Origin of the sequence: Pseudomonas sp. N-137, assembly GCF_034555295.1 — a bacterium.
GTDB lineage: Bacteria > Pseudomonadota > Gammaproteobacteria > Pseudomonadales > Pseudomonadaceae > Aquipseudomonas > Aquipseudomonas rhizophila.
Genome location: NZ_JAXUDQ010000018.1, coordinates 1 through 57,671 on the forward strand (window position 1 = coordinate 1; position 57,671 = coordinate 57,671).

Annotated in this window: 43 protein-coding genes and 3 pseudogenes (1 of these 46 running past the window's edge); 22 read left to right on the forward strand and 24 right to left on the reverse strand. The window is 59.7% G+C overall.

The genetic code is table 11. The annotated features are described in order from the left end of the window. Positions 1-5,760, forward strand: a pseudogene (locus tag T3A99_RS14950) (LapA family giant adhesin); the annotation flags it as partial. Positions 5,761-5,899: 139 nt separating this feature from the next. Further along, positions 5,900-6,238 (forward strand): hypothetical protein, encoded by a 339-nt coding sequence (locus tag T3A99_RS14955; RefSeq protein ID WP_047230543.1) that lies wholly within the window; start codon positions 5,900-5,902, stop codon positions 6,236-6,238. Between the two features lie 286 nt (positions 6,239-6,524). Here T3A99_RS14955 and T3A99_RS14960 read toward each other — a convergent pair whose 3' ends face one another. The 3 genes from T3A99_RS14960 to lapG all read right to left on the reverse strand — a co-directional run bounded on the left by T3A99_RS14960 (position 6,525) and on the right by lapG (position 10,772). Then, complete coding sequence (locus tag T3A99_RS14960) at positions 6,525-6,884, reverse strand: DUF6124 family protein (RefSeq protein ID WP_274090585.1); 360 nt, start codon at positions 6,882-6,884, stop codon at positions 6,525-6,527. A gap of 1,303 nt (positions 6,885-8,187) precedes the next feature. Continuing rightward, on the reverse strand, positions 8,188-10,134 hold the full coding sequence (gene lapD, locus T3A99_RS14965) for a cyclic di-GMP receptor LapD (RefSeq protein WP_107321458.1): 1,947 nt from the start codon (positions 10,132-10,134) through the stop codon (positions 8,188-8,190). Positions 10,135-10,148: 14 nt separating this feature from the next. Then, entirely contained in the window at positions 10,149-10,772 is a 624-nt protein-coding gene (gene lapG, locus T3A99_RS14970) for a cysteine protease LapG (protein ID WP_370695181.1), read from the reverse strand. Between the two features lie 273 nt (positions 10,773-11,045). Between lapG and T3A99_RS14975 the strand changes: the two genes are divergently transcribed. The 5 genes from T3A99_RS14975 to T3A99_RS14995 all read left to right on the forward strand — a co-directional run bounded on the left by T3A99_RS14975 (position 11,046) and on the right by T3A99_RS14995 (position 18,061). Next, positions 11,046-11,738: a GntR family transcriptional regulator gene (locus T3A99_RS14975; RefSeq protein ID WP_076383236.1), complete on the forward strand. Its 693-nt coding sequence runs from the start codon at positions 11,046-11,048 to the stop codon at positions 11,736-11,738. Positions 11,739-12,426: 688 nt separating this feature from the next. Beyond that, positions 12,427-13,203: a DUF3050 domain-containing protein gene (locus T3A99_RS14980; RefSeq protein WP_076383235.1), complete on the forward strand. Its 777-nt coding sequence runs from the start codon at positions 12,427-12,429 to the stop codon at positions 13,201-13,203. After that, positions 13,200-14,132, forward strand: coding sequence for a diiron oxygenase (locus tag T3A99_RS14985; protein WP_076383234.1), 933 nt, complete (start codon positions 13,200-13,202; stop codon positions 14,130-14,132). The genes T3A99_RS14980 and T3A99_RS14985 overlap by 4 nt, the downstream gene beginning before the upstream one ends. 10 nt (positions 14,133-14,142) lie before the next feature. Beyond that, positions 14,143-17,562 carry an amino acid adenylation domain-containing protein gene (locus T3A99_RS14990; protein ID WP_322834514.1) on the forward strand — a complete coding sequence of 1,140 codons (3,420 nt, stop codon included), beginning with the start codon at positions 14,143-14,145 and terminating at the stop codon, positions 17,560-17,562. A 34-nt stretch (positions 17,563-17,596) separates the two neighbouring features. Next, a complete protein-coding gene (locus tag T3A99_RS14995) occupies positions 17,597-18,061 on the forward strand; it encodes an SRPBCC family protein (RefSeq protein ID WP_322834515.1) in 465 nt (154 codons plus the stop codon). Between the two features lie 872 nt (positions 18,062-18,933). On the opposite strand, the gene T3A99_RS27905 is transcribed toward T3A99_RS14995, so the two are convergent. After that, positions 18,934-19,719 carry a methyl-accepting chemotaxis protein gene (locus tag T3A99_RS27905; RefSeq protein ID WP_371517439.1) on the reverse strand — a complete coding sequence of 262 codons (786 nt, stop codon included), beginning with the start codon at positions 19,717-19,719 and terminating at the stop codon, positions 18,934-18,936. A gap of 117 nt (positions 19,720-19,836) precedes the next feature. After that, positions 19,837-20,862, reverse strand: a pseudogene (locus T3A99_RS27910) (cache domain-containing protein); the annotation flags it as partial. A gap of 203 nt (positions 20,863-21,065) precedes the next feature. Here T3A99_RS27910 and T3A99_RS15005 point away from each other — a divergent pair. The 3 genes from T3A99_RS15005 (at position 21,066) to T3A99_RS15015 (ending at position 25,148) form a co-directional block, all read left to right on the forward strand. Then, a complete protein-coding gene (locus tag T3A99_RS15005) occupies positions 21,066-21,566 on the forward strand; it encodes a sigma-70 family RNA polymerase sigma factor (RefSeq protein ID WP_047230328.1) in 501 nt (166 codons plus the stop codon). Continuing rightward, positions 21,556-22,557: a FecR domain-containing protein gene (locus T3A99_RS15010; protein ID WP_173406326.1), complete on the forward strand. Its 1,002-nt coding sequence runs from the start codon at positions 21,556-21,558 to the stop codon at positions 22,555-22,557. Before T3A99_RS15005 ends, T3A99_RS15010 begins: the two co-directional genes overlap by 11 nt. A gap of 86 nt (positions 22,558-22,643) precedes the next feature. Continuing rightward, a complete protein-coding gene (locus T3A99_RS15015; RefSeq protein WP_076383229.1) occupies positions 22,644-25,148 on the forward strand; it encodes a TonB-dependent siderophore receptor in 2,505 nt (834 codons plus the stop codon). A gap of 152 nt (positions 25,149-25,300) precedes the next feature. On the opposite strand, the gene T3A99_RS15020 is transcribed toward T3A99_RS15015, so the two are convergent. After that, complete coding sequence (locus T3A99_RS15020) at positions 25,301-26,374, reverse strand: fatty acid desaturase (RefSeq protein ID WP_322834517.1); 1,074 nt, start codon at positions 26,372-26,374, stop codon at positions 25,301-25,303. Positions 26,375-26,474: 100 nt separating this feature from the next. On the opposite strand from T3A99_RS15020, the gene T3A99_RS15025 reads away from it, so the two are divergent. Next, on the forward strand, positions 26,475-27,479 hold the full coding sequence (locus tag T3A99_RS15025) for an AraC family transcriptional regulator (RefSeq protein ID WP_322834518.1): 1,005 nt from the start codon (positions 26,475-26,477) through the stop codon (positions 27,477-27,479). 142 nt (positions 27,480-27,621) lie between these two features. Here T3A99_RS15025 and T3A99_RS15030 read toward each other — a convergent pair whose 3' ends face one another. Beyond that, positions 27,622-28,308, reverse strand: coding sequence for a Crp/Fnr family transcriptional regulator (locus tag T3A99_RS15030; RefSeq protein WP_047230304.1), 687 nt, complete (start codon positions 28,306-28,308; stop codon positions 27,622-27,624). Positions 28,309-28,395: 87 nt separating this feature from the next. Between T3A99_RS15030 and T3A99_RS15035 the strand changes: the two genes are divergently transcribed. Then, the gene (locus T3A99_RS15035; RefSeq protein ID WP_076383226.1) at positions 28,396-28,920 is read left to right on the forward strand and encodes a DUF962 domain-containing protein; all 525 of its coding nucleotides are present in this window, start codon (positions 28,396-28,398) and stop codon (positions 28,918-28,920) included. A 130-nt stretch (positions 28,921-29,050) separates the two neighbouring features. On the opposite strand, the gene T3A99_RS15040 is transcribed toward T3A99_RS15035, so the two are convergent. From T3A99_RS15040 to dibA, 9 genes are all read right to left on the reverse strand, one after another. After that, positions 29,051-31,273: a GMC family oxidoreductase gene (locus tag T3A99_RS15040; protein ID WP_322834519.1), complete on the reverse strand. Its 2,223-nt coding sequence runs from the start codon at positions 31,271-31,273 to the stop codon at positions 29,051-29,053. Beyond that, positions 31,270-31,782 (reverse strand): sorbitol dehydrogenase, encoded by a 513-nt coding sequence (locus T3A99_RS15045; RefSeq protein ID WP_107321448.1) that lies wholly within the window; start codon positions 31,780-31,782, stop codon positions 31,270-31,272. The genes T3A99_RS15040 and T3A99_RS15045 overlap by 4 nt, the downstream gene beginning before the upstream one ends. After that, positions 31,772-33,142, reverse strand: a complete 1,371-nt coding sequence (locus T3A99_RS15050) for a hypothetical protein (RefSeq protein WP_047230308.1) — start codon at positions 33,140-33,142, stop codon at positions 31,772-31,774. Before T3A99_RS15050 ends, T3A99_RS15045 begins: the two co-directional genes overlap by 11 nt. Positions 33,143-33,430: 288 nt before the next feature. Further along, positions 33,431-34,420 (reverse strand): sulfate/molybdate ABC transporter ATP-binding protein, encoded by a 990-nt coding sequence (locus tag T3A99_RS15055; protein ID WP_047230309.1) that lies wholly within the window; start codon positions 34,418-34,420, stop codon positions 33,431-33,433. 3 nt (positions 34,421-34,423) lie between these two features. Then, the gene (gene cysW, locus T3A99_RS15060; protein ID WP_047230310.1) at positions 34,424-35,293 is read right to left on the reverse strand and encodes a sulfate ABC transporter permease subunit CysW; all 870 of its coding nucleotides are present in this window, start codon (positions 35,291-35,293) and stop codon (positions 34,424-34,426) included. Positions 35,294-35,305: 12 nt separating this feature from the next. After that, on the reverse strand, positions 35,306-36,124 hold the full coding sequence (cysT, locus tag T3A99_RS15065; RefSeq protein WP_322834520.1) for a sulfate ABC transporter permease subunit CysT: 819 nt from the start codon (positions 36,122-36,124) through the stop codon (positions 35,306-35,308). Between the two features lie 213 nt (positions 36,125-36,337). Continuing rightward, positions 36,338-37,351, reverse strand: a complete 1,014-nt coding sequence (locus T3A99_RS15070; RefSeq protein ID WP_107321446.1) for a sulfate ABC transporter substrate-binding protein — start codon at positions 37,349-37,351, stop codon at positions 36,338-36,340. 50 nt (positions 37,352-37,401) lie between these two features. Then, positions 37,402-37,584: a sulfur starvation response protein OscA gene (oscA, locus tag T3A99_RS15075; protein ID WP_047230313.1), complete on the reverse strand. Its 183-nt coding sequence runs from the start codon at positions 37,582-37,584 to the stop codon at positions 37,402-37,404. A 142-nt stretch (positions 37,585-37,726) separates the two neighbouring features. Continuing rightward, the gene (dibA, locus tag T3A99_RS15080; protein WP_173406330.1) at positions 37,727-39,634 is read right to left on the reverse strand and encodes a phosphodiesterase DibA; all 1,908 of its coding nucleotides are present in this window, start codon (positions 39,632-39,634) and stop codon (positions 37,727-37,729) included. A 146-nt stretch (positions 39,635-39,780) separates the two neighbouring features. Between dibA and desA the strand changes: the two genes are divergently transcribed. Continuing rightward, the gene (gene desA, locus T3A99_RS15085; protein ID WP_076383221.1) at positions 39,781-40,965 is read left to right on the forward strand and encodes a delta-9 fatty acid desaturase DesA; all 1,185 of its coding nucleotides are present in this window, start codon (positions 39,781-39,783) and stop codon (positions 40,963-40,965) included. Between the two features lie 379 nt (positions 40,966-41,344). Here desA and T3A99_RS15090 read toward each other — a convergent pair. Beyond that, positions 41,345-42,184: pseudogene (locus tag T3A99_RS15090) on the reverse strand (serine/threonine-protein kinase); the annotation flags it as partial. 426 nt (positions 42,185-42,610) lie between these two features. On the opposite strand from T3A99_RS15090, the gene T3A99_RS15095 reads away from it, so the two are divergent. Then, entirely contained in the window at positions 42,611-42,970 is a 360-nt protein-coding gene (locus T3A99_RS15095; protein WP_322834521.1) for a DUF6124 family protein, read from the forward strand. A 346-nt stretch (positions 42,971-43,316) separates the two neighbouring features. On the opposite strand, the gene T3A99_RS15100 is transcribed toward T3A99_RS15095, so the two are convergent. Continuing rightward, a complete protein-coding gene (locus T3A99_RS15100; protein ID WP_322834522.1) occupies positions 43,317-47,381 on the reverse strand; it encodes a KAP family P-loop NTPase fold protein in 4,065 nt (1,354 codons plus the stop codon). A 441-nt stretch (positions 47,382-47,822) separates the two neighbouring features. Here T3A99_RS15100 and T3A99_RS15105 point away from each other — a divergent pair, with 441 nt between their 5' ends. Together T3A99_RS15105 and T3A99_RS15110 are read left to right on the forward strand one after the other, a co-directional pair. Beyond that, positions 47,823-48,521 (forward strand): hypothetical protein, encoded by a 699-nt coding sequence (locus T3A99_RS15105; protein ID WP_047226735.1) that lies wholly within the window; start codon positions 47,823-47,825, stop codon positions 48,519-48,521. Further along, complete coding sequence (locus T3A99_RS15110) at positions 48,518-49,426, forward strand: hypothetical protein (RefSeq protein WP_322834523.1); 909 nt, start codon at positions 48,518-48,520, stop codon at positions 49,424-49,426. The genes T3A99_RS15105 and T3A99_RS15110 overlap by 4 nt, the downstream gene beginning before the upstream one ends. Positions 49,427-49,607: 181 nt before the next feature. Here the strand turns inward: T3A99_RS15110 and trpA are convergent, their stop codons facing one another. Both trpA and trpB read right to left on the reverse strand, forming a co-directional pair. Next, positions 49,608-50,420, reverse strand: coding sequence for a tryptophan synthase subunit alpha (gene trpA / locus T3A99_RS15115; protein WP_047230074.1), 813 nt, complete (start codon positions 50,418-50,420; stop codon positions 49,608-49,610). After that, on the reverse strand, positions 50,420-51,652 hold the full coding sequence (gene trpB, locus T3A99_RS15120; RefSeq protein ID WP_274090604.1) for a tryptophan synthase subunit beta: 1,233 nt from the start codon (positions 51,650-51,652) through the stop codon (positions 50,420-50,422). The genes trpA and trpB overlap by 1 nt, the downstream gene beginning before the upstream one ends. A 112-nt stretch (positions 51,653-51,764) precedes the next feature. On the opposite strand from trpB, the gene T3A99_RS15125 reads away from it, so the two are divergent. Then, positions 51,765-52,682 (forward strand): LysR family transcriptional regulator, encoded by a 918-nt coding sequence (locus T3A99_RS15125; RefSeq protein ID WP_322834524.1) that lies wholly within the window; start codon positions 51,765-51,767, stop codon positions 52,680-52,682. Here the strand turns inward: T3A99_RS15125 and T3A99_RS15130 are convergent. Next, positions 52,655-52,981, reverse strand: coding sequence for a DUF883 family protein (locus tag T3A99_RS15130; protein WP_003196426.1), 327 nt, complete (start codon positions 52,979-52,981; stop codon positions 52,655-52,657). The genes T3A99_RS15125 and T3A99_RS15130 overlap by 28 nt on opposite strands. 156 nt (positions 52,982-53,137) lie before the next feature. On the opposite strand from T3A99_RS15130, the gene T3A99_RS15135 reads away from it, so the two are divergent. Then, complete coding sequence (locus T3A99_RS15135; protein WP_003177209.1) at positions 53,138-53,353, forward strand: dodecin; 216 nt, start codon at positions 53,138-53,140, stop codon at positions 53,351-53,353. 116 nt (positions 53,354-53,469) lie between these two features. Beyond that, positions 53,470-53,694: a DUF1161 domain-containing protein gene (locus tag T3A99_RS15140; RefSeq protein WP_047230071.1), complete on the forward strand. Its 225-nt coding sequence runs from the start codon at positions 53,470-53,472 to the stop codon at positions 53,692-53,694. Between the two features lie 52 nt (positions 53,695-53,746). On the opposite strand, the gene T3A99_RS15145 is transcribed toward T3A99_RS15140, so the two are convergent. Further along, a complete protein-coding gene (locus T3A99_RS15145) occupies positions 53,747-54,748 on the reverse strand; it encodes an LLM class flavin-dependent oxidoreductase (protein WP_058544936.1) in 1,002 nt (333 codons plus the stop codon). A 238-nt stretch (positions 54,749-54,986) separates the two neighbouring features. Here T3A99_RS15145 and T3A99_RS15150 point away from each other — a divergent pair, with 238 nt between their 5' ends. Together T3A99_RS15150 and T3A99_RS15155 are read left to right on the forward strand one after the other, a co-directional pair. Next, positions 54,987-55,418, forward strand: coding sequence for an OsmC family protein (locus tag T3A99_RS15150; protein WP_047230069.1), 432 nt, complete (start codon positions 54,987-54,989; stop codon positions 55,416-55,418). A 129-nt stretch (positions 55,419-55,547) separates the two neighbouring features. Next, on the forward strand, positions 55,548-55,781 hold the full coding sequence (locus tag T3A99_RS15155) for a DUF1161 domain-containing protein (protein ID WP_076383123.1): 234 nt from the start codon (positions 55,548-55,550) through the stop codon (positions 55,779-55,781). 6 nt (positions 55,782-55,787) lie between these two features. Here T3A99_RS15155 and T3A99_RS15160 read toward each other — a convergent pair whose 3' ends face one another. Both T3A99_RS15160 and T3A99_RS15165 read right to left on the reverse strand, forming a co-directional pair. Further along, positions 55,788-56,213 carry a hypothetical protein gene (locus tag T3A99_RS15160; RefSeq protein WP_047230067.1) on the reverse strand — a complete coding sequence of 142 codons (426 nt, stop codon included), beginning with the start codon at positions 56,211-56,213 and terminating at the stop codon, positions 55,788-55,790. A gap of 38 nt (positions 56,214-56,251) precedes the next feature. Continuing rightward, entirely contained in the window at positions 56,252-56,665 is a 414-nt protein-coding gene (locus T3A99_RS15165) for a hypothetical protein (protein WP_322834525.1), read from the reverse strand. Between the two features lie 59 nt (positions 56,666-56,724). Here T3A99_RS15165 and T3A99_RS15170 point away from each other — a divergent pair, with 59 nt between their 5' ends. Continuing rightward, positions 56,725-57,671, forward strand: partial view of an aminopeptidase gene (locus T3A99_RS15170; RefSeq protein ID WP_322834526.1) — the 5' portion only. 145 nt of this gene lie beyond the right edge of the window; the window shows 947 of its 1,092 coding nt (coding positions 1-947); its start codon is at positions 56,725-56,727; the stop codon falls past the right edge of the window.

A 57,671-nucleotide genomic window follows, 5' to 3' on the forward strand; every position in this document is an offset into this window, starting at 1 on the left:
TACACGGCAACCCTGACCAACCCCGCTGGTACTCCGGTCACCGTGACACTGAGCAACGGCGCGGTAATCAACATCGCCGCTGGCGCCACCACCGGCACGGTCACTGTCGATGCGCCAAAAGACGACGTCTACAAAGACGCCGGCAAGGTCGAAGTCAGCATCGACAACGCCACCGGCGGTAGCTTCGAGAACCTCGTTCCGAGCACGACTCCGGCAGTGACTGATGTCACCGACACCATTGATACTTCGACCGTCAGCCTGACCGCGACTTCCTCCGTAGCTGAAGGCGGCACCGTGGTTTACACCGCTTCGGTCAACGCCCCGGTCACCGGCGCTCCGTTGGTCGTAACGTTGAGCAACGGCCAAAGCATCACCATCCCGGTTGGCTCCAGCAGTGGTTCGGTCAACTTCGTGACCCAGAACGATGCCCTTGCTGGCGGCGACAACCTGAGCGTCAAGATTGATGATGCCCAGGGCGGCAACTACGAAAAACTGGACATCGACGCCACTCCAGCGGACACCACCGTTACCGACGTACAGAACACCACCGGTCTGAGCCTGAGCGCTACCGATTCGGTTGCCGAAGGTGGTCAAATCACCTACACCGCAACCCTGACCAACGCCGCTGGCTCGCCAGTGACCGTGACTCTGAGCAACGGCGCCGTAATCAACATCGCTGCCGGCGCTACCACCGGCACGGTCACTGTCGATGCGCCAAAAGACGACGTCTACAAAGACGCCGGCAAGGTCGAAGTCAGCATCGATAACGCCACGGGTGGCAACTTCGAGAACCTGGTGCCAAGCACCACTCCAGCCGTCACCGATGTCACTGACACCATCGATACGTCGACTGTCAGCCTGACCGCGACTTCCTCCGTGGCTGAAGGCGGCACCGTCGTTTACACCGCTTCGGTTAACGCGCCAGTCACCGGCGCTCCGCTGGTCGTGACGTTGAGCAACGGCCAGAGCATCACCATCCCGGTTGGCTCCAGCAGCGGTTCGGTCAACTTCGTTACCCAGAACGACACCCTCGCTGGCGGCGACAACCTGAGCGTCAAGATCGACGACGCCCAGGGCGGCAACTATGAAAAGCTGGACATCGATGCCACTCCGGCGGACACGAATGTCACTGACGTGCAGGACACCACTGGCCTGACGCTCTCGGCCACTGACACCGTTGCCGAAGGCGGTCAAATCACCTACACCGCGACATTGACCAACGCCGCTGGTTCGCCAGTGACGGTGACCTTGAGCAACGGCGCCGTAATCAACATCGCCGCCGGCGCCACAACTGGCACCATCACCGTCGATGCGCCAAAAGACGACGTCTACAAAGACGCCGGCAAGGTTGAAGTCAGCATCGATAACGCCACTGGCGGTAGCTTCGAGAACCTCGTTCCGAGCACGACTCCGGCAGTGACTGATGTCACCGATACCATCGATACGTCGACTGTCAGCCTGACCGCGACTTCCTCCGTGGCTGAAGGCGGCACCGTGGTTTACACCGCTTCGGTCAACGCCCCAGTCACTGGCGCTCCGCTGGTGATCACCCTGTCGAACGGTCAGAGCATTACCATTCCAGTCGGCTCCAGCTCCGGCTCGGTCAACTTCGTTACCCAGAACGATGCTTTGTCAGGTGGTGATTCGCTGAGCGTCAAGATTGATGATGCTCAGGGCGGCAACTACGAAAAACTGGACATCGATGCCACTCCGGCGGACACGACTGTCACTGACGTACAGGACACCACCGGTCTGAGCCTGAGCGCTACCGATTCGGTTGCCGAAGGTGGTCAAATCACCTACACCGCAACCCTGACCAATGCCGCTGGTTCGCCAGTCACCGTGACCCTGAGCAACGGCGCCGTGATCAACATCGCCGCTGGCGCCACCACCGGCACTGTGACCGTCGATGCGCCAAAAGACGACGTCTACAAAGACGCCGGCAAGGTCGAAGTCAGCATCGACAACGCCACCGGCGGTAACTTCGAAAACCTGGTACCGAGCACCACGCCAGCCGTCACCGACGTGACCGACACCGTCGACAACACCATCGTCAGCATCACCGGCAGCACCTCGGTCACCGAAGGCCAGGCCGCGACGTACACCGTGAGCCTGACGAACCCGGCGCAAACCGAAGTGACGCTCAAGATCGTCTACAGCGGTACCGCCGCCGACGGTACGGACTTCACCGGCGTCTACACCGTGAAGATTCCGGCCAATGCCACCAGCGCCACTTTCAACGTGGCGACGCTGGACGACAAGATCACCGAAGGTACCGAAAACTTCGTGGTCAAGATCGACTCGGCCACCGGCGGCAACTTCGAAAACCTGGCCGTCAGCGGCACCAACGGCAGCGTCAGTACCTCGATCATCGACAACGATGCACCGCCGGTACTGGACCTGGATGCCAACAACTCCAGCGGCAAGACCGGCGCCGATTACCAGGTGACCTTCACCGAAGGCACCACCGGTCCGGGCGTGTCCATCGGCGACACCGACCTGAAAATCACCGACCCGGACAGCACGATGCTGACCGGCGCCACCATCGTGCTGACCAACCGTCAGCCCGGCGATGCGCTGAACCTGGGTAACAGCGTCAACGGCATCAGCATCAACGCCAACAGCACCAACGGCACGGTCACCCTGACCCTGTCGGGCAATGCGACGCTGGCCGACTACATGCAGCAAATCAAGAACATCAGCTTTACCAACAGCAGCGACGACCCGAGCACCGTGCCGCGCATCATCACCGTGACGGTGACCGACGGCACAAACTACTCCAACACGGCCACCACCACCGTGAACGTGGTCGGGGTCAACGATGCGCCGGTCGCAACCGGCGGCGCGGTGACCGGTACCGAAGACACCTCGTTGATTCTTGGCTGGTCGACCTTTGGTGTCAGCGATGTGGACAGTTCGGCATCCAGCCTTGGGGTAAAAATCACCGGACTGCCCGCTGACGGCAAGTTGCAGTACCTGGACGGTGCAACGTGGAAGGACGTGGCCAACAACCAGACCTTCACCAAGGCCGACATCGACGCCGGCAAACTGCGCTTCACACCGGATACCCATGAGTCCGGCGCCAACGGCAACGCGAACGGCGTGGGCGATCAGAAATCCGATTACGCGCAGATCAAGTTCCAGCCAACCGACGGTCAGGCGCTGGGCACTACCGGCACCGTGAAGATCGACATCACGCCGGTCGCTGACGCACCGACCCTCAACGTAGCCGGGAACGCCGTGACCTCCACTGGCCTGGTCAAGGAAGTCTGGACCGGTCTGTCGGGCCTGGGCACCGATGGCAGCGGCGCGCCGTCCGGTACGCTGAAGTCGGTGATCGATGCCGCCGGAACCCCCAACAGCAGCACCACCGTGAACAACGTGCAGTCCGACAGCAACGTGAATCCGGGCACCGCATCGAAAACCTCGGGCCTGATTTTCCTCGAAGCTGGCAAGACCTACACCTTCAGCGGTACCGGCGATGACAGCCTGTTGGTGACCATCGGTGGCAAGGATGTCGCGGGCATCACCTGGGGAGCGGGCGGCAAGCTCAATGGCTCGTTCACCCCGACCACCAGCGGCTACTACACCCTGGACATCTACCACCACAACCAGACCGGCCCGGGCAGCTATGACGTGAACCTGTCGGTCAACGGCAGCACCCCGACCGACCTGAGCAGTGCCGGCGTGCCGCTGTACACCGGCGTGGCTGATCTGGTGAATGCGGGCGTGACTGTTTCGGACCTGCACGGCACCAATGGTGAAGGCTACTACGACGGCTTCAAGCTCAACGAAGGCGCCGAAGGCGGCAGTGTGAACCTGTCGAAGATCACCACGGCGCTGACCGATACCGACGGCTCCGAAAGCCTGAGCGTGAAAATCGGCGGGATCCCGGAAGGCAGCGTGCTGAGCGACGGTGCCGGCCACACGGCGACCGTGGGCAGCAATGGCGAGGCCTCGGTCACCGGCTGGAATCTGGGCAGCCTGACCCTGACGCCACCGACCTACTACAACGGCCAGTTCAACCTGACCGTAACCTCGACTTCCACCGAAGCCCTCGGCGGCTCGGCAACCACCACGGCGCAGATACCGGTCACGGTTCATCCGGCGGTCTACAACTCCGCCACGGCCACCTCTGGCAGTGACAACGTCACCGGCACCGACGGCAACGACATTGTGGTCGCCGACATCGGCGGGCTGACCGTCGTGCCAGGCGTCAACTACAACATCGCCTTCATGGTCGACAGCTCCGGCAGCATGAGCGCAGCGTCCGTCACAGCCGCCAAGGACTCGTTGACGTCGGTGTTCAACACCCTCAAGCAGAGCATGGGCGGCAACTCCGGGACGGTGAACATTTTCCTGGCAGACTTCGACAGCCAGGTGAATAAAACCGTATCGGTCAACCTCAAGGATCCGAACGCACTCGCGCTGCTCAAAAGTGTGCTGGATTCGATGGTGTCCGGCGGCGGTACCAACTACGAGGACGTGTTCAAGACCACGGCCAACTGGTTCAAGAGCAGCGAAGCCCTGAGCAACACCGGCGCGACGAACCTGACGTACTTCATCACCGACGGCCAGCCGACCTACTATCAGTCCGGCGAGCAGACGAACCCGACCTTGTATGGCGACGTGAAGCTCGACAGCCTGATCACCACGACCAACTACAAGCTGGGCCAGACGTTCAGCGCCGAGCTCGACAGCACGCATCGCGTTCAGGTCGACGCATCCGGCAATCTCACCCTGCTCACCTGGAAAAAATCCTGGGGCGGTTACTGGAGCAGTGAGGAATTGGGCACATTGCGCGCCCAAGGCGACGGCACCTATGAGTTGTCGTACCGCGACGGCACCGGCAGCAGCACCGGCTCGACCACCACCAGCAACTCCCTGAGCGCTTTCGCGCTGTTGAGTTCGGTATCTGGCGTGGAAGCCATCGGCCTGAACAAAGGCGTGACGCTGGATGACCTGAAGGACTACGACTCGGACAAGACTCCGCAGACCAACATCGATCCCAAGAACCTGGCCGACTCCATCATCGGACACACCGAAGCGACCCTGCCGGGCGCTGACACAGTCAACGGGGCAGACGGCAACGACATCCTGTTCGGCGACCTGGTGAGTTTCAATGGCATCGCCGGCGAAGGTTATCAGTCCATTCAGGCCTTCGTGGCCCAGCAGAGCGGTGTTGAAGTCAGCAAAGTCACCACCAGCAACGTGCACCAGTACATCACCGAGCACTACAACGCTTTCGATGTGTCCGGTGCCAACGATGGCAATGACACACTGCTGGGCGGTGCCGGTAATGACATCATCTTCGGCCAGGGCGGCAACGACCTGCTCAACGGCGGCAAGGGCAATGACATCCTGCTCGGCGGCAAAGGCAACGACACGCTGATCGGCGGCCAGGGCAATGACACCCTGATCGGTGGTCTGGGTGGCGACACCTTCGTCTGGAAGTCCGGCGACACCGGCACCGACGTGATCAAGGACTTCAAGGCCAGCGAGGGTGACCGGATCGACCTGCGGGATCTGCTGCAGGGCGAAACCGGCAGCACCATCGACAACTTCCTGAAGATCAGCACGGTCGATGGCGTGTCGTCGCTGCAGGTCAGCACCTCCGGCAAGTTCAACGCGGGCGACGCCGCAGCGGCCACCCCTGATGTGACGATCAAGCTGGAAGGTAACAACTGGTCGAACATCAACCTGAACTCGTTGATCGCCGGCAGTGATCCGACCATCAAGGTCGATCACAACAACAGCTGACCGTGGCTTAACGGCCGCCCTTAGGGGCGGTCGTACCGGGCTGCATCCAGGATGACGATTTTGTCGCCACCCTCCATACTCGCGCGCAGTTGGCCTATGCTGCCCAGCATGACGCCGCTTCATACATGAGGGATGCCCGATGTTTTATGTGCAACGCGATGCACAAGGCCTGCTGGTGCGCGTGGAAGCCACCGCTTATGCGGAGGCCACCGAAACCCTGCCGGCCGACAGCCACGAAATCCAGGACTGGTTCGCCAACCAGGCGGTAGAAAACAGCCTCAAGCAGCTCAAGCAGAGCGACTTGGAAATGATCCGGGTCCTCGACGACTTGATCCAGGTGCTGACCAGCAAAGGCGTCATCCGCGTCACCGACCTGCCCCCCGCGGCCCAGGCCAAGCTGATGGACCGCAACCAGGCCCGGGAAGCCTTGGGCGGGTTGAGCCGGTTGATCGATGATGATGAGAAAGGGTTGATCTAAGCCTGGTTCATCGGTGTCGGGGCTGCCCTCATCGCGAGCAGGCTCGCTCCCACAGGGGGATGGGGCAAGTCGCAGATATTGCCGTCACGCAGTTCTTATGTGGGAGCGGGCTTGCTCGCGAAAGCGGTGGGTCAGTTTGCGATGATGTTGGATGTGCCGACGCCTTCGCGAGCAAGCCCGCTCCCACAATTGGATTTGTGTCAGGGCACAGTTTTCCATTCGCCAACAGATCTCTTGTGGGAGCGAGCCTGCTCGCGATGGCAATCGTCAATCCACCACAGGCCTGTCAGTTCGACGCTTGAACCTCAAGCCGATCCATCGCCCGCTCCACCAACAAATGCACCCCGTCGGCCATTCGGCTGATCGCCAGGATCACGCTGCGGCGCGAGCCGTCGACGTCATCAGCCAGGTCGGCGGCGATGGCGCTGATGGACAGCAGGTCTTCGGAGGCATTGGCCAGTAAGGTTTCGGTGTCGATGTTCGGGGATACGATGAAGAGCTGGCCTGCTTGGGCCTCGTCGACGGGTTTGGGTTTGAGATAGTAGTCGAGAGCGCGCTCGGCGGCTTCGTCGAGTTTTTTTGCTTGCAGGGTTTCGACTCGGGATTTGGATGAGGGCTGTGGAGGGTTAGGCGTAGCTTTGAACATGGTTTGGGCTTCCTATTCAATTCAGAGCCGCCCTGGCTCGCTTGCACGCGATGAAGGGTGGCAGCTATGTGCGAGTGTGCAAGACCGAGTAAGACAACGCCCAAAAACCTCGGCAGACCCGAAGGTCTCCCGCACACAGCTGCCATAAAACATGAGCACGAATGCACGATAAGTGGCTGGTGATATTGTTGGGCGTCTTTCTAACCGGCTTGCACGCCGGTGTCACCGTTTTTTCAGTGACAAACCCAGACTAGCCACGGGGCAGACGCCGGACAAGTTCACCAAGTTCGCCACAACTCGAAGGAAATCTCCTAGGACCTGACTTTTAGAGGGGGTGTATATCCGTTTCTGCGGTAACGGCTACTGGCGGTTCCGCTCTTACAGCGGCTCACTTTTGGAAGAGCGCCAAAAGTAAGCAAAAACGCTTTGCCCCACCACTCGGCACCTCGCCTAGGCTCGGTGTGCCCTCACTCCGGCATTGCTCCGTGGGCCGCCGCGAAGGGCCATCCATGGCCCAGCGCGGCTACCTCGGCATCCATGCCGAGGTGCCCACTACGCAATACCTACGTTCGGCCAGCGTGGTTAACGGGGCGTCCCAGATCAAAAGCTTGGCGAGGCGGCCTGACAGCCGACCTGTTTTCTGATGACCGCGTTCATCCTGTGGGAGCAAAGCTTGCTCGCGATGGCGGTGGTTCAGTTGATGAAGATGTTGGATGTTGGATGTGTCGGCCTCATCGCGAACAAGTTTTGCTCCCACAAATCCTGCTTAAACTGGTCTGATGGTGCACAGCCGCAAGAGCAGGTCGGCTATAAGGCCGCCTCGCGAGCAAGCTTTGCTCCCACAAGTGCCTGCTCAAACAGGTCCGATTGATGCACAGCCGCAAGAGACAGGCCGGCTATAAGGCCGCCTCGCGAGCAAGCTTTGCTCCCACAGGTTCTGCTCAAACAAGTCTGATTGGTGTACACCCGCCAAAGCCAGGCCGGCTGTCAGGCCGCCTCGCTTTTGATTTTGATCTGGGGCCCCGTCAACCACGCTGGCCGAACGTAGGTATTGCGTAGTGGGCATCCCGGCATGGATGCCGGGATAGCCGCGCTGGGCCATGGATGGCCCTTCGCGGCGGGCCCACGGAGCAATGCCTGCGTTCGGGCATGCCGAGCCTAGGCGAGGTGCCGAGTGGTGGGGCAAGACCTTTTGGTTACTTTTGGGGCGTTTGCCAAAAGTGACACGCCGTAAGGGCGGAACCATAAGCCGCCGTTACCGCAGCAATGGATATGTACTCAGTCAGAAGAATACAAGGCCGTCTCACCCCCAACGCCGAGGCTCCCCAACCAACTGCCCCTGCACCCCAAACAACCCCATCTCCCGAATCACCGCCAACTCCCCCTCCGTCTCAACCCGCTCGGCAATCAACGGCAAGTCAATACTGTGAGTAGCACGCTGGATCGCTTCAATAAACAGGCGCTTGTCACTCTCCTGATCAATGGCACGGATATAGCTGCCATCGATCTTCAGATAAGCCAACCCCAACCGCGACAAGTTGCCAATCATGCTGAACCGCCCACCAAAACGCTGCAGGCTCAGGGAGAAACCAAGCTCACGCAGGTGCCGAGTCAACTCCTCCAGCACCGCTTGCTCCGGCAGTTGCTCTTCACCAATCTCCAGGGTCAAGCGCGGCCCAAGGTTGGAATGCGCCCGCAGGATCTCAAAGACCTTGTTCAGCGCCTGCGGATCGGCCAACGTCGCCGAAGACAGGTTCAACGCCAGGGACTGGTCATGCCCGGCCATTTGCTTGAGCACCTGTTCGAGCATCAAACGATCCAGACGCGCGGTCCAACCGAAGCGCTCCAGCCATGGCAGAAAACGCCCGGCGGGGATGGTCTGGCCCTGCTCGTCCAGCAGCCGTGACAGCACTTTGTAATGCAGCACCACCTGGGTGTCCTGGGCGGCCACCACCGGCTGGAAGTACAGCTCGAAGCGCTGATTGCTCAAGGCCTGGTCGAGCAGATTGTGCCAGGCATGATGATCGTCACCGACGCTGGCCGAGGCGCTGTGGTCCAGGCAGGCCCAACCCGGTTCGCCCTGGCTTTCGGCCTGGGCAAGGGCCTGGTCGCCGAGCTGGAGCACGGCTTGCGGCGAGTCGCCATGGACGAATGGAGCCAGTCCGATGGAGGCCACCGAAGCCACATCGGTCGCACCGGTGGCATGCAGGCTGGCCAAGGCGCTTTCGAGGTTCTGCGCCAGTTGCAGCGCTTCCTCGCGCACCAGCCCCGGCGCCAGCACGGCGAACTCCCCACCGCGGATGCGCGTCACCATGTTGTGGGTTTCAGGGTAGCGGGCGCATTCACGCTGTAATTGTTCGCCCACGGCCTTGAGCAACTGGTCGGTGCGCTGCCCGCCCAGCCGCTGGTTCAACCCGGCCAGGTCCTTGACCCGCAGCAACAGCAGATAACCGGAACTGGCCTGCTCGGGGTTGCTCACCCGGGCGTGGAGCTGCATTTCGAAATACCGCCGGTTGGCCAGGCCCGTGAGATTGTCCTGATAAGACTCGACCCGCAGTTTTTCGCTACGCTCGGCCTGCTCCTGAAACAGCGCCTTGAGCTTCTCGACCATCTGGTTCATCGCCTGCACCACCCGGCGCAGTTCCGGGGTACGCGGCAACTCCGGCAGGCTCAGGAACTCGCGACGGGCGATGGCATGGGACTGGTGCACCATGTAATCCAGCGGCTTGAGCTGACGACGCAGCAGCAAGGCCCCCAGCACCGCGCTCACCGCGCCGCACAGCAGCAGCCAGCCCAGACTGCCCAATGCGCTCTGCCACAGCTTGGCGAGGGCGAACATCGGGTGGCTGACCACTTCGACCCGCGCCGCCTGTTCCCAGCCACGGCTAACAATCGCATCGCCACCGGCCGGCTCCAGGCCGATGAGCTTGATGAACCATTGCGGCACGTTGCCGGCGTCGGGCGTGCCGGTGCGCTCGACGAGGGTTTGATCGGTGGCGACATCGACCACACGGATGGTTGCGTAATAGCCACTGTCGAAAATCGAGCTGACCATCAGCTCCACCATCGCCGGGTCGTCGATGTTCGGCGTCAGGGACAGCGCCAGCGCCGTGGCCGCGTCCTGGGCGTGGGAGCGCAACTGGTTGACGTACTGGGCCCGCGAGCTTTCCAGACTGACCATGAAGCTGCCGCTGAAGGCAACCACCAGGAACAGACAGATAGCGATCAACAGCTGTTTGAACAAGGACATCTGAGCGCGCGCTCCTAGTTAGTCGTCTCGACCGGAAAACCTTCGGCCTGCATTTTTTTCAACACATCCTGCCACCGGGACAGGCGCTTGGTGTCACCCACTTTCTTGTTGCCCTTGGCGCCTGGCAGCCACAATCCCTCGGCATTGAAAGAGTAGACCGGCAACAGATCGGTCCGCTGGCTGGCCGGCAGGATGCCGTCGATCAGGCTGTCGAGTACCAGCGGCATGGCATCGGGGGTTGCGTAGTAAGTGAGCACCATGTGCGCACGGTTCTGCCGCAACGCCTTGACGTAAGTGATGCGCAGCTTGTCACTGGACACCCCCAGACGACGCAGGCTGAAGTACTTGGCAATGGCGTAGTCCTCGCAATCCCCGGCCCCTTTCCACAAGGCCTGGATCGGGGTCTCCCAGTAATCGACCTGACGCCACAAGTCGATGTCTTCGACGTAGCGCACCCGTTTGTTGAAAAACAGGTTCACCACCTTGAGCTGCTCAAGCTCCGGCGTCTGCTTCTGGGTCGCCAACAATTGCTGCCAGGCATCGATCCGTTGCTGCCCTTCGCCCAACGGCCCATATAACGCTTGCGCCCGCCGGCTGATCTGCGCAAAGTCCCAGTCAGCCTGCAGGCCGCCCAGCATGAGGCCGGCCAGCAACAATGCCGAACACAGCCAGCGCAAGGACCTGGGAACAGGGAAAGGTGCAGCCAAGGGAAATACGTCCAAAAAGGGCCGTGGGAAATGCGTTGGATGGTGAAGCCTGGCCCGGCAAAAGACAATGGCAAGGTGCGATCACCACGAGCAGACTAAACTTTAGTTCAGGAACCGGGGCCGCGAGGTTTTGACGGCTTGGCAATCTGTAACTACTGTTGGCTTGGATCCAATTTTTGTTACTACCAGTCAGGGTGCGTTGTCGTGACACAGAAGCCCAAACCGCTAAGCACTATCCAGGTCAACGGGCCCGTTCCCGCTGCCCAGGCCCGCTCAATCATCGAAGAATCCCTGCGCGAGGCCATACTCGACGGGCGCCTGCCCTGCGGCACCGCCCTGCGCCAGCAGGAACTGGCCGACCTGTTCGGCGTCAGCCGCATGCCGGTACGCGAGGCCTTGCGCCAGCTCGAGGCGCAATCACTGCTCAATGTGGTTCAGCACAAAGGCGCCGTGGTAGCCCCGTTGATCACCAACAATGCGATCGAAACGTACGCCCTGCGTTCGGTCCTTGAATCTTTCGCATTGCGCTTGTCCATTCCCCTCCTCGATGCCGAGGACCTGGCCATGGCCGCCCATTACATCGAGCAACTGGAAGCCCAGACCGACCACGCTGAAATCGGCAGGCTCAACCGGCTGTTTCACATGTCGCTTTATCACAAGGCACCCAACAGCAAACTGCTGGACCTGATCGAGCGCGAGCTCAATGAGGAAGAACGCTTCTTGCGCTTCCATCTGTCGTCCATGGGCTTGGGCAAACTGACCCAGGACGATCATCGCGCGCTGCTGGAGGCCGCTACGGCGCAGGACATCGACAGAGCGGTTGCCCTGCTGGAGCTGCATCTGGAAAAAGCCTGCGTCACCATCCGTCGCTATCTGGAACAACAACCAAGCCGTTGACCTGCCCCCCGCGCCCCGAGGGGCGCATCACTTTCTTACACATCCCTCCTACACGGTTTCTCGCCCGCCCGACGAGGCCGCAGCGTAGCCGCGCCCTGTCGCCCCCATCAGTTCAATGGCACTGCCATCGATTTGGGCCCACTCTTGCGTTTGTCGATTAAAAAACAGACCTGAAGAAGTCAGCGCCTGGCCGCAGCCAGGCGAATCGAAGCCAACACGCAAGGAGCACCGCCCAACCGGCGGGATGATCGGAAGTCCGTCCGATGTCCCCCCCATAAAACAACAACTTCTTATTTCCCTGTCCCCTGAAGTGCTCCGAGTGAGGCATTCACTCAACTTCTTCGATTCTGATACTTCTCTATCGGAAGGAGCGGCTTCGCCTGAATAAAACTTATATTAAAAGTTTTAATACCCCTCTTCGCGCCCAATAAATAACCCCATTTAAATAATTAAAAAAACACTTGCCGCTTACTTGTTCGGTGTATTAGCTTTTTATCCGTCGAGTTGTTATCGACCGCTTACATTTATGGCTTAGGTCCGAAAAACCTTGCCCGCACGCCATGAATGCGTAGTTAAGACGAGCACTTCAATACTTTCGAAACTTATGGACTCCGGTTCAGGCACCCGCTCGCTTTTATTAAAGCCCGGGTGACTTTTCCGAACAAACAACATTGATGAGGACGTTCCGATGCAGCCAACCAAAGAACAACTATCTCTGAAAAAACACGCCCTTGGCCAACACCCGGTTTTTTCTGAAATAACATCAATCGATCTGCTGCGCCGTTTTATGCAAAGCCATGTTTTTGCCGTGTGGGATTTCATGTCACTGACCAAACGGCTGCAACGGGAGCTGACCTGTGTCCACTTGCCCTGGTTACCGCCGGCCGACCCACACGCTGCACGTTTGATCAACGAAATCGTCCTGGGCGAGGAGTCGGATGACCGCCCCGGAGCCGGCTATTGCAGCCATTTCGAACTGTACCTGGACGCCATGCGCGAGGTTGGCGCCGATACTCGCGCCATTGAGCAGTTCATCACCTTGCAACAGGAAGGCGTCAGTCCCGAAACAGCCTTGGAGAGCGTCGAAGTGGAGCCGGCGGCGGCCCGGTTCGTCCGCCAGACACTGCAAACGGCGCTGCACGCACCGGCCCACAGCGTGGCCGCCGCCTTCGTGCATGGTCGCGAGAGCGTCATCCCGCAGATGTTCCAGCGCATGCTGGACGCCTGGGGCATCGGTTTGGATCAGGCGCCGACGTTTCGTTACTACCTGCAGCGGCACATCGAAGTGGATTCCGAGGACCACGGCCCGGCAGCGGAAAAACTCTTGGCCCGGCTGATCGATGGCGACCCGCAGCGCGAAACCGAGGTGCTGGCCGCTGCACTCGCCGCCGTCCAAAGCCGCACCGCGCTGTGGGACGGGTTACGCCAGAGCATGGCCCAACCGCTGGCGCAGGTGGCGCCATGAACGCCGTCGAATACCAATCCTTCGCCGACGCCTGGGAAAGCCGCGCCACGATCCGCACCCGGCCACGGCGCCGGGTCGAAGACGACGACAAGTTGATCTTCCCCATGAGCCGTCAGCCCCTGGTGCACAGCCAGACCTTCCTCAGCCACTGCCCGCAACTGCGCGATTTTGTGCTGGTCCAGAGCCTCTACAAGTTCATCAACGATGTGGTGATCTTCGAGACCGAGCTGGTGGACCACACCGCCCGGCGCATTGCCAAGAACAGCTTCGGCATCGAGTTCCCGTTCGCCTGCCGCTACGACGCAATGACCGTGGTAGTGGACGAGGATTATCACGCACTGGTGGCGATGGACTTCATGCAGCAGACCATCGACATGACCGGCATCGCGCCGATCCCGTTGCCCGATCAGATCGAGCTCAGCCGCGCCATCCCGGCGACGCTGGCCCAGGCACCGGAGCATTTGCTCAGCGCCGTGGAGTTGATCTGCATCGCCATTGCCGAGAACACCGTGACCAACGAGGTGGCGGCATTCGCCCGGGATGATTCGGTCAAGGCGTCGATCAAGGGCCTGATGGCCGACCACTTGCTGGATGAGGGACGGCACTCCGGATTCTGGACGCGCCTGGTGCAAATCTACTGGCGCAGCGCGCCCGAAGCTGACCGCGATGCGATTGCGCGACTGATGCCCGGCTTCATCAGCCAGTACCTGGCGAGCGATCTGCAACAGGCGTTCGATTTTCAGCTGATCGCACACCTGCCCGTCGACGAATCGGTGCGCCAGTCACTGCGCGAAGAGGCCAGTGCGCTGGCGTATCCCATCAATCGTTTTCACCCGTTGGTGGGCAATATCACGCGCTTTTTTCGCAGCAGCTCGATGCTGGCGTCCCCCTGCGTGCGTGACGCCCTGGCCGACTACCTGACCCCATGAGGATCCGCCCATGAGACGCCTCGAAATTGCCGTGTCTGGCACAAGCCAGGCCATGACCGACCTGGCCCAGGAGCTCGAACTGCACGGCCACGGTGTTGTGCATCTTGAATCAGCGAACCACCACACAGCGGTAGACCTGTTGATTGATGACGGGACGCTGCCCTGCACCCTAGACGCCCGCTCAAACCTTCAGGTGCGTGTGGCGCTCCAGGCTTTTCCCGGCCAGGCATTGCCACAGCCGGTGGTGGTTTTCCGCGACAGCGCGCATCGGCCGTTGTCCCAGGAAGTGATCGCCCCGCAAGGCTGCGGCAACGGCCAGTCTTTGCGACTGCGCGCCTTGGCGGCGGTGGTCGAGCACGGTGCGCGACTGGTCAGCCAGCTTTCCCGGGACGAAGCCTGCTTCGATCACTGGCCGACGGTGCAGACCGACGCCTGCGATGAATCGTTGCAGGGACTGGATGTGTTGGAGCCACTGGCCTTCGAACACCACCTCAATCGGCCCGCGGTGCCTTGGCTGCTGGCTGCAGCCGAAGTGCCGGTCATGCATGACATCGAGCAGCGCATGCTCAATGACGGTACGCAAGCGGCCCTGTGGGTGGACGGTCAGCTTGTCGACTACAAGTCCTTGCGCAGTCTGGCGTTGCGCTTGCAGGAGCCGATGCTCAAGCAACTGGCCGGGGCAAAACCTGGAGTGATTGGTGTCTGCCTGCCCAAGTCCGCACAGTTGTACGCAGCTATCCTGGCGGTACTGGGTTGCGGGGCGGTGTACCTGCCGCTGGACCCGCAGCACCCCGCGCAACGACGGCGCTTTATCCTGGAGAACGCCAACGCCGACTTACTGCTGCACGACGGTGACAGCGACCTGGGCGAGCTGTCGCTGCCGACGCTGGATGTACGCAAGCTGCCTTCACCCAAACCCGGCATCCCGGCCTCGCTGATCCGCCGCGTGGTGGACAGCGACGAACCGGCCGTGGCGATCTACACGTCCGGCACCACCGGCCAACCCAAAGGCGTGCTGCTCAGTCATCGCAACCTCAGCCATTTCTGCGCCTGGTATAGCGACTATGTCCGCTTACAGCGTGACAGCCGGGCATTGCAGTTCTCCACCATCAACTTTGACGCATCGCTGCTGGATATCCTGCCGACCTTCATCCAGGGTGCGACGCTGGTGGTGCCCAGCGAAGACCAGCGTCGCGACCCGCAGCAACTGGTGGCGCTGATTCAGCAACAGCGTGTCACTCATGCTTTCCTGCCGCCCGCGCTGCTGAGCGTGATGCCGCTGGATGCACCGTTGGGGCTGGAACACCTGATTACCGGCGGCGATGTCTGTGAGCCGTTCGTGATCGAGCAGCTCGCACCGCAGTGCAGTTTCCACAACATCTACGGCCCCACCGAAACCACGGTGCTGGTCACCACCCGGCAATTCGGTGTCGGTGACAACAACCGCAACCTCGGTGTGCCCATCGCCAATGGCCGGGTGCTGATTCTGGATGAGCAGCTGCAACCGGTGCCCCAAGGCACACCGGGCGAGCTGTACATCGCCGGGCCTGGGGTCGGCCTCGGCTATCTGAACGACCCGACGTTGACCGCGAGCCGCTACCTCAACCTGACGCTGCCCGACGGGCCAACGCTGCGGGTATATCGCACAGGCGATATCGCCCAATGGACCGACCACGGCATCGAACTGTGTGGTCGGCGCGATAACCAGGTGAAGATCCGTGGCTTCCGGGTCGAACCCGAGGAAATCGAGCATTGCCTGCGCGACAGCCAGTTGTTTCGCCAAGTAGCGGTGGGGGTCGATGACCGACGGCGGATCCTGGCGTTTCTGGTTCACCCTCGGGAAGACCGGGCCGGCGCTGCCCTTCAGGCTTTGCGCGAGCATGTACAAAACGCGCTGCCCAGCTACATGCACCCGGCGGCCTACGTGCAATTGCCCAGCCTGCCCTACACCAGTAATGGCAAAGTCGATCGCCGGGCCTTGCTCGCCACGGCGGTGCAAGTGCAGGTCGGCAGCCATCGGCGCCAGCCGCAGAACGTTCTGGAAACGCAGCTGCGGCAACTGTGGGCCGAGTTGCTGGAGCTGCCGGTCGACGACATCGCCACCGATGAAAGCTTCTTCAATCTCGGTGGCCATTCGATCCTGCTGTCACAACTGTTGCTGGGGGTCCGCGAAGCCTTCGGGCGCAGCCTGTCGATCAATCGCTTCATCGAAGCACCTACGCTGATCACGCTGGCGAAGTTACTGGACGATCCTGCGCAAAACAGCACATCGACCCTCAGCCCCCAGGCCTTGATCGATGCGCAAGCGGAACTCAACCTCGATCCCCTGCCTGTCAGCCGGTGTGGTGATGTGCACAAGGTGGTGGTGACCGGCGCCAACAGTTTTCTTGGGGTACACATCGTCGAGGCCTTGCTGGCCTGGGGCGCCACCGAAGTCGCGTGCCTGGTGCGCGAGTCCGGTGGACAAAGCGCGGCCGAACGCTTTGCCCAGGCCCTGCGGGACAATCGGCTGAACCACCTGGACCTGAGCCGCGTCAGTGTCTACGCCGCCGACATCACCCAACCGCAATTGGGTTTGCCAGACGACGTCTATGCCCGCATCGACCGCACCTTCGGCGCGTTGGTGCACAACGCCGCCCACGTCAATCATGTGCTCGACTACGAGTCTTTGGCGCGGGACAACGTGGAGCCGATCTTCGAATGCCTGCGCCTGTGTGAAGGGCGCAGCAAGAAGATCTTCAACTTCGTCTCTACGCTGTCGGCGTCCAGTGCGCTGGATGCCGACGGCCAGGTCCTGGAGCAGCCCGCCGCAGAGACGCCGCCGATCTACATCAAGAACGGCTACAACCTGTCCAAATGGGTCGGCGAACGGATCCTGCAGCGCGCTCGGGATCGCGGGGTGTGGGTCAATCTGTTTCGCCCCGGCAACATCAGTTTCAACAGCCTGACCGGGGTCTGCCAGCCCCACAAGAACCGGTTGATGTTGATGCTCAAGGGCTCGATCCAGCTCGGTCAGGTGCCGGATCTGTCCCTCAACTTCGACCTGATGCCGGTGGACTTCCTGGCGCGCTTCATCGCCTTCCACGCCAGTCGTTATCAGCCGACGCAGGCGGTGTTCAACCTGCACAACCCCGAGCCCTTGAGCTGGGACGCTTATGTGGCGTCGTTTCGTGACAGCGGCCGGGAATTTTCCCTGGTCAGCGTCGCCGACTGGCAACGGCAACTGGGCCGAGTCGATGCTGACAATGCGCTGTTCGGCGTACTGGGTTTCTACCTCAACGGTTTCGAGGAAGACATCGGCGACATCTCGTTGATCAACCACGCCAACGCCCGGGCCGGTGTACGGCAGATGGGTGCCCGCTACCCGGAAAAATCCCCGGCCTTGCTGCGCCGCGGCGCTGATTACCTCAAGGCCATCGATTTCATCTGAAGCACCCCTCAACTGTAAAAAAAGGAGCAAGACCATGAATGCACTTCAACCCGACACCTTGATCAAGAACCCCCACGCCTGCGAGGTCGAAACTTCAGTGGAAGTACCCGCCAACGCGGCGAGCGTCTGGGCAGTGGTGGGCAATTTTGCAAGGTTCGATCGATTCATCCCGGCACTTGAGCACATCGAAATGACCGGCGAGGGCGTGAGGTCCCTGCGCAAGAAGTTTTTCCGCGACGGGCAGAACCTGGTGGTGGAACAGCTCAACAGCCATGATGACCAGGCCATGCACATGACCTGGACGCTGATCTACAACACCCTGGGCATCGATAACCTGTGGGCGGCAATGCGCGTCGAGCCCCTGGCGGAAAACCGCTGCCGCGCCACCTGGACCATCATCGCCGACCACACCGATGCCCATACCCCGTCCGGCTTCCGAGATTTCCTGCAAGGGTTTGCCGATGAGGCGATGGGGAATGTGCAAGTGATGTTCAAGTAAACCTTGTGGGAGCGAGCCTGCTCGCGAAAGCGGTGGGTCAGCTGGCGATGATATTGGCTGTGCTGTCGCCATCGCGAGCAGGCTCGCTCCCACACTGATTTCGATTGGCAGCAAGATCCAGTCCCACCGCCGATTCTCTGTGGGAGCGAGCTTGCTCGCGAAAGCGGCGGGTCAGCTGGCGATGATGTTGGCTGTGCTGTCGCCATCGCGAGCAGGCTCGCTCCCACACTGATTTCGATTGGCCGCAAGATCCAGTCACACCGCCAATCCCCTGTGGGAGCGAGCTTGCTCGCGAAAGCGGCGGGTCAGCTGGCGATGATGTTGGCTGTGCTGTCGCCATCGCGAGCAGGCTCGCTCCCACACTGATTTCGATTGGCAGCAAGATCCAGTCCCACCGCCGATTCCCTGTGGGAGCGGGCTTGCTCGCGAAAGCGGTGGGTCAGCTGGCGATGATGTTGGCTGTGCTGTCGCCATCGCGAGCAAGCTCGCTCCCACAGTTTTGGTTCCGGGGTGGGCGCAAGATCCAGTCACACCGCCAATCCCCTGTGGGAGCGAGCTTGCTCGCGAAAGGGGTGGGTCAGCTGGCTGATGATGTTGGCTGTGCCGCCGTCTTCGCGAGCAGGCTCGCTCCCACACTGATTTCGGTTGGCCGCAAGATCCAGTCACACCGCCAATCCCCTGTGGGAGCGGGCTTGCTCGCGAAAGCGGCGGGTCAGCTGGCGATGATGTTGGCTGTGCTGTCGCCATCGCGAGCAGGCTCGCTCCCACACTGATTTCGGTTGGCCGCAAGATCCAGTCACACCGCCAATCCCCTGTGGGAGCGAGCCTGCTCGCGATGGCGGCGGCACGGTTGGCGGTGAGGTCGGCTGAGATCAGATCTTGAAGCTGTCCACCAACTGCTTCAGCCGATTGGCCTGTTGCGACAGGGCATCGCAATCCTTCAGGGTTTCATTGAGGTTGGCGACGCTTTGCTGGTTCAGCAGGTTGATGTGGCTGACATCCATGTTGAGGGTTTCCACCACGGCGGTCTGTTCTTCGGTGGCCGCGGCCACCGACTGGTTCATGCCGTCGATTTCACCGATGCGCTGCGTCACGCTGACCAGCCGCAGACCCGCCTGGTTGGCCACTTCCACACTTTCTTCGCTGGAAAGCTGGCTGGCGTTCATCGTCGTCACCGCTTCACGGGAACCGACCTGGAGCGAGGTGATCATCTTGTGGATTTCTTCCGCCGACTCCTGGGTGCGGTGCGCCAGGTTGCGCACTTCATCGGCCACCACCGCAAACCCACGCCCGGCTTCACCGGCACGGGCCGCTTCAATGGCAGCGTTCAGCGCCAGCAGGTTGGTTTGCTGAGAGATGCCCTTGATCACGTCCAGGATGTGCCCGATGTTGTCGGTGCTGGCGTTCAGGGTTTCGATCTGGGTGCACGAGAGGCTGATCTTCTGTGACAGCTCGGTCATGGCCTGGATGGTTTTTTCCACCACCTGGCGTCCGTCATCGGCTTGTTCGCTGGCACCGCTGGCCTGTTGCGAGGCGTCGGCGGCATTGCGGGCGATTTCCTGGGTCGCGGCGCCCAACTGATTGATGGCCGCTGCCACGCTGTTGGTGCGGGCGCTCTGTTCGTCGGAGCCAATGAGCGAGGCATTGGACGAAGTCATCACCCGCTGCGACAGGTCATGCACTTGCCGAGTGGCGGAAGACACTTCCGAGATCGACGCGTGAATCCGCTCCACGAATTGGTTGAACGAGCTGCCCAGCTCACCGAACTCATCCTTGCCCTGGACCACCAGACGCCGGGTCAGGTCGCCTTCACCTTGGGCGATGTCCCGCATGGCGCGCCCCATGGTGGTCAATGGACGCATCAACACCTGGATCAACAGGCTCAGCAGCAACGCAATGGCCGCCACCGCCACAAACATCGCAATCAGCGCCGAGGTACGGAAATGGCTCAGCGGTGCGTAGGCCTTGTCTTTGTCGATCGATAGACCGATGTACCACTGGGTATTCGGCAGGCCTGCGACGGGGGTAAACGAAAGAATGCGATCCTGCCCATTGAGCTCAACCTCCTGGATACCTTTCTCGATGCGCACTGGCGTACCGGGGTAGATGTCCTTGAGGTTCTTCATCACCTGGTCCTTGTCCGGGCTGACGATGACCTGACCGTCGCCGCTGACCAGAAACCCATGGCCGATGCCGCCGAAATCCACGGAGTTGATGATTTTCACCAGGGTTTCCAGGCTCAGGTCGCCCCCCACCACACCGAGCAGCTCACCGTTGTGCTTCACCGGCAGGGCGATGGTCACCACCAGGCCGCCGACCGCAGCCAGGTAGGGCGGGGTCAGCATGGTTTGATCGATGGTGACTGCCTGTTTGTACCAGGGGCGCTGGCGCGGGTCGTAGCCGTCGGGCATTTTTGCGTCAGGGCGCTGGGTGAAGACGCCGTTGGCCTGACCCACGTAAGTGAACTGGAAATTCGACGTCAGCGCCGGCTGATCCACCAGCCCCGGCAGATCGGCACCCGCGCCCTGGTGCGCAATATTCTGCGCCAGGTTTTCCAGCACCAGCACCCGGCCGCTCATCCAGTTCTGGACGCTGCTGGCCGTCAGGTCGCCGGACTGCTGGATGGAGGATTCGAGACTGCTGCCAATGGTTTTTCGTTGCAGGTAGTCGTTGTAGAGCGTGAACAGGGCAAAAGCCAGAACGACCACACCAGAGGCGGCCAGAAGGATTTTATGGCTGAACTTCAGATTCATCGACAGGCTTCTTATGCAGGGAGTGGGGGTGCATTCCGGTTGCAGCATTCATGTCACAGCGCGGGCGGACTTGTGATCTGCTCCACTTTGGTGCACGCATATAACGCTGTCGGCAAAAGTTAAAAAAATATGAGCCCTTTAAACAAATGGGCGACGGAAGGACACGGTGCGTCGAACGGTGGTTGCAAATTCACTGACCCCTGATGACAATGCGACCTATTATCATTTGCGACATCCAGGCCTTCGCGTTCATGTCATCTCCCGAGTTTGCAGTACAGACGCTCTACAGCAACCATCACGGCTGGCTTCACACATGGCTGCGCAGCCGCTTGGGCAATGCTGCCGACGCAGCGGACCTGGCCCAGGACACTTTCGTGCGCCTGCTGCAACGCACCGAACGCCTGGAGCTCAAGTCGCCCCGCGCCTTTCTACGCACCATCGCCCAAGGCCTGGTGATCGATCATTGGCGCCGGGAAGAAATCGAACGCGCTTACCTGGAATCCATCGCCCACCTGCCACCCGCCCAAGCCCCCGACACCGAAGCCCAGGCCTTGATCCTGGAGCTGCTGGAAGCCATCGCCAGAATGCTCGAGGGCCTGAAGCCGAAAGTGCGCAGGGCATTTCTGTTGGCCCAGTGCGAAGGCCTGACGTACAAGCAGATTGCCGAGCAGATGGGCATTTCCTTGCGCTCGGTGGAACGATACGTCGCCGATGCGCTGTATCACTGCTATGTGTTGCGCTATGAAAGCTGAGCCTGTGGATAACGTGTTGAATCGACGCAGCGGCCCATCCCAACAGGTAGTCAGGCAAGCGATCAACTGGCTGCTGCGCCTGCGCAACCATGCTGCCAATCCGGCCTTGCGCCAACAATGCGAGGTCTGGCGCGCCGCCCATCACGAACACGAATTGGCCTGGCAGCGGGTGCAAGCGCTGCACAGTGAGTTGACCTCGAACCTGCGGGCGGTCCCCGGCGCCCACGTCGCTCTCGACACCCTGGAAAACAGCGCCCAGCGACTCGGTCGGCGCCAGGCCTTGAAACTGTTGTCGGGGGTGGCGCTGATAGGCTCCGCCGCCTGGCTGGGCAAGGACCTGGGCTGGCAGCCGTGGAGCGCGGATTTCGCCACTGCCACCGGCGAACATCGAGGTTTCCAGTTGCCCGACGGTACGCGGCTTGAACTGAACACTGACAGCGCCGCCGACCTGGACTACACGACCGAGCATCGCCTGATCAGCCTGACGCGAGGTGAAATCATGCTCACCTGCGGTCGCGATCCCGCGCGGCCGCTGCTGGTGCGCAGCCGACATGGCCTGTTCGAAGGGCTGGACGGGCGCTTCGTGGTGCGGCAGGACAATGCCTGCACACGCCTGAGCGTCACCCGTGGCAGGGTCGCGATCCTTTCACACCGTGGCGCCGATGGTGCCCCGCTACAGGTGAGCGCCGGGCAGAGCTATCTGCTCAGCTCATCGACAGCGACCATGGCGCCGCCGCTGGATATGGACATCGGCGCCTGGGCGGAGGGTTTGCTCGTGACGCGCAACATGCGTCTGGAGGACTTCCTCAACGAGGTAGGACGTTACCGCCAGGGCTATCTGAAATGCGCCGCGTCGATTGCGGACCTGCGCTTGTCAGGCGTTTTCCGCCTGGAAGACACCGACAGGTTGCTGGCCGTCCTGCCGCGCACGCTCCCCGTTCAATTACGCTATCGAACCCGTTGGTGGGTCACGGTGCAGGAATCGGTCTGATTTTTTTTGGCGGGTTTTGCGCGCAAGTCCGGCTAGGACAGTAAGCAACGCTTATCTGCCCTTAGCGACTCCAACGGAAACCCACAATGACTGAGTGCGTAAACCTCAACACCCCCTTTGGCTGCTCCTCGCAAACAGGCCTGTTGCGCCATGCCATCCGTGCTGCACTGTTCTGCACGGTGTTGAGTGCGGGCGCCGTGCCAATGTTCGCCGTCGCGGCGCAAGACGGTGTCACCACCGCGCGCCAGAGCTACAACATTGCCGCCGGCCCCCTGAGCGATGTGCTGAACCAGTTCGCTCGTCAGGCCGGCATCACCCTGGCAAGCACTCCGCAGCAGACGAGCGGTATCCAGTCCCCGGGACTGCACGGCGAGTATTCGACGGACCAGGCCCTGAGCCATCTTCTCAGCGCTTCAGGCCTGACCGCCGTCAGCCCGGATGGCAGCAGCTATGTGCTGCAAACCGAGGCCTCGGGCGGCACGTTGGCGCTGCCGACCACCGACATCAAGGGGTTTGCCCTGGGTAACGCGTTGGGCAGCATGGCGGGCTACAACGCCACCCACAGCCAGGTCGCCACCAAGACCAGTACCGCCCTGCGGGAAACCTCGCAAAGCGTCTCCGTGGTCACCCGCGAGCAAATGGACGACCAAGGCGCGCAAACCGTCTCCCAGGCCATGCGCTACACCCCAGGGGTATTGACCAACCCCTACGGCGCGACCCATCGCTACGACTACGTGGCGATGCGCGGCTTCAACGATGGCTCGGTGGACAACATCTACCTCGACGGCCTCAAGTCCATGGGCGACAGCGGCACCTACAGTTCCATGCAAGTCGACCCGTACTTCCTTGAGCGGGTCGACATTCTCAAAGGCCCGTCCTCGGTGCTCTACGGGCGTAGCTCGCCCGGCGGCCTGGTGGCACTCACCAGCAAGAAACCGCTGTACGAGGCCTATCACCAAATCCAGGCCACGGTCGGCACCCAGGGCCAACGCGGCATGGGCTTCGACTTTACCGGGCCGGTGGATGACGACAAACGCATCGCCTATCGCCTGGTGGGCCTGGCGGATACGTCCGACACGCAGTTCGACCACACCAAGGAAAAGCGCTTTGCCCTCGCCCCCACGGTGAGCATCGACTTTACCGAAGACACGTCGCTGACACTTCAGGCCTACCTGCAGCACGACCCCGACGGGGGTTATCACGGCGGCATGCCAGCCGACGGCACCTTGCATCAGCGCAACGGCAAGCGTATCTCGGAAAATTTCTTCGAAGGCGAGCCGGGCGTCGATGGCTATGAACGTGATCAGCAGTCGTTCGGCTACCAGTTCGAACACCGTTTCAACGATGTCTTCACCGCCCGGCAGAACTTCCGTTACCTGGACTCCCAAGTCACCAATGATCAGGTCTACGCCTACGGCTGGACCACGCCGACCAGCAACGAGCTGAACCGCTACTACACCGGTGCCGAAGAAAAACTGCATTCGTTCATCGTCGACAACATGCTGCAGGCTGAATTTTTCAGCGGGGCGACCAAGCACACCGTGCTGATGGGCGCTGACTATCAGCGGCGCAAGACCGTGGTGGATTGGACCAGCGGCAGCCTGGCCCCGATCAACGCCTTCGACCCGGTCTATGGCAACTCGGCTATCACCTACTTCAGCCCCACCAGCTACCTGCGACGCCTGGAACAGACCGGTGTCTACCTGCAAGACCTGATCGAGATGGATAAATGGCGTTTCTCCCTGGGCCTGCGTCAGGACTGGGTGAAAACCTCGGATGAAAACCGCATCGCTGAGTTCGGCCGCCCGGAAGGCACCGAGATCAACGACAAACGCAGCAAGCTCACTGGCCGTGCCGGGGCGCTGTACCTGTTCGACAACGGCCTGGCGCCGTACGTCAGCTACTCCGAGTCGTTCAACCCCAACTCCTACGCCGACAGCGCCGGCAACCCGCTGTCGCCGACCGATGGCAAGCAATGGGAACTGGGCCTGAAGTATCAGCCACCGGGTACGGATGACCTGTACACCGCCTCGCTGTTCCGCATCGACCAGGAGAACCTGGCGACCAAACTGCCCCAGGAAAACTTCTACCGCGCCGTCGGTGCCGTTCGCTCCCAGGGCCTGGAACTGGAAGCGCACCTGCAACTGACCGAGCAGTTCAAAGTGCTGGGCAGCTACACCTTCACCGATATCGAATATTCGAAATCGATGATCAGCACGTTGAGCACCACCACCGACATCATCGAAAACAAAGGCAACTCACCGACCCAGGCCCCACGCCACATGGCTTCGGTGTGGGCGGACTACAAGTTCGACAGCGGCGCGCTCGATGGCCTGCGACTGGGCGGTGGCGTACGTTATGTCGGCTACAGCTGGGCCGATGCGGAAAACACCATGAAGGTGCCGTCCTATACGTTGTTCGATGCGTCGGTGGGGTATGACCTGGGCAAGGTCGGCTTGAAAGGTGTGGACGTGCGCCTGAACGCAAACAACCTGACCAACGAAACCTACGTCGCCTCCTGCGCCAGCCTGAGCTACTGCTACCTGGGCGAAGAACGCAACGTGGCGGCGACGGTGAGTTATCAGTTCTGACCCGTTCTCTTTGGTAACTCATTCTCTGTGGCGAGGGAGCTTGCTCCCGCTGGACGCGAAGCGGCCCTGTTTTTTTGGGGCTGCTGCGCAACCCAGCGGGAGCAAGCTCCCTCGCCACAAGGTTCGGTTTTTACTTCTCGAACCTGTTTGCGTCAAACCCGCACCGCATCCCCTTCCTCCCGCACCACACCCTCTTCCCGCACAAACCGGTTCGCCCGCCCAAACGTGCCGAAATCATTGAACCGCACGCCCATCTCACGCATCACTTTGTGGGCCACCGGCACCGTCATCTGGCGGATGTAGAACGGCTCTTTGACCACGAAATGATGGACCCCGTGGCTACTGCCGAAGTTGAAGCAGAACGCCTGCAATGGCCACAGCCACCAGGGGTTGAGCACCTGGGTTTGCTGGATGACATTGCCCGGCTCGATGTCGCCGTAGTAATGCATGTTCGAGCTGATGAAGTGCAGGCAAAAGGTGCGTAGTACGTTCGGGCCGATGATCACCACCGCTGCGATGTCGATCACGTGCATCACTGCCAGCGTGGTTGCCGACCAATCAATCGACGTGCCAAGCAGATAAGCGACAGCGTTGGCCCCATGGAAACCGAGAAACACGTACCACGCGCCCCAGTGCAACAGCGCCAGCGGGAAATACACCTTCAGCGTGCGCTTGAGGATGCTGCGCTTGTGCGCCCAGGTCTTGGCCCGCAGCAGGCGAATGAAGGCCGACATCACGTTGTCGCCCACCATCAGCAAGCGCGCCAGCCCCCAGGGCTCGCCATTGGTAATGGCCCGCTCTTCCAGGTCGGCCTCGCTGCCGGACACTTTGTGATGATTGAGGTGCAAATGGCGGCGGATCCACGGGTTGATGGTGCTGGGCCGCGCCAGCCAGACCAGGCCCATCATCAGGTTGTGGGGTGCACGTTGCTTGCGAAAATACATGCTGTGAATCAGGTCGTGTTCCAGCTCGTGGGTCAGTGAAGCGAAAAAAGCGTTGAGCAGCAGGCATGCCCAACCGGCCAGGTGACCGTTGATGTAGAGCAGCGCCGAACCGACCATCCCGGCCAGGGCGAACGCCAGGATGCCCGCGCCCAACGCATCCTGATGACGCAGGATCGGGTAGCGCTGGCGCAGTTCTTCGCCTCGGGCCAAGACTACCTGGCGAATATGGGCCGATCGCTGTTGTGCATTCAATCGCTCGGGGCTTGCGCAAGTGCCGTGCATGGCTTACATCCTCTTCTATCGATGTGCTCATCCTGCCGGGCGATGCCCCCTAGGGTGGTAGCCGTAAACGCCAACCTGTTGACCGCAAGCGCCAATCGCCATGACTGAACCCACCTCCCTCGCCAGTTGGACCCGCGCCCTGCGCAAACAGCTTGATGCGTTGGGCCTGGACAGCCATGCCCTGTGCCTGGAGGCCGGGCTCGATCCGCAGTTGATGGACGACCCGAATGCCCGTTATCCGCTCTCGGCCACCACGCGCCTGTGGGAACTGGCCGTGCAGGCCAGCGGTGATCCGGCGATCGGCCTGCGGGTTTCGCGCTTCGTCAGTCCCACCACGTTCCACGCTCTGGGTTATGCCCTGGTGGCCAGCGGCAGTTTGCGAGAAGTGTTTGAGCGAATCATGCGTTATCACCCGGTGGTCAGCGATGCGTTGATGCTGCAACTGAGCCGCTGCGAAGACCGATACCGCTTCACGCTCGACGTGCCCCAAGGCCGGGCGACGCCGGCCTTTGAAGCCATCGATGCGTTCGCCGCGATTTACGTGCGCACGTGTCGCAACCGACTGGGCCGCGATTACGCGCCGCTGGCGGTGTACTTGCGGCGCCCGGAACCGACGGACCCCGGCCCCTGGCATAAAGTGTTCCGTTCACCTGTGTATTTCGGCGCCGAGCAAGATTGCCTGGAATTCAGCCTCGTCGATTTCGACAGCCACCTGGACGACGCCAATCCGGAGCTGGCTGAACACAACGAGACGGTACTCAAGCGCACCCTCGCCCAGCTCCAGCCGCTGACCTGGGAGCGCAAGGTGCGAGCCGCTATCGAGGCCCAACTGCCCGAAGGCGAACCCAGCGCCGAGCGCATCGCCCAGGCCATGCACCTGAGCCTGCGCAGCCTGCAACGGCATTTGGCCGATGAAGGCTGCCGCTTCGACACGCTGCTTAACGAATGTCGGGAAAACCTGGCACTGCTGCACCTGCGCGACCCGCAGTGCTCACTGAGTGAAGTCGGTTATCTTCTGGGCTTTGCCGATGCCAGCAGCTTCAGCCGGGCGTTCAAGCGCTGGACCGGAATGACGCCGGGGCAGTTTCGGGATGGGTTGCGCTAGGGGTTTGCGTTGGCTGGGCCGGCCCTATCGCGAGCAGGCTCGCTCCCACATTGTCTTGAGGTGAACTCAACATTCAGGCCCGCCACCAACGCTGTGGGAGCGAGCCTGCTCGCGATAGCGGTGGATCAGTCGATACAGGCCTTCAGATCGTGGTCAATGCCCGCAACCGCTCGATATCCAGGATTTCAATCTCACCATAAGCCAGCTGCACAATGCCCTGGGCCTGAAGGTCCTTGAGGATCTGGTTGGTGGTCTGGCGCGACAGTGAGAGCATGAGCGCCAGTTGCTCCTGGGGCAGTTGCAAGACCCGTCGCGCCGGTTCGATTTCGCCGTAGCCTTCGGCGATCATCAGCAGGCGATTGGCAACACGTACCGGGGCGGGCATCAGGCTCAGGTGTTCGAGATTGATGAAGGTCAGGCGCAGTTTGTGGCTCATCAGCCGCGCAATATCTCGCCAATAGACCGGATGTTCTTGCAGAAACGCCATCAACGGCGCCTGAGGCAAGTGCAGCAAGGTGCACTGGCCCACGCTCACCGCGTCATGGGTGCGCGGCTGGCCATCGAACAGGCAGATTTCACCAAACCAGTGGGGGGCTTCCACCACACTGAGCAGCGCTTCCTTGCCCTGTTCGTTCACTGCGCCGATCCGTACCGCGCCCTCCAATACGGCGTACATCCCGCAGGGTGGGTCACCGCGCTGAAACAGCCGATGCCCCGGCACCAGGCGGCGCACCCGCGACATGCCCAACAGACTATTCTGTAACTCAGCGGGCAAGTGGCTGTACCAGTGACCGGCCAACAGGTGCGAGTGCCAGGGATGGGTATTCATGGAAACTCCGGGACAAGTGTCGGCTAACTGACAGAACGCCTCGTGGAACCCGGGCATCATGCAGGCATCACCTCAGGAGGAACAACAATGAAAAGCCTCGTTGATCATCTCAGTCAATACGCTGCCTACCACCGCGACCCACGCAACATCGCCACGCACTTCATCGGTATTCCGCTGATTTTCGTCGCCGTCGCCGTACTGCTGTCACGGCCGGGTTGGCCGGTGGGCGCGGTCCTGGTGTCGCCGGCGCTGCTGATAGCGGTAGCCAGTGCCTGGTTCTATCTACGCCTTGAGTTGCGCCTGGGGGTGCTGATGACGGTACTGCTGGCCCTGGCGCTATGGCTGGGCCAGGTGCTCGCCGCGCAAAGCACCTTGGTGTGGCTGGGCAGTGGCCTGGGGATGTTCGTGGTGGGCTGGGTGATCCAGTTCGTCGGTCACTATTACGAAGGCCGTAAACCGGCGTTCGTCGATGACCTCACCGGGTTGATTGTCGGGCCTCTGTTCGTGGTGGTGGAGGCGGGTTTCCTGCTGGGGCTTCGTAGCGAACTGAAGCGGGCCATTGAAGAACGCGCCGGGCCCGTGGCCTTGCGTCACCAACGCTCGGCCGTCTGAATCTGTGGGAGCAAGGCTTGCCCGCGAAGGCATCGCCTCGGTCTATCAAGCTACACCGAGGTGTTTGCATCGCGGGCAAGCCTTACTCCCACAAGCTCGCTCCCACAAGAGTCAGGCCTTACCGCTCAGGTTACAGCGCACCAAACTCGACCCGTATCGTCAGCGCGCCGGTGTTATCTTTCAAGCCAGACCCATGTTGCCCGGTCAGGTCATCGTTGATGCACAGTTGCAGTTCCCCTTGCTGGTCGCTCGGAACCTGCGCCAGATCACCCACCAGGAACGGCGTTCCATCGTTGCCCACACGACCGATCAAGGCGCCTTCGGCGGCACCGGGCAAGGCATAGCTGCTGTAGTCGATGTGCCGCGAACCACCGTTTCCATCGACATTGCCGCCCTGCGGACTCGCGCACCATAACCCCCTGACGTAGCGAACCACGCGCGGTATCAACCCGTTGATCTGCACTCCAGTGCCCTGCCAGGCGATGTTGGATTGGACCTGCATGGTCACCGCCTTCAGGTCGTTGGCCACGGTGTCCCCGGCTTGGAACGACAGCGCCGCAATCGTCAGGCTCGGGTTCGAGGTGCCCGTGCTGGGGAACACGCCATCGCCCACCAGAAACAGGTTCTTGTGGTCCCAACTGCGCTGGTATTTGTCCACCACCGACTTGGCTGGATCATCGCCCATGCGATAGGTCCCCATCAGGTGTCCGGCGCCCTGGAAGCTGTAATCTTCGCCTTTGTAGTTGAAGGTCCCTTTGCCAATGGGTGCTGTCAGTTCCACGGCGCCAAGCAGGTCCTTGATGATGTGGCTCGCCAGTATCTTCGCCTGCCTGAAACCTTCCTTGGTGTAATCGGACAGGTCGTAGTGGATTTCCGGCCGAAGAATGCCGAGCCCGTCCTTGTAGTTATCCGTCGAGGGCACGATGTAGCTATTGGACTGGTCGGGATGGTCTTCCACCTGTTCCACCAGGAAGCCGATCCGAAACTGGCGGATGAACAGTTCGTTGAGTTTTTTGATCAGTGCCGTGCCGTACAGCGCTTCAGTGGGCGGCGGCGGTGTCTCTTTCGCCGGCAATGGATTGGTGCGACTTATGTTCTTCCCGTCGATAAAATCGGCCACGGTGACGTAAGGATCGCCAACCGGCCAGTTCCAGCCTTCATTGCCAATTTCGATGCGCCATGCCGCTCGCTGGCTGCGGAAGGCACCGTCACGCAGGCTCTCGATGCCCGCCGTGGACACCGGGCCACGATATGGGAAAACCGTCTTGCCTTCCGGCATCAGCCCCCACGCCAGGTAAATCGGATGATCGGACAGGCTGCGTCCCACCTGCCCGCTGCTGTTGGCCACACCTTTAGGCCAGTCCGGGTTTTTGGAGTTGAGCAACAATTTAGGGGTTTCGATGGCATGGGCCGCGATCACGTAACGCTGCCCGATGGCCACACCGTTTCCCGTCTTCGGTCCCTCGCCAAGCTGATATTGAATGAATTCGATGCCATTGATGTTCTTGTCCGGGCCCACGGTCACTTTGCTGGCCACGGTCCGGTACATGACCCGGACGTTGCCGGTGGCCCGGGCCTTGTTCATGGTCACCGTGGCGTCGTACTTGGCCTGGATCGGGCAGATCGGCGTGCAGTTGGTATTGCCGGCACACACCCGGCGCCCGGCGTAGGGCTGGGAATTGCGCCCCGCCGGGGTCGGACTGACCACCAGCGGCAAGCCGTCGAACGTCTGCCCGGTCACGGCGCTGACAAAACTGCCGTCAACCAGTGACAGCGGAATGCTGTGCATCGGGAATGAATAGCCCTCGGGAAAGGTCATGCCCAGATAAGCCTGGTCGGCGACATTGGCCGACACACCGATTTCCGCCTCGGCCCGGCAATAGGCACTTTGCAGATCGTCGTAGCCGATCGGCCAGTCCACCCCGACGCCGTATTTGCTCTTCAGGCGAAAATCGTTCGGCACCATGCGCAGGCACGTCCCGACCCAATGCCAGGTCGTCCCGCCGCCCACCCGTTCGTAGGTGCTGTTGAAGGGCAACGGGCCTTTCTGCACCAGGTAACTGATTTCCGGTTTGTCCCAACCCAGGATCAGATCGGCGATGGTTGCCCGCGGGGCATTTTCCTTGGTCGGGTCGCGCGGTGTGTCCAGGGTCGATACCGGAGGATAGGGCGACTCCGGGGTTTTCAGGGTCGCCGTGTAGAAGCGCTCCAGATACTGCGTACGATTGGCCGGGATCTCCGGGCCCGATTCGAGCACCAGCACATCCACGCCAGCCATGCCCAACTGATAAGCGATGATGCTGCCGGCCAGCCCCGCACCAACGATGACCACCTCTGCTTGTTCGGTACTCATGACGAAGCTCCTTGCTGCGCGTTGGCAGCTACTCCGGTGTAATCCTCAAGGCTGGGCGGCGTCGTGTTCCAGTAGCCGAAGAACATCTCGCTGTAGCCCATAGGGTGAGCCTGGGCGGCTTTCCAGGCCCATCCATTGATATAAGCCTGGTCGGACACCACCGTCTGCTCATCCTTTTTGAAACTCGCCGCGTCATAGGGTTGGTACCAGACGCCCAGCAACCACAGCTTCATGATCGAACGCGCGGCTTTGGCGGTCTGCGTGTCGGCCGGTAGCGCTCCGTCCATCAATACCGCTTGGGCGATCTGATCCGGGGATTGATTGTCCCCCGCCAGGTTGGCGTATTGAGTCAGCAATGTACTGAGCACATCAGGCGTGATTCTTGGCGTGATGAATTCAAGAAACAGCGGAGGCAAACCCACCTGGTCGATCGCCGGTGCCAATCGCTCAGTGGAAATGCCAGTCAGGACCGATGAAAGGCCTACGAAATTTTCCAGTTCACTGCTCATGCTTGACTCCTTGTCCAGTCGTGGACTGCGCGCGTTCGAGCAAATAGGTGAAATCCGCGAAGCTGGTGCGCGGCGATTCGGTGACATGGGTAGCCGCATTGCCATGACACGCCATGCAACTGGAAGACGCTTGGGGCACGGTGCCCTGGATGTAGGTTTCCAGCGTGGCGTTGGCCAGGAACAACGGGGCAGGATTGCCCAGCGGGTTGGCGGCTGATATCTGACAGTTGGGCTGTGGTGCCGACGGCCACTGGGTACTGATCAATTGATAGTTCGCCCAGACGCTCTGTGGGTTGACTGTACGCAACAGCGCTTGATAGGTGGCGTTCAGGGTTTTGGTGGCTTCGGTCAGCGGTATCTCACGCACGATCTGCGAGGGTGTTGCCTTGACCGCCGGGTTCCAGGGCCGGGGCGGCGGCTGGTTGATATCGCTTTGGCTGGCAGCGTTGTAGAACAGATAAGGTCCCACCCGTTGGGCCGGGGGCGTGGTCTGTTCGGGTACGTTTTTCACATGTTCAAAGGTCGACCAGACCCACTGCGCGGCGCTGTCGGTCTTGTGAACGATGTGCAGTCCCACCAACCCCACCGGTTCGGACTTGCACGACTCCCCGACAATGGGTCCTTTGCTCGGGTCGCTGTTTCCCGGTGTATAGACCAGCGCATCGACGGTGTGAAAATCCTGCGGACGATCATTGGCGCCCAGCACTTTCCACGATGCTTTCACCATCAGCGCGCCGACGTCCTGTGTCTTGGCCGAGCCGCAACTGAAAGCCACGGCGTTGGTCGGGTTTGCGGCAAAAAACTTCTGCTGGCCTTCGATGCTGTACAGACCATTGTCGACAATGGAATTGAACATCGATCGGTTGACCACGATTTCGTTGCGCGTATAGGTACCGTTCTGATCCACCAGCGGGCCGCTCTCGAAAGGCTGGATAAACTCATCCAGCACATCGGGCACCTTGCCCATCTGCTGCAACAGGCGCCCGGACTTGAGCGACTTGCACGCTTCGGGAAGCGTCGCCGGCGCGTCCCAGGCCAACGGCGCCTGACCCTTGGCCCGGAAGATCTGGTAGCTCTCTTTCCAGCTTTCCCACACCGTTGCCCCATCCTGTTTGCCGATGGAGGTGCCGGTATTGGGATTGCCGTTGTCCAGCGCCGGCCAGTTCAGGGCAATGAAGGTCTGCCATGACAGGTCATCGAAATCGCGCTGAAGGCTGGCCAGCGTGGGATGTTCCTCGGCAACCGTGACATCGAAGGGTATCTGCGGTGACAACGAGGGGGTGGCGCTGACGGATGGGCTCAATAAAACGCTTAGCAAGGCACAGCCAAACGGGCCATGCCGACTGACTTCCATTCTCATGCTTTATCTCCTTGGCATCAGGGCGCCAGGAGATAACACCGGTCCGTCATTGGACTCTTACTGCCTCCTGGCAAGTCAGAGTCTAGGTAGGGTTTGGTTCAAGGCCAGGTGCAGAAGTAGAACCGATCGAAGCAAGGCCAAGCGGGGTTATTCGGATTCGGCTCGGGGTGTCAGTGAGGGCGCCATCGCGAGCAAGCTCGCTCCCACAGTGGATTTTCATAGGTACACAAATATTGTGTTCACTGAAGTTCTACTGTGGGAGCGAGCTTGCTCGCGATGCTTTTGATCCTAGAGGTTAGCGACTTTCTGCCAGACCTTCGGCTTGAAGAACAGCGTCTCGCCCTTCGCCAGGCCCACCAGACTGTCGTGGTCCTTCACCACTTCAGCTTCGATCAGCTCGCTCTGGCCTTCCACCTTCAGGGTCACCCGGGTGGTGGCACCCAGCGGGCGAATGTCGCGCACTTCGGCGGCGTGGTGATCCTCCAGTTCCGAACGCGACAGCGAGACTTCGTGAGGGCGGAACAGCACATGCCGGTCTTCACCCAAGTGCAGGCGGTTCGAGTCGCCGAGGAAGTGGTACACAAAATCACTGGCCGGGTTTTCGTAGACATCGCCCGGCGAGCCGATCTGCTCGATCACGCCCTTGTTCATCACCACGATCCGGTCGGCGACTTCCATGGCTTCTTCCTGGTCGTGGGTCACGAACACCGAGGTCAGGTTGATGTCCTCGTGCAACCGCGCCAGCCAGCGCCGCAGTTCCTTGCGAACCTTGGCGTCGAGGGCGCCGAAGGGTTCATCCAGCAGCAGCACTTTAGGCTCCACCGCCAGGGCACGGGCCAGGGCGATACGCTGGCGCTGGCCGCCGGAAAGCTGTTCGGGGTAACGGTCGGCGAGCCAGTCCAGTTGCACCATGTTCAACAACTCGTGGACCTTGGTCGCGATCTGGCTTTCGTTCGGGCGTTGGTTTTTGGGCTTCATGCGCAAGCCGAAGGCAACGTTGTCGAACACCGTCATGTGGCGGAACAGGGCATAGTGCTGGAATACGAAACCGACGTTGCGATCACGCACGTCGTGGCCGGAAACGTCCTCGCCGTGGAACACGATGTTGCCCTGGTCCGGGGTTTCGAGGCCGGCGATGATCCGCAGCAAAGTGGTCTTGCCGCAACCCGACGGCCCCAGCAGGGCCACCAACTCGCCGCTCTGGATGTCCAGGCTGATATCGTCCAGGGCCTTGAAGGCGTGGAAATTCTTGCTGACGTTACGAACTTCGATCGACATGACTTATTCCTCCGCGGCGCTGGCGCGCAGGCGGTTGATTCGGTTTTCGCTCCACTGCTTGAGCAGCAGGATCAAGAGCGCCAGGATCAGCAACAGGCTCGCCACAGCGAACGCGGCCACGTGGTTGTATTCGTTGTAGAGGATCTCGACGTGCAAAGGCAGGGTGTTGGTGACCCCGCGAATGTGCCCGGACACCACCGATACCGCGCCGAATTCGCCCATGGCCCGGGCGGTACACAGCACCACGCCATAGATCAGCCCCCACTTGATGTTCGGCACGGTGACATGCCAGAACATCTGCCAGCCATTGGCACCCAACAGCCGCGCGGCTTCTTCTTCCTGGGTGCCCTGCTCCTGCATCAGCGGGATCAGCTCACGGGCCACGAACGGCACGGTGACGAAGATCGTCGCCAGCACGATGCCCGGCAGCGCAAACACAATCTGGATGTCGTGATCCGACAGCCACGGCCCGAACAGGCCCTGGGCACCGAACATCAGCACATAGACCAGGCCGGCGATCACCGGCGACACCGAGAACGGCAGGTCGATCAGGGTCACCAGCATGCTCTTGCCACGGAATGAATATTTGCTCACGCACCACGCGGCGCTGACCCCGAACACCAGGTTCAGCGGCACCGAGATCAGCACCGCGATCACCGTGAGCTTGAGCGCCGACAGGGCATCGGGTTCGAAGATTGCGGCAAAGAACGCCCCCAGGCCCAGCTTCAGCCCCTGGGAGACTACGATGAACAGCGGCAGCAGCAGGAACAGCGCAAAGATCAACCAGCCAAGACCGATCAGGACTCGCCGCGATGTTGCACTGCCGCGGCGGGCGGCGTTGGTGGAGGCCGCGTAAATAGACGATTGGGACATGTTCGCGCCTCCTTATGGGGTTTCGATGCGCCGCTGCAGCAGGTTGATCAGCAGCAACAGGACGAAGGAAACCACCAGCATCAGCACGCCGATGGAGGTGGCGCCGGTGTAGTCGTATTGGTCGAGCTTGACCATGATCAGCAGCGGCAGGATCTCGGTTTTCATCGGCATGTTGCCGGCGATGAAAATCACTGACCCGTACTCACCCACGCCACGGGCAAAAGCCAGGGCGAAGCCGGTCAACCAGGCCGGCAACAACGCCGGCACAAGGACGTGGCGGAACACCTGCCACGGCTTGGCACCGAGACAGGCGGCGGCCTCTTCGACTTCACGGGGGATATCGGCCAGCACCGGCTGCACCGTGCGCACCACGAACGGCAGCGTCACGAAGGTCAGCGCCAGGGTGATGCCCAGCGGGGTGTAGGCGATTTTGAAACCCAGGTCGGTGGCGAACTGGCCGACCAGGCCGGTCGGCGCATACAACGCCGTTAGCGCGATACCGGCCACGGCGGTGGGCAGGGCGAACGGCAGATCGATCATTGCATCGATGATCTTGCGACCGGGGAAGGTGTAGCGCACCAGCACCCAGGCCAACAGCGTACCGATCACACCGTTGATGATCGCCGCGCACAGAGCAGTGCCGAAGCTGAGCTTCAAGGCCGCCAGCACCCGTGGCGCGGAGATGATCGCCCAGAACTCTTCCCAGGTAAGTTGGGCGGCATGTACGAACATTGCCGCCAGGGGTATGAGCACAATCAGACTGAGGTACACCAGGGTGTAGCCCAGCGTCAGCCCGAAGCCGGGTATGACGGGGGATATGCGACGCGACATAAAGGTCCTTGGTTGAGAACGCGCAAAAACTGTGGCGAGGGGATTTATCCCCGTTGGGCTGCGAAGCAGCCCCAAAGCAGCCGACTCAATTCACCTGAGCATAAAGACATGCCAGATTCAGGGCCGCTTCGCGCCCCAACGGGGATAAATCCCCTCGCCACAGATTCAGTGTCCGGCCTTAGCTTGTAATCAGCTCATTCAGGCCTGCCCAGCTTACTGCGCCTGATAGATCTGGTCGAAAATGCCGCCATCGTTGAAGAATTTCGGCTGGGCGGTTTTCCAGCCACCGAAGTCCTTGTCGATGGTCACCAGGTCCAATTTCGGGAACTGCCGGGAGTACTTGGCGGCCACGTCCTTGTCACGTGGACGATAGAAGTTTTTCGCGGCGATTTCCTGGCCGGCCGGGCTGTACAGGTGCTTGAGGTAGGCTTCGGCGATCTCCAGGTTGCCTTTTTTCTCGGCATTCTTGTCCACCACCGCCACCGGCGGCTCGGCGAGGATCGACAACGACGGCACGACGATGTCGAACTTGTCCGCGCCGCCGTCTTCTTTCAGCGCCAGGAAAGCTTCGTTTTCCCAGGCCAGCAACACGTCGCCCTGACCGTTGTTGACGAAGGTAATGGTCGAGCCACGGGCGCCGGTATCGAGGATCGGCACATGCTTGAACAGTGCTTGTACGTATTGCTTGGCCTTGGCTTCGTCACCACCGTTGGCCTTGAGGCCATAGGCCCAGGCGGCGAGGAAGTTCCAGCGAGCACCGCCGGAGGTCTTCGGGTTCGGGGTGATGACCGACACGTCATCCTTGATCAGATCGCCCCAGTCCTTGATGCCCTTGGGGTTGCCTTTACGCACCAGGAAAACGATGGTCGAGGTGTACGGTGTGCTGGCTTCCGGCAGGCGTGTTTGCCAATCCGCCGGCAGGGACTTGCCCAGCTTGGCGATTTCGTCGATGTCGCCAGCCAGAGCCAGGGTCACCACGTCAGCCCGCAGGCCATCGATCACCGCCCGACCCTGCTTGCCCGAGCCACCGTGAGATTGCTGGATCTTCACGCTATCGTCCGGGTGCGCTTTCTTCCAGAAACTGGCGAATTCGGCGTTGTAATCCTGGTACAGCTCGCGAGTCGGGTCGTAGGACACGTTAAGCAACTCGTAATCCTTGGCGACGGCGGAACCTGCAAAAACAGCGCTGGCCAAGACGGCCAAGGCATAACGGCGAATTGACGGCATGGTGAAAGCTCCTGGAATTCCGGTTTTTTATGTTTGTGAAGTGTTGGTCTTCAACCCGGTTTGTGGCTCGGCTGCTGCAACCGGAATTTTTCCTTGCGCTCGATCTGGACGACTTGCGCGTTGTGCACGGTGATTTCCACCGCGCCAAAACGAAGGTCCCGCAAGGCATTGAGGATCTCGCGCAACAAAGTTGCTTCGTCCTGACCGTCAACGCTGCGTAGAGATGCGCTCATGCTATTGCTCCTTGAATGCCTGGAAGTGGGCGGCACCGTTTGTGGCGTAGGAGCAATACTAGATAGGCTTAGATATTCTTAAAAAGACTATTTAAGAATTTTTATATAACCAAAAACACAAGCAGCCGATGTGCAAAGGCAATTAATTGATTGCGGGCGCGCGATCCCAATCCAGCTGGTGCGCGGCAACGGGTCGCCCGAACCAGTAGCCCTGCCCCATCCCACAGGCATGTTCCAACAGGAACGCTGCCTGCTCGCGCTGCTCGATGCCTTCGGCTTGCACTTGCATACCCATGCTGCGGGCCAGGGCGATGATTACCCGGACAATCGCTGCGTCGTCCTCATCCCACGGCAACCCGGCCACAAAGCCCTGATCAATCTTGAGCTTCTGGACAGGCAGGCGTTTGAGTCGCAGCAACGACGAATAACCGGTACCAAAATCATCGATAGCCAGTCGCACCCCCAATTCCCGCAGACGGTGCATTTGCTCCAGGGCCACTTCCGGATCGTCCATCACCGCGCTTTCGGTCACTTCCAACTCCAGACAGGCCGGGTCCAGGCCTGAAACGTGCAGCACCCGCGCGACCTGTTCGTACAACTCGCGACGGGCGAACAGCCGACTGGAAACGTTGACCGCGACAAACGATAACGCCACCCCAGCCTCCTGCCATTGACGCATCTGTCGACAGGCCTGCTCCATGACCCAGGCATCGATTTGGGCGATCAGCCCGGTGCGCTCGGCGATGGGAATGAACTCGGCCGGCGAAACCAGCCCGCGCTCGGGATGCTCCCAGCGCACCAAAGCCTCGACACCGATCAGGCGGCTGGTCGCCAGATCGTGTACCGGCTGGTAATGAACCCGCAGCTCCTGCTGCTGGAGCGCGCGTCGCAGTTCGAAGGCGATCTCGACCCGTTGTTGGGCATGAGCGGTGAGTTCTTCGGTATACAGGGCGTAGCCATCGCGCCCGGCACTCTTAGCCTTGAACAACGCGGAGTCGGCATTGCGCAGCAGTTGCCCCGCGCTGAGGGCATCCCCGGGAAACAGGCTGATGCCCACGCTGGCATTGATGAACAAGAGCTGGTTTTCGAGGCGCAACGGTTCTTTCAGGGCATCGATAATGCGCTGGGCCAGCACCGCCGCCTGCGCCGGCTGCGAGCAATTTTCCACCAGCACCGCAAACTCGTCGCCCCCCAGCCGGGCCAGGGTCACGCCGGGCGCAAACAACCCCCGGAATCGCTCCGCCACGCTTTTGAGCAATTGATCGCCAACGTGATGCCCCAGGCTGTCGTTGATGTTCTTGAAATGGTCCAGGTCCACCAGCAACAAGGCGCAGCCGCGTTTGTGCAACTGCGACGACGCCAGCGCCTGCTCGGCGCGATCAGAAAACAGCAGGCGATTGGGCAGACCGGTCAGCGGATCGTGGTGGGCTAGGTACGCCAGTTCGTGCTCCGAATCCTTGATCGCGCTGATGTCCGAAAACACCGCGACGTAATGGCTGACCTGACCGTTATCGTCGCGAACGACGCGGATCGTTTGCCATTGCGGGTAGATCTCACCGCTTTTACGTCGGTTCCAGATCTCGCCGCTCCACTCGCCACGGCTGCCCAGGGACGCAAACATCTCCTGGTAGAAATCCGCCCCATGACGGCCAGACTTGAACAGGTTGGGCCGCCGGCCCAACACCTCATCCCGGGCATACCCTGTAATCGTCATGAAGGCGCGATTGACGTGCACGATCAGGCCGTTCGGGTCCGTCACCAACACCCCTTCGCGCGTGCAATCGAAGACGGCGGCGGCCTGGCGCAAACGTTCGCCGTCGGCACGGTGTTCACCTTTTCCGAAAAGCCGGGATATCCGCACACCCGCCAGGAAAACCAATCCGGCGCTGACCAGGACCCAGGCATATCCGTTGATCAACTGCCAGCGAAGCTGATCGGCAGATTGATCGAAAAAGCTGCTCAATAAATAACCAACCAGCTGCAGCCAGACGACCGACAGCACGAGATAAAGCAGCGCTCCACGCATGGCGCTGCGGTGATAGACGGTCATTCGGCGATCCATGTCCCCACAAAGAGGTGGGAATTATAGAGTAAGAAACATCCTGCCACTGTTATCTGAAAGGCCGACTGGTTTTATCTGTGCGGCAGGTGATAATGCAACGGCTGTTTCTATCTTTATCGAGGGCCCTATAGCCTATGTGGTACGAAGGTTTTCTTGGCTTGTCGCCCTGGTCACTGGTGGCAGTCACCCTGCTGATGACCCATGTCACGATCATTGGCGTCACGGTCTACCTGCACCGTTATTCGGCTCATCGCTCCCTGGAGCTCAACGCCGGCCTCAAACATTTCTTCCGCTTCTGGCTGTGGTTGACCACGGCGCAGAACACCCGCGAGTGGACCGCTATCCACCGCAAGCACCACGCCAAATGCGAAACCGTCGATGATCCCCACAGCCCGGTGATCAAAGGCCTGTCCACCGTGCTGCGCAAAGGCGCCGAACTCTATCGCGCCGAAGCGGAAAACCCCGAAACCCTGCGCATCTACGGCAAGAACTGCCCTGATGACTGGATCGAGCGCAACCTCTACAGCCGCTTCCCACTCATGGGTGTGGCGATCATGGGCGTCATCGACCTGCTGCTGTTCGGCACCATCGGCATCACCATCTGGGCCATCCAGATGATGTGGATTCCGGTCTGGGCTGCCGGCGTGGTCAATGGCCTGGGTCATGCCGTGGGCTACCGCAACTTCGAATGCCGCGACGCGGCGACCAACCTGGTGCCCTGGGGCATCCTGATCGGTGGCGAAGAACTGCACAACAATCACCATACCTACCCCAATTCGGCCAAGCTGTCGGTACGCAAATGGGAGTTCGACCTGGGCTGGGCCTGGATCCAGGTATTCAGTTTCCTGCGCCTGGCCAAGGTCCAGCGCGTCGCGCCGATCGCCCACCGTGTCGAGGGCAAGGGGCATCTGGACATGGACACCGCCATGGCGATCCTCAACAACCGTTTCCAGATCATGGCCCAGTACCGCAGGCTGGTCATTGCGCCACTGGTCAAGCAGGAACTGGAAAAGGTCGATCACTCGGTCCGCCACCAATTCCACCGGGCCAAACGCCTGTTATCGCGGGAAACCAGCCTGCTGGATGAGCGTCACCACGCGCGCATCCAGAGCATGCTGGAACACAGTCAGGCGTTGAAGGTGATCTACGAAAAACGCCTGGCCTTGCAGCAGATCTGGGCCAAGACCAGCAGCAACGGCCACGACATGCTCGCGGCCATCAAGGAATGGATCCACGAAGCCGAGGCCAGCGGCATCCAGTCCCTGCGCGACTTCGCTGACCAGCTCAAGACCTACTCGCTGCGGCCTGCAACGGCCTGATAAGCAACCCCGCCAGCCGGCGGAATGCTGTTCACTTAAAAAGATGGCGCTTCTCCTTGAGTGGGGAAGCGCCTTTTTTTGGGGGCCTTGTGATTGAGCAGACGTCGCACATTGGCATAGCTGCCGGGACAGCCATAAATGAATGATCCGTTCACAGGGTCAGACGCGAGGCACTCGTGGTTCGGGTTAACGACCACGATATTCTTTTAATACGCGAGCATGCCTAGCGGGACGGAATGGCCCGCAGGTCGTCGGCGATAAAGCGGCTCAGTTGGCCGGTGTAGAAGCCTTCGACATCCGAGTTACCTCTGTTGGTCAGAGCGCCCACCATGCTTCTCATGTTCTGAAATTGCCCGATCGCGCAATGCTCGCAACCAGTTCACCACCAGGACGACTCAGCACCCAAGGCGTCACGCAACTGCGCCGCAGTAATGCGGCGCTGTCCCGGATCAAACGTCAGCGCCAAGCGCAACGCCGCCCAGCAACGCCTGGGCAAATTGCGCGGAGCTTTGAGTTCGCCCTCCATGCGGGCGTCTCGAGCTTGGGTTGAAGGTAAACGGCGGAACGGGTGTTTGCCGCTCGCCAGCTCATACAGTAAGCAAGCCACCCCATAGGCATCGGCCCCCGCTGACAACGGTGCGCCGTCAAGCAACTCAGGGGCGGCGTAGCTCGGGGTCCAGGCGTTGAGGCGGTCTCGACTCAGGTTTGGCAGGCTCTTCAAAGGCCCTTCTTGCGCCAGGCCCAAGCCGAAATCGAACAAACGCACCCCCTCCTCGCTGAGCATGACGTTGCTCGGCTTCATGTCCCCGTGCAGCACGCCCCGGCTGTGGGCATACGCCAAGGCGTCGAGCAGCGGCGCGGCGATGGCTTGCAGTTCATGCCAGGGCAAACCCAGCGGCCGCTCGCAAAGCAGTTTGTCCAAGGTCAAGCCGCGCATCAGTTCCATGGTGATAAAAGCCCGTCGATGGTCAGCGTCCACTTCGAAGGTGTATGGACGCAACACGTTCGGGTGATGCAATCGTCTGCTCAGGGCGAACTCACTGTAGAGCAGCGCGCTCGCGTCAGGCGAGCCATCGAATTGCTCACTGAGCATTTTCAACGCAACGTATGGATCGGGATCACCGTATTGTTCGTGTAGCAGGTCCCGTACGCGATACACGACCCCCATGCCTCCTGCTCCGAACAGGCGTTCTAGGCGATAGCAACCTGCGAGTATTTGCGATAGTCGCTGATACGACGCCCGCCCGATGCCATCGAAGCAGACGCATTGGCGAAGGCGGAATTCGTGGCATGGCTACCCGCCCCACCTATTTAGCACCCCTTTTCCATCAAGCTACGCATCCTTGCGCCTTTGCCTACAACTACGCCAGAATCCACCCGCTTGTGCGCCTTGCCCATGGGTTCTATCGTTTCCCTGCCACTGCCCATCAGTGGTCGGGTTTAGTAGCCCTGGTTGGAAATACATAATGGTTGCATGAGTCTCATCAGTCAGGCGTAGCCTGCATTTGATGGTGGCTGTGCGCATGGCGCCTTCGGGCGCGCCGGGCTTTTATGTATTTTCCACCGGTCTACTAACTTGCGCACAGCTGCCACCCCCTTCGTTTAGTAGCGAGATGGTTGCGGCCTACTAGAAGGAAAAATGCATATGTTCAAGATAACTCCGAACCCTCCAGAAACAGACGCAACCTCTACTCATTCCAGTAGCAAAAATAAAAAGCACGACGAAGCCGCCAAACGCGCCTTGGATCACTACCTGCTACCGAAACCGGAAAAGTCCGAAGATGCATCCAAACCGGGCCAGTTGTTCACCGTGGCAAAAAACGCCGACAACGAATGCCTGCTCGCCAACCTCAGCGAAAACCTGGCATCCGCCGACGCGATGATCAGCAATCTGGCTTTCGACCTCGAAGGCCCCCGCCGCCACATCGCCCTCGGCGTCCAGCAACTGATCGAACTGAGTTCATTGCTGGCGAACCGGGTGCTGGATAACGTCGATCCGCGATAACAACCCATCCGACATCAAACCCGACGTCTTGCGTCGGGTTTGACGTATTTGCATCTGACCGCAGCTTTCCTAGCGAGCCTGTTTCATCTCATCACTGGGCTGCGCTTTCGTTTCGCTGCATCACCTACAGAAACATAGCAAAACGGCCCAAGTACTAACGGCTGTCGATCCTCGCCTACTATCGGCCATGCGCTACCATTCGTGACCGGCAGCAATCGGCTAATAGCGGCCATTCACGAAAGGCTGCTCTCGGCCCCAAAACGCTGTTCAATTGGGCGTACAAGTATTGAGGAATCATCTCCCGGCGGTTATCGGCTAATCCACAAGCGAATGCATAGACAGCACATCATTCATCGACCATTTTTTCGAATTTTTTCATATGACGCGCTCCAAAAATCGCACTGAGAATATCAAACTCGTCTTTATGAAGTGACTTAGGCTTAAAGTTTTTCAACGCTGCCTGACTAACAAGCTTATTGCTCGCTTCGGCAATACGACCTTTTGCTGAATTGGTGACGGCAACCGAGAACACGTCCATCAAACGAACTGCCATTTCAGACTTGAGATCTTGAGAGTTAAGTACGCTTATGACAATTGTGAAATCGTCGAATACCGCCTTGATTGTCTGCTCTGCATTAGCGAGCGAACTAATTTTTGGAATCATTGATAGAAAAAATGGCGCACCTAGTTCTTTGAACCTCTCAATTGCATAGGCCCACAACCGCCGCCTGTGAATATCCTCCAGAGCATCTTCTTCCAGCACTTCCGCCATTAGTTTTTGTCCTTTGTCCTCTTGAGACTGGAGCCACATACGGATTGCCAAATCAGGTTGCTCTTCACTTCCTTGAGGCCCTTGCTGTAGAAGCCGTACGAGAACCTCATTCGGAGCAGGGCCATTCTTATTGGCAGCGATGAATTTCCAAGCTTTTTGTAGCGTCTCTAGGTGATCGGAATTTGCCCATTCTATGGGTGATGTTAGATTGGCAGCTTGCTCAGGAGTTAGCTCGCAATACCCCTGCTCGAAAGAGCTCAATGAGACGCTTGGATTAGCTGACCAGGCTGAACAACTGGCAGCAATTAATTTCTTGCGCCCCTCGAGCCCTACCAAGTCCCGCCGGACCATCTCGTGCATAGAAAGTAAAACCCCTTGTCTCGTATGCGCTGGATAAGTCACTGCAAAAGTGCCAGCCTCATCGAAGATAACTTGAGGGTCGTAACCTGGAAGGTTATCTGACTTCACTGGCCAGTATTGAGCTAGGCAGAAATGCATCCATGAAAAGTAGCCTGGATAACTTTTTCCCTGAACAAAGAGCTGCTGAAGGTAAGGACCTAAAATGCTCGGCGATGCGAATTTTAAGAGAGGAACGCTTGGCTGTAGTAGAGATTTAATGACTGCCTCAGTGCTCACTTGGGCCGCGAGATGCTGAATGAGACTATCTACATAGCTATGCAGCGGCCCGGCTTTCCAAGCCGATGGCGGTGTATTAAGAATAAATACTTTGTATCTTTCCAAAGCGGAATCAACTGCAGCGGCGCTTGTGAGAAAGGCAGAGAGAGGGGCGGCGACTGCGGTCTTAGTAGGATCAGTCAATGTGTCGAATTGAGCTGCCACCAGTTTGACGCAATCGATGGGAAGGCTTACGAAAAGCTGCGGTACCCATCCACCAATGATTCGCATGAAGTCCGTTTCGTCATTTTTTCGTAACGCAGACAGTAACGCGCACGCTTGTTCAGTCAGGAAATCGTTTTTAGCCCACATATCAGCTAAGTCGGCAGTGGCTGCTACAGTTTCTGCATCCAGAGCATCTACTCGTTCGTGAACAAACTTTAACAGGCTTGATGCTGCGATCTCATGCTCCATCGTAGACTCTTCATCATCGAAATCCTTCGACAGTCTTGCGACGAAATCACTGACGAACTGACAAATATCGTCATCGTCCGCGTGCTGAATGTTGCTTTGAGCAACCTCCCACGCCATGCGCACAGCCGACGAACCGGAAAGAGATACATAGCGTGCCAAGGGAGCCCAAAGTAGGGGCCTTGACTCGGTGCCCTGATCCATCATTTGATCAAATATTTTGCGTGCTCGAGTAACGCTGGGAAGCATATCGAATTGAGAAGTCTTACTGCTCTCTAGCTCTTCTGCGAGCGCATTTATATAATTAAGGCCTAAGGCTGAAGATAGATTGTCGCCGTAATCCTCTAGCCATTGCTCCAGTTCTTTAAAGGAAAGTTGCGTGTGTTTATTGCCAATTGAGATATTCCGATTGAGCAACCAACTGAGCAGTTGTTCGTCTGCTCTTCGCTCTAAGCTGATGCTCGCACGCACGGTTAGAATCATCGGGACTGCCATGCGAACCATATCGACGGCTTCATCAAGACTAGGCGGTTCCATGGTCTCGCGCAGAAGCTTCACTGCTTCGGAACCGCCCAGTACATCACCAACAAGGCGAGACGCGATAACACGCTGGTCGTCAGTAACGGCAGATCGCAGAATCTTCCCGATTTTCTCTATCCCGAGCTGCGAGCGTAGATCCAGAGAATCCCCAATTTCACGACAGAGCATACTGATTAGCTGGTAAGCCGGTGGTTCGGGCAAACGTTCTACTAAGTCAGCTACAACCCGTGATGCACGCGCTCTAAGCGCAGGTAGCTCCTGCCGAAGGTCTTCAAACATCTGAAAAAGCGCTCGAGCTTCGCTTTCGTGAAGAAGAGCGTTGTCACTATGCCTTGCGAACCCCTCCAAGACACCTTGAGTATTTCCGGAAACAAAATCACCGTAAATTGGCGCTATTTTTGGTCCTAAACGACGAGTAACAGGGTCCTCGGAAAGCAAAAGCAGGCTTTGTAGCGAAGGCGGCCATCTTAAACCGTCCAAGCTTGCAACAAATTGCCGGAGTGGTCGATGTTCAGCCTTGAGAACGAACTCGCCGTCAGTTGTGAGCTTGAAATAGCGTTCCTTTAGACGGTCCTGCGTTTGCAGGGGTTGATCATCTAAGTTCAGCTTACGAATAACGACATCAGTGAAGCGCTGCAAAAATAAGGGATCTTCTTGAAGGTCGCGGTAAAAGTCAGGAAAACTTACCTTCATCGCACATAGTGCTCCAAGTGAAATAGGGTGCGATGTGACAGCTCCTTCGTGCAATCCACCAGGCTTGTTCGTACCGATTCCTTCTGCCTCCCTCTTTTGAGCCACCCACCAGGCTTGAGCAAAAGCATTCACGATTTGAAGCGCGTTTCTCGGATCTTGGACGCTGACATGAATCATTCGATCAATAATCGGAGCCATATGGATACCACGGGCATTAAAATCCGCCGTGACGCTGGTCAGCTTAGCCAAATGAGCACGGGCGAATTCGCGCATGTCATGCCGAGGGGGCGGTGGTATCTCCAAGCGAAACTGGAAGATCCTATCCAGATATCTACGCGCATCGTTGTGGGTAACCACTGAACCAGGAAGCTCGCTATTCCTCCGACCTCGAGCAAGAGCGTCAGCTACCTTTGCCTCGTCACAAGAAATAACAAAAACCAAGCCAATGCCCTTTGGCAGACGACTAGCAGGTATCTCCATGAACGTGCGTACAGCATCCAGGCCAAGTACCATTTCCTCGGATGAAAGACGGTCCAAATCATCAACAAAGACCACCAACCTTTCACACGTTTTCCCAGAGCGACCCTCTAGGGATTGACAGTCACCAGATTTGTAACTCCGAATTTGATCGAGGAGCAGATCCTCGTATTGTTCAGACGTGGTATTTGGAAGCTCTACTCGCGTGACAGGCGTCGACGAAGCAACTGCAGGTGGTTTTATATTTTTTAAAAGATATGTGTATGCCCACGTGACACATAAAACGACGACGCTTTTCAGAAATTCGCTTTGAACATTCAATCCGATCAACGTCAGCCAGCAAATACCAAACAATAGGGCCATAGCAGATATAAGTGCGGGTACTGGCAGTGCCCATGCCCTGAGCGTCTCCAGTGTAATTTCTAACCAACACTTAGGTTTTTGCGTTGTCTCGCTAATCTGTCGAAACAGCTTGTCGTGTAAGTGATCCTCTTTGCCACCGAGCTCTAGGAACACGTGACGCAACAAAGCACGCTTGATGTCTTGATCGTGCCCACCAAATCGCCAGGCGTTGAAAGTGATGCAATGGAATCGATCCTTTCTCAACCTCCCTTCTTGCTTGGTTGCGTCGTTTTTCAAATGGTTTGTGTATAGCTCCTTGATGCTACTTTTGCCGGTCCCCCAACCACCGAGGAGACCTATGCTAAACGGAGGAGATAGTTCCTTTGATTCGATCAGGCTTTGTAGGCCCTCAGCGAAATGCCTGTGGCCAAACGCATCTTGATCGGCACCTGAAATTTCACGATCCAGAATGGCGGGCATGACTTTTTTGTCGGTGGGCATCAATCAATCCTTCGGCCGATGGCATTTAGCTACACATACTGTAGACACTTCGATAAGGCTGCAACAGTAATCCCCGCTCAATAGGGCTCCACAGGCCGCGAACGTAGCCAGCATCCTTGTCTTTTTAAGATTCCAAATGAAAGAAATCGGATTGCCCTCTACGGCCAATTGCGGTCTCTCATGAGCGGAAGCGATCAACCGATTTAGCCGGAAGCAACCAATTGCGAACGACCGCTTCTGGCCGGTAGCTGCCCATCGGAATGAACCGCACAAGCCCGGATTCCCCATAGATCCACGCCGATAACCTCCACGCGGCTTCAAATTTGCCAGTTCCCTCCCGAGCGCCCTGTAATTCAGCAGAAAAATATCAATCTGCCACTATTGTTCCGCCCGATCCTGCCGACACAGACAGCATCGTTTTTAATCATAGGGACTTGATGCATGTCTTTTCACACCTTCCGCACCCTCGCTGCACTGACGTTACTCGCCTGCCTCACGCTCACCGGTTGCGCCCATGTTCAACCGCCAGTACCACTGGATCATCAATTCTGGGACGCCAAGGAGCCTACTATCGGCGTGGCGATTACCGTGGTGCCGGAGCCTGTGCTGGCGCTGACCGGCAACCAGGGTCTTCTGGATTTGGCTATCAACAAGGGCGTTAACAGCACGCTCAGCGACAATGTCGAGAAATGGCAAGTCAAGGACCTCAACACGCTGCCGGACGCCATTGTCGCCAAGTTGCAGGCCAAGGGTTACAAGGCCAAACGAATCGACGAGCCGGTGGATTTGAAGGTCTATAAGGAAGTCAGTTTCCGCGAAGGCTACACGGTCCGCGACCTGACGCCGCTCAAGGCGACTTACGGGGTGGATCGCCTGTTGTTGGTCAACATTCTGGCTACCGGCGCCACTCGCAGCTATTACAGCGTCGTGCCGACCAGCGTGCCGATGGCGCAGGTGGGCGGGCAAGGCATGGTGGTTGATCTGGCCGACAACAAGTTGCTGTGGTTCAAACCTTTTGCTGTCGTGCAGGCCGCTCAGGGTGAGTGGGACGAGCCTAACTACGCCAATCTGACCAACGCCTTCTACCAGGCGATGGATACCAGCCGCCAGCAAATGATCACCCCGTTCGAACAACAATGAAACGGGCGCTGTTAGCGGCCGGCACGCTGGTCCTGCTGGTGCTGGCCGGTTGCGCGCAGAAGCCTGCGCCGCCGGCCGGTTTCAAGTCGCAAGAGGCGGTGACTTACGTCCAGGCCCATGGGGTCAAGGTGGATGTACAACTGCCGCCGGCGTTCGTGGGGGCCAGCACTGTGGTCGACGCCAAGGCCGCGCAGCAGGCCGCGTCGTCGAGCCATAATCTGATCGCCAGTTCCGGCAACACCGCCGGTCTTGCCGGTTTGCTGGTCGCCAGCCTGATCAATACCCAGATGGGCAGCGGCAGCTTGCAGCGGGATGCGGAAAACGCTGCCGCCAAGGAGTCGCGCCCGCTGGCCGATCTGTTGGCGGGCGTGCCGTTGCAGGAACGTCTGCAACAGCGTTTCCAGCAGGCTTCGCTGGCAGCCGGCCTCAAGCAGGGAGCGGGGCCCGTGACTGCGCGCCTGCTGGTGGAACCTAAACTGATGCTCACTCCCGATCGCGGCAGTTTCGTGCTGATCAATCAGGTGCAGGTCCAGGATATTGCCGGTTCGGCGCTGTACCGCATGCGCATCGAAGTCACCAGCCAGCCGATTCGGCGTTGCGGCAGCCGCTGCATTGATGATGGCAGCCTGGATCTGACGCAAGTCACGGCGGTGCTGGACGAGTGCATCGACGAATCGATGCGCGTGCTGACCACTGACCTGATGCTGCCGACCCCACCGCCAGCCGCCCAGGAAACCTTGCGTTATGTGCTCGATGGTCAGCGCGTGGTCGAGCGCGGTTATCAACTGGCTCACAACGGCAGTTACTGGCGTTATCGCAACCTCTACGGCGCGGTGAAATCAGTGCCGGTGCCGTTCGAGGATGCGCTGACAGAGGCGCAATTGCAGAAGGTATACGGGCGTTAATCTGGGTTGCGCCACCGAGCGGGGATAAATCCCCCGCCCAACCAACAGGCGGCCATCGCGAGCAGGCTCGCTCCCACATTGGCGGTTTGGGGCCTTCGACGTTCGGGACAAAGCCATAAAAAAAGGGCATCCGACTCAATCGGCATGCCCTTTTTTTCTACCGGCAGACTCAATCAGGCAATCAGCTAATCCGCGCCTTACGCACCCCATCAGCCAAGGCAGCACATAGGCTCAACACCCCATCGATCGCCTGCTCCGGCGTCTCAGCGCTGGCGATATGGTCGATCAGGGCCGAACCGACCACAACCCCGTCGGCCAACCGTGCGATGGCCGCAGCTTGTTCCGGCGTGCGAATGCCGAAACCAATGCTGATCGGCAGATCGGTGTGACGACGCAGGCGCGTCACGGCTTCTTCCACATGTTCCAGCGTCGCGGCGCCGGCGCCGGTCACGCCGGCCACCGAGACGTAATACACAAAGCCAGAACTGCCGTTGAGCACGGTCGGCAAACGCACGTCATCGGTGGTCGGCGTGGTCAGGCGAATGAAGTCCAGACCGGCGGCCTGGGCCGGCTCGCACAGCTCACTGTTGTGCTCAGGTGGCATGTCCACCACGATCAGCCCGTCCACGCCAGAGTCCAGCGCTTCGCCAATGAAACGCTGCACGCCGTAGCGATGGATCGGATTGAAGTAGCCCATCAGCACCAGCGGCGTATCGCTATTGTCTTCACGGAACTCGCGAACCATCTGCAGGGTTTTCGCCAGATTCTGCTGTGCGCCCAAGGCGCGGATGTTCGCCAACTGGATCGCCGGACCGTCGGCCATCGGGTCGGTGAACGGCATGCCCAGCTCAATCACGTCAGCACCCGCCGCCGGCAGGCCCTTGAGGATCGCCAGCGAGGTGTCGTAGTCCGGGTCGCCAGCGGTCACGAAAGTCACCAGGGCGGCGCGGTTCTGTTCTTTGAGTTCGGCAAAGCGAGTTTGCAGGCGGCTCATCAGTGTTTCTCCTGCTGGGACTGTTCCATGTGGTGCATTACGGTTTGCATGTCTTTGTCGCCACGGCCGGACAGGTTGACCACCATCAGGTGATCCTTGGGCAGGTTCGGGGCACGCTTGAACACTTCAGCCAGGGCGTGGGCGCTTTCCAGGGCAGGAATGATTCCCTCTAGGCGACAGCATTTGTGAAAGGCTTCCAGGGCTTCGGCGTCGGTGACCGAGGTGTACTGGACACGGCCAATGTCGTGCAACCAGGCGTGTTCAGGGCCAATACCCGGGTAATCGAGGCCAGCGGAAATCGAATGGGCATCGATGATCTGGCCGTCGTCGTCCTGCAACAGGAAAGTACGGTTGCCGTGCAATACACCGGGGACACCGCCGTTCAGGCTGGCAGCATGCTTGCCGGTCTCGATACCGTAGCCGGCGGCTTCGACGCCGATGATTTCCACGCTCTTGTCGTCCAGGAACGGATGGAACAGGCCCATGGCGTTGGAACCGCCGCCGATGCACGCCACCAGGCTGTCGGGCAAACGACCTTCCTGGGCTTGCAACTGATCGCGGGTTTCCTTGCCAATCACTGCCTGGAAGTCGCGGACCATGGCCGGGTACGGGTGCGGGCCGGCCACGGTGCCGATCAGGTAGAACGTGCTGTCAACGTTGGTCACCCAGTCGCGCAGCGCCTCGTTCATAGCATCCTTGAGCGTACCGGTGCCGGCGACCACCGGGATGACTTCGGCACCGAGCAGCTTCATGCGGAACACGTTGGCCTGCTGGCGCTCGATGTCGGTGGTCCCCATGTAGATCACGCAATCCAGACCGAAACGTGCGGCCACGGTCGCCGTGGCCACGCCGTGCATGCCGGCGCCGGTCTCGGCAATGATGCGTTTCTTGCCCATGCGCCGCGCCAGCAGGATTTGGCCGATGCAGTTGTTGATCTTGTGCGCGCCAGTGTGGTTCAGCTCTTCGCGCTTGAGGTAGATCTTGGCGCCGCCGCAGTATTCGGTCAGGCGCTCAGCGAAATACAGCGGGCTTGGGCGTCCGACGTAGTCACGCTGGAAGTAGGCCAGTTCTTCAATGAACGCCGGATCTTCCTTCGCCGCTTCGTATTCGCGGGCCAGATCGAGGATCAGCGGCATCAGGGTTTCGGCCACATAACGACCGCCGAATGCACCGAACAGACCGTTGGCGTCCGGGCCACTGCGCAGGTTGAAAGGGGTTATAGGCTGGGTCATCGGGCGCTCCAGGCGAATGCGTAGAAAGACAATGAGGTTCACTCTACCCCTGACATCTCGCGCTGAAAACCGATAAGATCGCTGCAACCTGTCAGGAAAACTCACAGATAAAATGAGCCATGACCTTCCTCCGCTCAACGCCTTGCGCGCCTTCGAAGCCACTGCCCGCCTGAACAGCGTCAGTCAGGCGGCCGAACAGCTGCATGTCACCCATGGTGCGGTTAGCCGACAGTTGAAGGTGCTGGAAGAACACTTGGGCGTCAGCCTGTTCATCAAGGAGGGGCGCGGCCTTAAACTCACAGATGCGGGCATGCGTCTGCGCGACGCCAGCGCCGAGGCGTTCGAGCGATTACGCACCGTCTGTGCGCAGCTGACGCAAAGCACGGCAGATGCACCATTCGTATTGGGCTGTTCCGGTAGTCTGCTGGCGCGCTGGTTCATTCCTCGCCTGGGCCGGCTCAACGCCGACCTGCCGGATCTGCGTTTGCATCTCTCCGCTGGCGAAGGCGACCTGGACCCGAGGCGACCGGGGCTTGACGCGTTGCTGGTATTCGCAGAACCGCCGTGGCCGGCAGACATGCAGGTCTATGAACTGGTCAGCGAGCGGATCGGCCCGGTCATGAGCCCTCATTACGCCGGTTTCGCCCGCCTGCAAAACGCCCCGCCAAGCGCAATCCTGGGCGAGGCGCTGCTGCATACCACCTCTCGTCCCCAGGCGTGGCCCACCTGGGCACGGCAAAACGCCCTTGAACCCAAGGCGCTGAAATTCGGGCAGGGTTTCGAGCATTTGTATTACTTGCTGGAGGCGGCCGTGGCAGGGCTAGGCGTGGCCATCGCACCCGAACCGCTGGTCGCCGAGGATGTGCGCGCCGGGCGCCTGGTCGCGCCGTGGAGCTTTGACGAAACCCCGGCGCGACTGGCGTTGTGGCTACCCAAGCGCGCCGCGGACGGGCGCGCTCGGCAATTGGCGCAATGGCTCAGGCATGAGCTGAACCCAGCGACTCAGTCGCCGCGCTTGCACAGCAAATAAGCCGCCAACAAACCCAGCGCCCCGACCGCGACGCCAGCGGTGGTCCAGGGATGCTCCTGAGCGTAATCACGGGTGGCGATTCCGGTTTCACGGGTTTTCACCTTGACCTCTTCATACGCGTCGCTCAGCAGATGCCGGGAATGTTTCAGCGCGTTTTCGGCGTTTGCCTTCAGCGACTTGAGGGTCTTACGCGACTCGTCCGAAGCGTCGTCCTTCAGGCTTTCCAACGACTTGAGCAGACTCTCGATCTCCGCTTCCATGCTTTGCAACGAGGCTTTACGTAACGAATTGCTGGCCATGGTGGCTCTCTCCTGCAGTGGTTGAGTGGCGTGTGTGAATTGGGACTCCAGCCGTTTCTGAAAGTGCAGTAAATCTGAACTTTCACCCGGTAAAAGGCGACACACGTAAGGCGAAAATTCGCTGCTAGGCTGTTAAAGACAACCAAGGAGAACGTCATGAGTGATCACCACACGTACAAAAAAGTCGAGCTGGTCGGCTCCTCTCCCACCAGCATCGAAGACGCCATCAACAATGCGCTGGCCGAAGCCAGCAAAAGCCTCAAGCACCTGGAGTGGTTCGAAGTCACGGAAACCCGTGGACACATCGAAAATGGCCGGGCCGCGCACTTTCAGGTGACCATTAAAGTCGGCTTCCGCATTGCCAATAGCTGACGGGCTGTGAACTTGCACGCTGGCGGAGTGCCATAGGGAATGGCGATGCGCTATCTGGCAAGCGCGTCATGTCTGTTCGATCCCTGCCCTATTGATCCGACCAAGGAGTGCGAGCGATGAAAAATTTGATGTTGGCCCTGGGTTTGCTGAGCCTTGCGGGTACTGCGTTTGCCGCCGGCAAGCCATGCGAGGAGCTGAAAAGCGAGATCGCAGCGAAAATCGATGCCAAAGGTGCATCGGGTTATACGCTGGAAATTGTCGATAAGGGTACGGCTACTGACGGAGACGTCGTCGGCTCCTGCGAAGGCGGCACGAAGGAAATCGTCTACAAGAAGGGCTGATACTTCAGGAAGGTCAAAGCCGACGCATGCGTCGGCTTTTTTATGCGCGTGATCAGCCTTTCATGACCTGCGCCAGCAACTCATAGGAGTGCAGGCGATCAGCATGCTCATACAGGTCGCTGGTGAAGATCAATTCATCGGCCTGGGTTTGCTCGATCAGCACTTCGAGCTTGGCGCGAATTTTCTGCGGGCCGCCGACCATGGCCAGGCCCAGGAAGTCACCAACCGCCTCTTTCTCATGGGGCAACCAGAGACCGTTCATGGTTTCCACAGGCGGGCGCTGCACCAGGCTCTGGCCACGCATCAGGGCCAGGATCCGCTGATACACCGAGGTCGCCAGGTAATCAGCCTGTTCGTCCGTGTCGGCTGCCACCAAAGGCACGCCGAGCATTACGTAAGGCTTGTCGAGCACCGCCGACGGCTTGAAGTGATTGCGATAAATACGGATCGCCTCATGCATGTAGCGCGGTGCGAAATGGGAAGCGAAGGCGTAGGGCAAGCCGCGCTCGCCGGCCAGTTGCGCACTGAACAGGCTCGAGCCCAGCAGCCAGACCGGCACGTTGGTCCCGGTGCCGGGCATGGCGATGATGCGTTGATCCGGGGTACGTGGGCCGAGGTAGCGCATCAGTTCGGCCACGTCTTCAGGGAAATCGTCCGCGCTACCGGAGCGCTCGCGACGCAACGCCCGGGCAGTCATCTGATCGGACCCGGGGGCGCGCCCCAGGCCAAGATCAATACGGCCTGGATAGAGGCTTTCGAGCGTGCCGAACTGTTCGGCGATGATCAACGGCGCATGGTTGGGCAGCATCACGCCGCCGGAGCCGACCCGAATGGTCGAAGTGCCCCCCGCCAGATAGCCCAGCAGTACCGCCGTCGCGGAGCTGGCGATGCCATCCATGTTGTGGTGCTCGGCGACCCAGAAGCGGGTATAGCCGTATTTTTCCACGTGCTGCGCCAGGTCCAGCGAGTTGCGCAAGGACTGGGCAGCGTTGCCATCAGCGCGCACAGGCACGAGGTCGAGGGTCGAGAACTTCACTTCGGACAGCTGTTTCATGGGCCGGAATCTCCAACGGCATGAGGGGCTTTTCCTACGGGCAAAAGCCTGCCGTTTCTATAGGTGTGTTCCATGCAATGTGGGCATATACCCGAGTTTCAATAGCTACCATGAAATTTCCTACTAAATCGGTCGGCTAATCGACAGGATGAACTTTATCGGGCGGTCTATCCTCACAACCCTGACAACGAAAAACACCCAGGCGCGAACCCTCGCGCCGGATATTGAGGAGGCAGACATGGCTATCATCAAGAAAGCATCGGCTCATTGGGAAGGTGACCTGAAAACCGGCATCGGCTCCATCTCCACGGAAACCGGCGTGCTGCGCGAAGCCCCCTATGGCTTCAAGGCGCGCTTCGAAGGCGGCAAGGGCACCAACCCGGAAGAACTGATCGGCGCGGCCCATGCGGGCTGCTTCTCCATGGCGTTTTCGATGATCCTTGGCGAGGCTGGGCTCACAGCCAGCAGTATCGATACCAACGCCGATGTCACCCTCGATCAGGTCGAGGGCGGCTTTGCGATTACGGCAGTGAAACTGACGCTTAAAGCGAAGATCCCCGGCGCCAGCCAGGAGCAATTCGAAGAGCTGAGCAACAAGGCCAAGGAAGGTTGCCCGGTTTCCAAAGTGCTGAACGCCAAGATTACGCTGGATGCGACGCTGGTGAGCTGATGCGATACCCATCACAGCCTTCAGCTGCGGCTGAAGGCTGTGATCTGTTTACCCTGCAGCAATTGTGGTCGAATGCACACCTGCAGTTTCAGCGCACAGGCAGTGCGCGCTGTCATGAGGAATTCGAGCATGAAACGATTCGCCCTGGCGGTCATCAGTTGCGCATTGGCCACGTCGGCCCTCGCGGCCCCCAAATCCTGTGAAGAACTGAAAGCGGAAATCGAAGCGAAGATCCAGGCGAATAACGTGCCTTCCTACACATTGGAAATCGTGACCAATGATGAGGTGCATGATGAAAATATGGTCGTGGGCAGGTGCGAAAACGGCACCAAAAAGATCATCTACCAGAAGAACGACAGCTAAGCCGTCCTACGGAACGCAATTGACCTGCCGTTCTTCGGCCACGATTTCACGCTTGGCGTTATAGAGTCGGGCGCTGGGGGTAAACGCCAGATTGCGACCCTCCAGGCGATAACGCTGGCCCGCCTCGAAATGGTCGTAACGCACAAGCATGTAGCACAGCCGCTCTTGCGGCTCGGCTTGCATACCCAGCCCACCACCGCCAGGCACCTCGAAGTCGAAACGCACTTTCAGTTCGTGGCTGCCCGGAGAAACCTGGAAGAAACGTCCGTCCTGCAGTCGTTGGCCATCCAGGCTTTCAGCCATCAGCATCTTGCCGCCCGGCATGGGCGTGGCGAAGTCGATCCAGGCCATGTTCGGATCAACCTTGGGCGGCGGGCTGGTTGCACAGCCGCTCATGGAGACAAAGGCCAATAGCAGCAGAGGTAGGCGCATGATGATTTCCTGAAGTCAGACAATGAGAATAGCGCCGATCAGCTTTGCTGACAGCCTGCTGGCGTGCCTTGGCCCACGACTTTTCGCTGTTGATCATAGAGCTTGGCCCATGGACGGAAACCGATGTTGCCAGCCTGCAACTGATAACGCTGGCCTGCGTTGAAGTCCTTGAACTTCACATTCAACCGGCAATCGCGCCACAGTGGCTCGGCATTCGGGCCGATGTTGCCGGGCTCGACGGCAAATTGATAACGCACCGTCAGCTCATGGCTGCCCGGCTGCACTTCAAAATAACGTCGGTCGAGAGACGTCTTGTCATCGACTTCCAGCGCTTGCAGCGCCGTGTCCTGATGGCTTCCCAGGTCGATCCATGCCTGCGACGGATCAGGATCAGGCAAACCGGCGCAACCGGTCAGCAGCAACAAGCCACTCGTCAGCATCAATACGCGCATAGCGAAGCTCCAGGCAGGCGGGATAGTCTTGTGGGCAGACTTTCCCAGGGTGATTCCAATTGATCAGGCCGCATCCAAGCCATCGGTTACTCGACCGTGTTTTCCGGATTTTGTTTCCAGGCCTCCTGCTTTCGTTACTCAACGGTTGTGCAAGCGTGGGTTACTACAGTCAACTCGCCAGTGGACAGCTACGGCTGTTGCAGGCCCGCGAGCCAATCGACCAAGTGATTGCCGACCCCGCCCGTGATCCCACATTGCGGGCTCATCTGGCCGAGGCGCGTGCGGCACGCACATTCGCCAGTGCGCAGTTGCACCTGCCGGACAACAAAAGCTACCGCCTGTATGCGGACATTGGCCGCCCATTCGTGGTCTGGAATGTCTTCGCCACGCCAGAATTTTCCCTGGCCCCGCAAAACCACTGTTTCCCCATCGCCGGTTGCGTGGCCTATCGCGGCTACTACAGCCAGGGCGCCGCCCGTGGCGAGGCAGCCTTGCAACGCTTGCGGGGCATGGATGTGGCGATTGGTGGCGTAGAGGCCTACTCGACGCTGGGCTGGTTCAACGACCCGATCCTGAGCTCGATGATGCACTGGGGCGACGAACGCCTGGCGACGCTGATCTTTCATGAACTGGCGCACCAGCGCTTCTACGTAAAGGACGACACCGAATTCAATGAATCCTTTGCCACCTTCGTCGAACAGCAAGGCACCCGGCAATGGCGCGCCAGTCGCGGGCTGGCGCCGGACAATGGCAAACGGATGCGCCAGCGCGAGCAATTCATCCAACTGGTCCTGGACACGCGTCAGCGGCTGGAACAGCTCTATACCCAACCCCTGCCAGCCGAACAGATGCGCCAGCGCAAGGGCGAAGAGTTCCAGCGCCTGCGCAGCAACTATGAACAACTGCGCGATACCCAGTGGGCGGGCGACAAATACTTCGACGCCTGGGTCTATGCGCCGCTGAACAATGCACGGCTATTGCCGTTCGGGTTGTATAGCCAGTGGGT

Excerpts from the sequence above, each read along its gene's own strand:
- T3A99_RS14955 (WP_047230543.1), top strand. The coding sequence starts at position 5,900 with ATGTTTTATGTGCAACGCGATGCACAAGGCCTGCTGGTGCGCGTGGAA.
- T3A99_RS14960 (WP_274090585.1), bottom strand. The coding sequence starts at position 6,884 with ATGTTCAAAGCTACGCCTAACCCTCCACAGCCCTCATCCAAATCCCGA.
- lapD (WP_107321458.1), bottom strand. The coding sequence starts at position 10,134 with ATGTCCTTGTTCAAACAGCTGTTGATCGCTATCTGTCTGTTCCTGGTG.
- lapG (WP_370695181.1), bottom strand. The coding sequence starts at position 10,772 with ATGCTGGGCGGCCTGCAGGCTGACTGGGACTTTGCGCAGATCAGCCGG.
- T3A99_RS14980 (WP_076383235.1), top strand. The coding sequence starts at position 12,427 with ATGCAGCCAACCAAAGAACAACTATCTCTGAAAAAACACGCCCTTGGC.
- T3A99_RS14985 (WP_076383234.1), top strand. The coding sequence starts at position 13,200 with ATGAACGCCGTCGAATACCAATCCTTCGCCGACGCCTGGGAAAGCCGC.
- T3A99_RS14990 (WP_322834514.1), top strand. The coding sequence starts at position 14,143 with ATGAGACGCCTCGAAATTGCCGTGTCTGGCACAAGCCAGGCCATGACC.
- T3A99_RS14995 (WP_322834515.1), top strand. The coding sequence starts at position 17,597 with ATGAATGCACTTCAACCCGACACCTTGATCAAGAACCCCCACGCCTGC.
- T3A99_RS27905 (WP_371517439.1), bottom strand. The coding sequence starts at position 19,719 with ATGACTTCGTCCAATGCCTCGCTCATTGGCTCCGACGAACAGAGCGCC.
- T3A99_RS15005 (WP_047230328.1), top strand. The coding sequence starts at position 21,066 with ATGTCATCTCCCGAGTTTGCAGTACAGACGCTCTACAGCAACCATCAC.
- T3A99_RS15010 (WP_173406326.1), top strand. The coding sequence starts at position 21,556 with ATGAAAGCTGAGCCTGTGGATAACGTGTTGAATCGACGCAGCGGCCCA.
- T3A99_RS15015 (WP_076383229.1), top strand. The coding sequence starts at position 22,644 with ATGACTGAGTGCGTAAACCTCAACACCCCCTTTGGCTGCTCCTCGCAA.
- T3A99_RS15020 (WP_322834517.1), bottom strand. The coding sequence starts at position 26,374 with ATGCACGGCACTTGCGCAAGCCCCGAGCGATTGAATGCACAACAGCGA.
- T3A99_RS15025 (WP_322834518.1), top strand. The coding sequence starts at position 26,475 with ATGACTGAACCCACCTCCCTCGCCAGTTGGACCCGCGCCCTGCGCAAA.
- T3A99_RS15030 (WP_047230304.1), bottom strand. The coding sequence starts at position 28,308 with ATGAATACCCATCCCTGGCACTCGCACCTGTTGGCCGGTCACTGGTAC.
- T3A99_RS15035 (WP_076383226.1), top strand. The coding sequence starts at position 28,396 with ATGAAAAGCCTCGTTGATCATCTCAGTCAATACGCTGCCTACCACCGC.
- T3A99_RS15040 (WP_322834519.1), bottom strand. The coding sequence starts at position 31,273 with ATGAGTACCGAACAAGCAGAGGTGGTCATCGTTGGTGCGGGGCTGGCC.
- T3A99_RS15045 (WP_107321448.1), bottom strand. The coding sequence starts at position 31,782 with ATGAGCAGTGAACTGGAAAATTTCGTAGGCCTTTCATCGGTCCTGACT.
- T3A99_RS15050 (WP_047230308.1), bottom strand. The coding sequence starts at position 33,142 with ATGAGAATGGAAGTCAGTCGGCATGGCCCGTTTGGCTGTGCCTTGCTA.
- T3A99_RS15055 (WP_047230309.1), bottom strand. The coding sequence starts at position 34,420 with ATGTCGATCGAAGTTCGTAACGTCAGCAAGAATTTCCACGCCTTCAAG.
- cysW (WP_047230310.1), bottom strand. The coding sequence starts at position 35,293 with ATGTCCCAATCGTCTATTTACGCGGCCTCCACCAACGCCGCCCGCCGC.
- cysT (WP_322834520.1), bottom strand. The coding sequence starts at position 36,124 with ATGTCGCGTCGCATATCCCCCGTCATACCCGGCTTCGGGCTGACGCTG.
- T3A99_RS15070 (WP_107321446.1), bottom strand. The coding sequence starts at position 37,351 with ATGCCGTCAATTCGCCGTTATGCCTTGGCCGTCTTGGCCAGCGCTGTT.
- oscA (WP_047230313.1), bottom strand. The coding sequence starts at position 37,584 with ATGAGCGCATCTCTACGCAGCGTTGACGGTCAGGACGAAGCAACTTTG.
- dibA (WP_173406330.1), bottom strand. The coding sequence starts at position 39,634 with ATGACCGTCTATCACCGCAGCGCCATGCGTGGAGCGCTGCTTTATCTC.
- desA (WP_076383221.1), top strand. The coding sequence starts at position 39,781 with ATGTGGTACGAAGGTTTTCTTGGCTTGTCGCCCTGGTCACTGGTGGCA.
- T3A99_RS15095 (WP_322834521.1), top strand. The coding sequence starts at position 42,611 with ATGTTCAAGATAACTCCGAACCCTCCAGAAACAGACGCAACCTCTACT.
- T3A99_RS15100 (WP_322834522.1), bottom strand. The coding sequence starts at position 47,381 with ATGCCCACCGACAAAAAAGTCATGCCCGCCATTCTGGATCGTGAAATT.
- T3A99_RS15105 (WP_047226735.1), top strand. The coding sequence starts at position 47,823 with ATGTCTTTTCACACCTTCCGCACCCTCGCTGCACTGACGTTACTCGCC.
- T3A99_RS15110 (WP_322834523.1), top strand. The coding sequence starts at position 48,518 with ATGAAACGGGCGCTGTTAGCGGCCGGCACGCTGGTCCTGCTGGTGCTG.
- trpA (WP_047230074.1), bottom strand. The coding sequence starts at position 50,420 with ATGAGCCGCCTGCAAACTCGCTTTGCCGAACTCAAAGAACAGAACCGC.
- trpB (WP_274090604.1), bottom strand. The coding sequence starts at position 51,652 with ATGACCCAGCCTATAACCCCTTTCAACCTGCGCAGTGGCCCGGACGCC.
- T3A99_RS15125 (WP_322834524.1), top strand. The coding sequence starts at position 51,765 with ATGAGCCATGACCTTCCTCCGCTCAACGCCTTGCGCGCCTTCGAAGCC.
- T3A99_RS15130 (WP_003196426.1), bottom strand. The coding sequence starts at position 52,981 with ATGGCCAGCAATTCGTTACGTAAAGCCTCGTTGCAAAGCATGGAAGCG.
- T3A99_RS15135 (WP_003177209.1), top strand. The coding sequence starts at position 53,138 with ATGAGTGATCACCACACGTACAAAAAAGTCGAGCTGGTCGGCTCCTCT.
- T3A99_RS15140 (WP_047230071.1), top strand. The coding sequence starts at position 53,470 with ATGAAAAATTTGATGTTGGCCCTGGGTTTGCTGAGCCTTGCGGGTACT.
- T3A99_RS15145 (WP_058544936.1), bottom strand. The coding sequence starts at position 54,748 with ATGAAACAGCTGTCCGAAGTGAAGTTCTCGACCCTCGACCTCGTGCCT.
- T3A99_RS15150 (WP_047230069.1), top strand. The coding sequence starts at position 54,987 with ATGGCTATCATCAAGAAAGCATCGGCTCATTGGGAAGGTGACCTGAAA.
- T3A99_RS15155 (WP_076383123.1), top strand. The coding sequence starts at position 55,548 with ATGAAACGATTCGCCCTGGCGGTCATCAGTTGCGCATTGGCCACGTCG.
- T3A99_RS15160 (WP_047230067.1), bottom strand. The coding sequence starts at position 56,213 with ATGCGCCTACCTCTGCTGCTATTGGCCTTTGTCTCCATGAGCGGCTGT.
- T3A99_RS15165 (WP_322834525.1), bottom strand. The coding sequence starts at position 56,665 with ATGCGCGTATTGATGCTGACGAGTGGCTTGTTGCTGCTGACCGGTTGC.